Raw genomic sequence first — 57671 nt, 5'->3', positions numbered from 1 at the left:
GGCGCAAGGCAACACCATCGACGGCTTCATGACGTTTCGCTTCGATGTGACCAGAGGTGTCGTTCCGGCTCGGACGTGCAGAGCCTCATTGAGCGTCAACTATGATCCTGCTACCGGCCAAGCGCTTTCACTTGCCGGAACGCCGGCTTGGGTCGCCATTTCAGGTGGAACTCAGGCCCCTACCTGCACGCAGACCTCCGCTCCGACAACCTTCCATGGCAAAGTCCTGTGGAACCTCTCTTTCGTCGCCAACTGAGGATACCTTCCTCTGGCAGATCCGTTTTAAACGGACCTGCTCTTCCTTCCGTTGTAATTACCATGATAACACAACCGTGCGTGGAGCTTGCTTCAAATGTCTGTTCTCAGAAATGGTTTGGCGCAAATGCGAGGCGCAGGGCAAGCAGCACTCGCCTGGTTCGGGATTCGGACGCCATTGATCGCCACAGCGTTGTTTGCTCGTAACCATGGTCTAGAGCTATCCGCCGATGTTGTCGGTGCGACAAGGGAGGGGCTGTACTACGTGCCTTATGCCAGCCTTGGTACCAGCTTCGTCCAATCGCAAGCTGAAGCTCGCCCGGCATAAGCAACGGCAATCTATTGGAACACAATAGTGATCAGCGGCGGGTTGGCCGGCCCCGCCGTAGGGGTAATAGCACGGGCCTACGGATTTCGAACCGTAATTGAGATTGCTTCTTTGGTCGCAATCATCGCCGCCGCTGTCCTGTTGTTTAGTCTGCGCCGATTCAAAGTGTCGACGTGGTCGCCACCTTGAGAGGCGCATCTTTGCGCGTCATTCGACGGCCCGGTATTCAGGCCTTGAAGCGATCGAATGCGGTGAGCCACTTTGATCGGTGGATCCGCTTCAGCCAGCGATAGATTTCCGAGCGCAGATAGCGGAGTTCCACTGCCATCCGACCAACCGGTTCGAGTGCATTCTTGAACGGATTCGAACCGTCGACAGGGCGGGAGAATTACCCGTTCAACAATGATTTCCTATATTTAACAAGCGGCTGAAAATGCAAACTGGACCGAAATGTGGTTATCAGTCACCGTTCCGTTTGATCGGCACTACTTCTCCGCGAACCCCACCGAGGTTGTCACGCGGCGTCACGACGGGCTTAAGCTCCACGATTCTCGCAGCCTGCAAGCTCAGCCATCCGGATGGTAGACCTGTCAGGCTTTCAACGTCGTGCGGAAACAGCGGTAGATCTTCGCGCAAATCCTCTTTGGTGACTTGCCCCGCATCGACCAATGCCTTGAACACATCCGCGAGCAATGTCGGTTCCTGCATCGGCCAAACATCGTCAAACGGCTCCCGCCTGGAGTAGCCTTTCGCACTGTAGATTTTGTAGAGACGAGTTGCAGAGCTTTTGTCCAGAATCTGAAGCCGCTGCAGACGCATAATTTGTGCCTTGATCGAAACTTTCCAACGCGCCTTCAGGCGCTCCAGTTCCCAGATAGCAGCGGTGTCGATTTCAACACTGAATTGGCTTGCCGGGAGCAAGAACGCGGACGCAAAACGATGAGCCTGGTCTTCAATGGCTTTGAAGTTCTCGACGAATTCCTCTTCGGTCACTGCTCGGTGCAGCACCAGGTGGGCTAGTTCATGAGCGGCATCGAATTGGCGTCGGGAAAAAGACTGCTTGTCGCTGGCAAGCAGTACGTATGGGCGACCATCCGATCCCCAACGGCTCAGCCCATCCAATTGATCGGTTTCCATCGGTTCGCTGGCGACTACGACGCCAATTCGCTCCAGCAGCTCGACCATGTTGAGAATAGGGCGAAGGCCCAGGCCCCAATGCTCTCTTGCTGCTTGAGCGTACGCCTCGATGTCCTCATCGCGGAGATTGCGAAAGTTACGCCCCTGCAGGAGATCGGGAACATTTATCTCGGGAAGGTGGGCGTAATGTTCAGCCACCGCCGTAACATCCTCGAGCCATGCCAACCTGACTTGCTGTGACAAGCGATCGCCGCGCAAAGCACCGGCAAACGAGCGAAAAAACGACAGGCCACTACCTTCGCGGCGGGCAGTCAAAAAGAAGTCCTCTGGCAATCGAAGGACCGAAGCCAATTCGGTCAAGGCAGCGGGTTCCGGCGCGGTTTCACCCTCTTCCCAACGGATGACTGTGCTCGCAGCGCGCTGCATCAGATCGGCCAGCGCCTTGCGGGAAGTTATTCCTCTCGCTTGCCTCGCTTCAGCCAATCTCGCGCCAACAAAACTTTGCACTCCACTACGCACGGTCGTTCCTAATTTTCATTGCCTTTCTTCTCATCCGCGGGGCCGTCCTTTTTGGAGGCCTTGAATGACTTCTTCACCTGTTTAAGGGAGAAGGCCTTGGCCGCCGGTTGCGCTTGCGATCCGTAACCAGCCAGGAAGTCCTTGATATCAGCCTGAAACAAGAACGATTGCGATCGTGCGTCTGCAACGCAGACCGTAATTGACGCTATCTTTCCAAGAGCGTGGGCATCACGACGGACCATAATGACGACAAAACGTTCTCGGTCGGTAAACATCTCTGGCGGATGAAACAGGTCGTATGACAGTCCGCGGTTTTGATTGCACAAAGCAGATCGGGTCGCATTCTTGATCGGCAGATCATCCACTTCACGATGGGATGCAAAACCGATCATTGTATGACCAAAACGGCCGGTGGTCAGATAAACTGGCGCGTCTTTGATTTCATCAGGGCCTTGTTCGATCGGAACCGATTTGACGAATTCTGCGCCATGGCGGTTGAGCATCTGCTCGAACATCTCATCGATAATTTGAAACCGGACGAGACCGGTTGCTCGGCTTGCGCGCCGCCTTGAGAGCGCCACCCCATGGGTGACTGCGGCCTGTGACCCGCTTACCGCGGCCTCTGCCTGTTGGGCGGCCATCCCAAATTGATGTTCAATTTCGACGAGTAGGTCGCGGGGTACGTCCCGACGGATCGCGGATTCAAACTCGAAACGTCGCTCATCACTGATCATTGGGCCCTCATGGGAATCATAGAGTTTTGCATTAAGAGGATTTTTAATATATTTTTTTGCACTTAGCAATTCAAACTGAAGGTGACAACGGGGATGCCACCTGCATCCTGGCCGTGCAGCGTAAAGCGAGCTGAGGAGACCAGCCATGCCGCGCGCCTACTGGAAGGGCTATCTCAAGCTGTCGCTGGTTACATGTCCCGTGGCAATGAGTCCGGCGACAAGCGAGAGCGAAAAGGTTCGATTTCACACGCTCAACAAGGAAACAGGAAATCGTGTCGTCTCACATGTCTGCGGTCGCTTCAAGGCGAACTGAGGCCCACTAGGGCGAGACAAGCTTTCGTGTCTGCAGCTCGAGCCGCCCATTTGAAGGTTCTGCCCGACGACGAACGGCGGCTTCGGAGCCGTGCCGCGTCTCCCGCGCCGGAAGGTCGTCGTGCGAAGACGCGCATTGGAAGCAGGTAGGTCGACGAGCGATCATTTTCCACTACCTGGACAAGCTGAGGCATTCTCATTTCCAGGGTTTCTGCTATCTTCCACAGGTCACGGGAGTAGGCGTCATGGTTGCAGCGAGTTTGGTTCCGAATGCATTTTACTGGGCGAAGTCCTCGAAGTATTTCGACGGACGACCTACGATCGTTCGGGTCTCCACGGTCTTCGGGGAGGATTCTGACTATTGGACGCTAGCGCTCCTGGGAACCGATCAGCACGCCATGCCTGCGGACTTCGAGATCATCGCTCCAGCGGAGCTCCCAGAAGAATACCCTGTCCGGCAAGCCGCCGAGTGAACCGTTCATCGGGCAAGCGAACGAAGGCTCTCGACGGGGCACCCATTTTGTCGGGCGTTCACACCGACAGACTGCCCGATGGAGAATTTTGGTACCATAACCCATCGGAACTTGCGGGGCATTCGACGACGGGGCCGCCCTGCTCCCTCCAGGCGATTTCGACCTCACCTATGGCGCTCCTCCACGGTCCGCATCGCAGAAGGGTGCGATCAACTAAATGACCTGAGACCCTGATCTGCGCGGGAACAACACGCGCTCACGACCGCATTCACGTAGCGCCTTGGCGCCCGTTTCTCGCAGAAGGGTCGCGGAGGCCGGTTATCACATGGCTAGTAGCGCTCATCCAACTTGCTCGACCGTCTTCGAACCCCACGCCTTGACAGGAATCGAACCTGCGAAGCACGGTCCCCGACCGGCGAGTCACTTCAAGGCTATGAACGTCGCAGGGTCGAGCTGGGAAATCCGAACGGCAACTTGTGTGATCGCAGCGTCCCCGACCAATTGCTGGATTTCCCTGGCAAGATCCATGAGTTTCTGACGCGTCCGTTCTGCTTTCGGCAGGAGGAAAAGCTCGAGGTTCACAGCCGGAAGGTTTGTCATCGCGTAGACTGGAATGACAGCAAACTGGCAGGCGTTGATGTTGACGTCCAGCCTTTCGCATAACAATTTGCTCAGCGGCACCAGAGCGGCCTCAATCTTCAGATGAGACTGCTCTGGCAGTGATCGATCCACGTAAATCTTCATATTTGGCATCTCGGCCGCCTCACTGTGGGTTAAGGACAAAATCGAATGGCGAACGCCAGACGGTTTCACCGCTGAGCACACGCTCATACGGCGCGATCAAACTGGCTTTGACACCGAAGACGGCGTCGGATGAAAGATAGTTATCGTCGCCGACGAACGTATGGGTTACCAGTTTCTGGAAGCCGGCGGCCGTGACGATGTAGTGCATATGCGCAGGCCGATAGGGATGCCGGCCAAGATGCTTCAGCATCTGGCCCACAGGCCCATCTGCGGGAATGGGGTATGAGACGGGCTTGATTCCGACGAAGCTGTAGCGTCCGTCGGAGCCGGTCACGAAGGTTCCGCGGTTGTTCCATTTAGGCTGGATGTCAGGTTGCTGCACATCGTAAAAGCCTTCGGCATTGTCTGACCAAACATCGATGATTGCACCCTCGATCGGATGTCCGTCCAGATCGACCACAGTGCCTTCGAAGACACAGCTCTCGCCCTTCCCGTCAAGCGTGATGCGATCGCCCATCGCAACACGGGGAGCCCCGGCGACATGGAACGGTCCAAGCACGGTGTTTTCCGTTGCGCCCGGTTGCCTGCGGTTATTGATCGCATCCACCAACATGGATACGCCTAGCGTGTCGGATAGCAGGATAAATTCCTGCCGTTCTTGCGAACAAATCTTGCCGGTCTCCGTGAGAAACCGAATTGCGGTTTCCCATTCCTGTTGCGGAACCTTCGCTTCCTTGATGAAGGCATGCAGATGCTTCACAAGCAAGGTCATGACCTCCCTCACGCGAGGATCGATGTCGGAGGCCATGCGCCCGTTTACCGCCTCGACGGAAGCTTCTTCGGTGAAATAGTTTGTCATACCTGTTCCTTCGCGAGTGAGAATTGGCTTGCCTTCATCCCGAAGCCTACCTGTTAAAAAGGCGCGGACCTTGGTTCCTGATGTGGATCACTCTGGCCTCCGGGTTCACGACGAAGCCGGCCTCGCCCCTTCCCATGCCATCTGAAGCATCTCTCGGATTGCCGTAGCTTCCAGAGGCCTGGGGTTCCAGTAAGGGTTTCGCATGGCAATGTCTGTGGCTTTGTCCAGGTCCTCGGCGGCCAGTCCAAAATCTTGGATCCTGGTCGGGGCGCCTATGCCGAGCGCGAAATCGTAAAGCCCAGGCGCCGCGCGATCCGTCCCCAATAAAGCGGCAACAGGTTCCAGCAGGTGCGGTACCGCCGCCTCCGTATACGCCACTGTATGAGGAAGAAGGATAGCGTGCGTTTCCGAATGCGGCAGGTCGAAGCTGCCGCCCAGCGTGTGGCAGATCTTGTGATGCAGTGCCATTCCGACCGCACCCAAAACAACGCCACAGAGCCAGGAGCCGTAGAGGGCATCGGTGCGGGCCGCGGGATTTCGGGGATCACCCACGATGGCAGGCAGTGCCTCGTGCAAGGCGGCTATGCCCTCCATCGCCATCATTGAGGAAACCGGGTTGCGATCCTGCGCATAAAGTCCTTCCACGGCATGGGCCATGGCGTTGAGGCCGCTCGTCACCGTCATGTTGACAGGAAGGTCGTACGTTAGCTCAGGGTCGTAAATCACCGTTTCCGGTAGAATTGATGCATCACGCACGGTGGTCTTGATGCCGTTTTCTGTCTGCCCGAGGATCGGGGTCACTTCCGATCCGGCATAGGTTGTGGCGATGACCAACTGGGGCGCATCGGTTCGGTAGGCGATCGCCTTTCCCAACCCGATCGTCGAACCACCGCCCAAGGAAATGACACAGTCCGCGCCCTTGTCAGAGAAGACGCGAAGCGCTTCGATCGTCACGTCGACGGGCGTGTGCATCATGGCACCGCTGAAGAGCCCCGCACAGGCGGATCCCAACTGTTCGGCAAGGCGCTGCGCGTCCTTTTCCTGGAATGGAGTCGACAGGACAAGGGCCTTATGCCGACCGAGGTAATGCAGTTCTTCGGCCACCATGGAGATCGTCCCCACACCGAACACGATGCGAGGAATAGTGCCTTTGTAGATAAACGGCTCGCGCATGGTCTTCTCCTCTTGGATGCAAACGGTGCAACTGTCTTCGCTGCCGGGTCAGCCCATGCGCTCGGAGGCATAGCTTCCCGGGCTCGGCGGGAAGACGACGGTGCGATTTCCATTGATAAAGGTCCGATGGTGGATGTGTGCGTGGATGGCGCGGGCGAGCACCTGTGCCTCCACGTCACGACCTAGGGAGACATAGTCTTCGGCCGACTGCGCATGGGTGATGCGCGCCGTGTCCTGCTCGATGATCGGACCTTCGTCGAGATCGGCCGTGACGTAGTGGGCCGTCGCACCGATGAGCTTAACGCCGCGCTCGTAGGCCTGCTTGTAGGGGTTGGCGCCCTTGAAGCTCGGCAGGAAGGAATGGTGGATGTTGATGATCTTACCCGACATCTTCTTGCACATCTCGTCCGACAGGATCTGCATGTAACGCGCCAGCACGATCAGTTCGGTGCCGGTCTGCTCGACCACGTCCATGATGCGGGCTTCCGCCTGGGGCTTGTTGGCCTTGGTCACCGCAATGTGGTGGAAGGGAATGTCGTGATTGACGACGACCTTCTGGTAGTCGAAATGGTTCGATACGACGCCGACGATCTCAATCGGCAGTGCGCCGATCTTCCAGCGATACAGCAGGTCGTTGAGGCAATGGCCGAAACGCGACACCATGAGAAGCACTTTCATGCGCTGCTGCGCATCGAAAATATCCCATTCCATGCCGAATTTGTCCGCTACCGTCATGAAGCCTTCCGACAGCTCGGGCCGCAACACGCCTTCTTCTGAGATGAAGCTGACGCGCATGAAGAACTTGCCGGTGTCCCGGTCATCGAACTGCGAGCTGTCGACGATGTTGCAACCCCTGTCCGCAAGGAAGCCGGAAATCGCCGCGACAACGCCACGTGTGGTTTGGCAGGCAACCGTCAAGACATAGTTCTTCATTCTATCCCCGTATCTGTTAGGGCTCTTCAATAGATGCTCATCGGGCTTTCCCGACAAATGCTTCAGCCCGCTGAGCTCATGGAAGGCCATCGTGCCTGGTCTGCCGTCCGCGCCGGTTTATTGGGCGGAAAGACCGATAAAACGGTCGAGTTCGGTGCGATTGGCGGCCAGTTTTGCCGCCTCTTCCTCAAAGACGATCTTGCCTTGGTCGAGCGCAATGACGCGCTCTGCAAACTTGAGTGCCAGGCCGACATGCTGTTCCACCAGAACGATCGTGTGGCCCTGATCGGCCAGCTTGTGGAAAACGTCCATCAGCATTTCGCAGATAACCGGTGCCAGCCCCTCCAGCGGCTCATCCAGCAAAATGATTTCCGGCTTTCCCAGAAGAGCACGGGCAATCGACAGCATTTGCTGTTCGCCTCCGGAAAGCTGGCGCCCGCCGTTGGAACTACGCTCCTTCAGCCGAGGAAACAGATCGTAAGCCTCTTCCAGAGTCGATCCATTCCGAAGTCCCGCAACCAGGTTCTCCTCGACCGTCAACGATCCGAAAATGTCGCGGGTCTGCGGCACGATGCCAATCCCCAGTCTCGCCCTCTGATGCGAGGCGAGCGTATCGATCGCCGCCCCCCTGAGTTTGATGCTTCCGGCGTGTTGCCGTGTCTGGCCCATGATCGTGGAGAGCAAGGTGGTTTTACCGACGCCGTTTCTCCCAACGATCGCCAGCCGCTCGCCTTTTGGAACGCGGATCGAAACATTGCGGATGATATGGGTATCGCCATAGCCGGCCACGACACCGTCCAGTTCGAGGAGAATGTCAGACATGGCCCGCTCCCAGGTAAAGTTCGCGAACCTGCTTGTTGGCGACAACCTCGTCGGGCGTGCCCTCCATCAGGATTGCGCCATTCACCAGCACGATGATACGGTCTGCGACCTCGAACACTAACTGCATGTCATGCTCGATGATGAGGACCGACAGATCCTGCGGAAGCCGCTTGATGGCCTCCACGATGAAATGGCTTTCGGTGGAGGGTACGCCTGCCGCCGGCTCGTCCAGGATAAGAACCTTCGGCTTCACCGCCAGTGTCAGTGCCAATTCCACCAGCCGCTGCTGCCCGTAAGCCAGTCCACGCACCGGCTTGTCTGCCAGCGACTGGATATTGAGATCCTGCATCAATCGGGCGATCTCAGCCTCGATATCGCTCCACCCGTCCGCCCGACGAAAGAACTGATGCGTGCGGCCTTCCCGCTCCAGTATAGGCAGTCGCAAGTTTTCGCGAACGGTCAGGTCGCGAAACAGGTTGGTTATCTGGAAGGTTTTCGCGACGCCTGCCCTCACCCGAGCCGATTCGCTCAGGGATCCTATATCCTGACCGTTCAGCACGATCTTGCCCGATGTCGGCTTCAGGACACCGGTCAGGAGATTTGCGAAAGTCGTCTTGCCGGCACCATTTGGCCCGATCAGTGCGGTGCGCGAGCCCCGCGGCAACGTGAGAGTCAGGTCCCGGGCGACCTGCAGGCCTCCGAAATTTTTCGAAAGTCCAACAATGGAAAGCCCGTCGTTCATGACGTCCTCCTGAGCAATCGCGCCAAGCGACCTGGGAGAGCAACAAGACCCTTTGGGAGCACGAAGACCACGATGAGAAGCATGAAGCCGATCACGAAGAGCCAGTTCAAGGGATCGATGCTTGCCGCGACATGATGGACCACCATGAAGATCAATGTCCCGACCAGCGCGCCATACAGCCGCCCGGCTCCTCCCAGGATCAGCATCACCATAACGTCGGCAGACAAGGAGAAATTGAACACTTCGATGCCAACCAGGCCTGTCACCTGGGCCGCAAGGGCGCCGGCAATTCCGGCAATAGCGCCAGCGATAACGTAGACCGTCACCTTTCGGCGATAGACCGGCGTACCGATTGCGCGCATCCGGCTGGCGCTGCCTTCAATTCCTCTAAGAGCGAGCCCAAACGGGGAGCCGATCAGAACCTGACAGAGCAGTAAAACGGCTGCAAGAATGGACACGCTGTAGATGAAGGCGACCTGTCCAACAAAATCGAATTCGTACAGCCCCAGCAGCGGTCCAACCGTGATGCCGGCCAGGCCGTCGGCGCCGCCCGTTAGCCAACGTGCCTGGGATGCGGTCTCCTGAAGAACCATGGTCACGGCTATCGAAATCATCAACAGAGTTATGCCGTGGGTGCGAAGCAGGACAAGCCCGGAAATCCACGCCATCACTGCGCCCGCCACGGCACCGACCAGGAGCCCGAGCAGCGGGTCGGGCGACAGGTGAAGCGAAATTAGTCCCGCGGCATAGGCGCCGCATCCATACATGGCCGCGTGACCAAGTGTTGCTATTCCCGCCTGCCCGAGAATGAGGTCGAATGACACGACGAAGATCATCATGATGACGATCCGGGTTAGAAACGACAGGTCGTACGGGAATATCAGAAAGGCAAGGCTCGCACCGACCACGACGGAAATGGACGGGATGAGGAAGCTCAGGGCGGTCGGCGCGCGCCTCGGCGACGTCGAAAGGGCGGGGTCCATCATTGCGCTTTCCCCATCAGACCGTTGGGCCGAAGCGCGAGCAACACCACAATCGCCACGAAAAAGAAGATGGTACCAATGCCCGGCAATAGATAGCGACCAGCCGTATCGAGAATCCCAAGGCTAATCGAAGCAAGGAAGGAGCCGGAAATGCTGCCAAGTCCACCCACAGACACAACAATCAGGAACAGCACCATATAACGAAGCGGATAGTAGGCCTCGATCGGAAGCAGTTCCGCACCGAGTATACCTCCTACCGCCGCGAGACCGGCGCCGGTGGCGAATGCAACGAGATAGACGAGCGGCGTGTTGATGCCGAGCGAGGCGGCCGCAATCCTGTTGTCGACAGCTGCGCGCAAGTAGATGCCGAACCTTGTTTTTTCCATCAGCAACCAGAGACCGGCCAGCACAAGCAAACCGGAAATGATAACGACCAGCCGGTGGAACGGTAGCGTCCGGAACCCGAGATCGATCGGTGTCGTGAAAATCGCCGGGGCGCCAAGCGGCAGGATCGTGGAGCCCAGGAACAGATTGACGGTTGCGATCATGATGAAGACGATTCCAATGGTCGCCAACACCTGGCCCAACTCGTTGAAGCCATAGATGTGGCGATAGAGCAGCCGCTCGAGAAGCACGGAAACGAGGACAACCGCGAGAACGGCGACGAGGAACGCCGGAATGAACGCTACGTCCAGACGTGTGGTGAGCAGATGAACGGCTGCGCCGCCAAGCAGGGCAAACCCGCCGTGCGCAAGGTTGATAATGCGCATGAGCCCCATCGTGATCGAAAGTCCGACGGAAATCATGAACAATATCATCCCGTAGGCGACGCCATCGACGACGATACTTAGAATGAGGGACATTCTCTAACCTGAGATTTGCGAGGTCGGGCGTTGCGTGGCGGAAAACTCCCGCCACGCTCACCGTGGATCAGGGATTGAAGCCGAGGTCCGGTACGTTCGGGACAGTCGCGAACTCCCGATTGACCAGTTTGCCGTCCGCGCCTTTTTCAACACGCCGAAGATAGACATTCTGCACCACCGTCCGTGAGACCGGATCCATCTTCACCGGCCCGCGTGGGCTTTCCCATTCCATGCCCTTGGCCGCCTCGATGGCTTTTGTGCCGTCAGACCCTGCAGCCTTGATCATCCGGTAGATCAACTCCGCGCCGTCATAGGCGCCGATTGATGCCATGTTGGCGCGCGAGCCCGGATGAAGTTCCTGCAGTTTTGCGACAAAGCTTTTGTTCAGCGCAGAATCGTGGACATCGGAGTAGTGGTATGCGGTCACCAGGCCGATAGCTTGGTCTCCAAGCGCATCAAGTGTGGTCTCGTCGGTCTCGCCACCGCCAAGGAAAGAAACGCCAGCAGCTTTCAGGCCATTTTCATTATAGGCCTTGGTGAAAGCGAACGTCGCTGGGCCCACCGGCAGGAAAGTGAAGACGGTATCGGCACCGGAACTCTTGATACGCTGCATGAATGGCGCGAAATCATTGGTCTGAAGCGGCATTCGGATCTTTTCGAGAACCGCCCCGCCGTCTTTCTCAAAAGAGGCGGAGAAGGCCGTTTCTGCATCAATGCCGGGATTGTAATCCGAAACGGCAGTCACGACTTTCTTGGAGCCATTTTGGGCCGCCCACTCGGCTGCCGGTTGAGCGAGCTGCGTCAACGTAAAACTTGTGCGGAGAAAGAAATCCGACTGCTTGTTGATCGATGATGTCGCGGCATTGAAAATCACCGCCGGCACCTTTGCCTGCTTTGTCAGGGGAGCGACCGCAACGGCATTGGGGGTGAAGTCAAATCCAGCAAGATACTTCACGCCGTCGCGGACAAGAAGTTCCTGGGCCGCTGCCTTGCTGGCGTCGGCGTTGGGTCCGCCAACGTCCTTGTAGATGAACTGAATTTTGTGACCGCCAACCTCGTCTCCGTGCTGCGCGACATAGACATCGATCGCTTCGCGGAATTGCTTGCCCCAGATTGCGTTTGGCCCGGAGAATGTAGCGATAACGCCGACCTTGATCGTCTCGGCCTGAGCGAGCGTGCCGGTTACGAAAAACGCAGCCGATGCGACGAGATACAACGTCGATTTCGAAAATGTCATATTTTTTCCCTCCCAACCGGAAAAGCGTCCGGGCGCCTTGACGCTGAAGCGCCACTTCCTCCGCTAGTATTGGTACGGAAACCGTACTAATACGTCAAGTTTTCTCCGCATTCATGGACCGCCTATCCGTGTTGTCCGAGTCGGAAATGCTCCAGTCTAGTCAGGCGTCCTGACAATCACACCGGCGCCTTAGGAAGGTCGCGTCCGGTACTCTTGCAACCAGTCCACTGTTTTGTGTAGCCCTCCAAACGGATAGAAATGCAGACGAACATCGCCATATTCGGCGTTGCTCAAGCCGGTAGCATACTCATTGACCAGAGCGTCTGGCCCCGCGCTCGACAACAACTGAGTGATCGATAGACCGTACTTCTTGAGGACGGATGTGGATGCGGAAACGCCGCAAACCGCTGCAAATTTCAATAGCGTTCTGACGCTTGCCGGGCCAGGAATACCGATGTGGATCGGGACTTCGATACCCAATCGACGCAGTTCACCTATCCAGGCAAGTACGGGTTCCGATGCGAACGCAAACTGAGTGAAAATCGACCACTCGATATTTGCTGCTTCCATGATTAGTCGCTTTTCCAGCAGCGCACTGGTGAGCATGGCAGCGTTCTGGACCGGGTGTCCTTCCGGATGCCCGGCTATCGAGACATTGCTGATCCCATGCTGTTCGAGGATACCGCTACGCAAGATCGTAGCGGTATCCAAGAACGGGCCCTTGGGAGGGTCGGCATCGCCCGCGACTAGGAGCAATCGGCTCACCTGGGCGTCATTGACAAGCGCCGACAGCATTGCCGATAGCATGGATTCCGACCCCAGACGTCTGGCGGCAATGTGAGGCAAGGGTACGTATCCCGCCTGTCGGACCATTTTGGCCGCCCTAATCCGGTCGGCATCGCTTTCCGTTGACAGAAACGGAATCGAGATGATCGTGCCTTTGGGGATCGCGTCAGACATGGCCGCCAGCTGTGTGGTATCTTTTGTCGTCACTTCCACCGAAAAGTCATCCAGTACATCGCTCTGGTCTCGGAGATGTATTGCTTGCGACATAGCCATAAAAACCCATCCCGCCTGCGAGACAGGCGAATTCTCATTGAGCAAGAAGAATGTGAACGTTGCCGAGTAGCAGACCGCAGGGTATCCGTAGCCAGGACAACACCGGTGTTCGCTCTGACGAAGATGCGCTGAGCGAATACCGGCAATAGTCAGCTGATCGCAGCGCGCTTCATCTTTTGAACGGAACTTGCATAGGGAACGGGCGCCACGACCGCTCTGACCTTGAACTGCTCGTGCCGTTCGACATGCGGCTTCCGGGACCCGCCACGAGGCTCTCCCCAGGTGAGCGTCACTTCCGTCCCGGGAGTCGCGTTTTGGACGTCGAGCATGGCGAGAGACAGCATTTCGCCTTCGTTGTTGCTGTAACCGCAATGGCAGGAGTGACCGACGAGCATGCCATCCCGACCCCGCACCTCATCGAACTGGGGCCAGCCATAATAGGCGACCGGCAAGTCTATAGCCTTGTATCGTGGCCCGTCTCCGAGGCAAGACGCAAAGATTGCCGCAACGTCGTCGCGGTTCCATACCAGCGTGACCTTTTGGCGCCGCTTCTCCACGGGCAGGGCTTCCAGGGCTTCGCGCCCGATGAAGTCATGATCGAACTTGAGAATATGGCCGTAGCCGAGATCCCACGGGGTGACGTAGTAATCTTCGATATTATCCGAGACGAAGCTGCCGCCAAGTTGGGCGTTCGCTTCCCAACCGTTTCCAGATAGCCATTGGCGAAAATCGCGCAGCTCTTCCCCGGTGTAGATACCCGGCAGTGGGTAAGGCATCCAGCCAAATTCGAAGATCGTACTAAAATAGGTCTTCGTCCCGCCCTGCTTCAGCCCATGCGCCTCACCGGCTCTAAGCAGCGCGGCGCGCACCTTTTCCATGTCCTCGTACGGTCCGGAAAGCTCTGCTCCCAGATGGCCCGCCATTCCATGCCGCAGAACGAGCACTTCGCATCCGCCGATTTTAACCTTCGCGGTTCTGAAGAATGCAATCTCTGGGGCGCCCCCCTCGACCGCAGCGTTGAAGATCAGGCCAGCATTGGGACCTTCCAACTGGAAACGGTAGAACCAGCGCCTGCCGGTCGGGTTGTAAGGCGTCGGGTCGTCGCGCTCGATCGTCACGTCGTAGCCGCCTTGTTCCGCGTTAAACTGTACCCAGTTCAGGACAGGCATGCCGCTGATTAGCTCGAACTTTTCCTCGGCAAGTCTGTAGACGACGCAGTCGCCGATGACATGGCCGCGTGGCGTGCAAGCGACGAATTGCTTGGCGCGATCGATCGTAAAATTCGCCAGGCTGTTGATGCCGAGCTTTTCAAGCAGACGAAATGCATCGGGACCTTTGAGCATCAGTTCCGGCATGTGGTGTGACTGGTCGAACAGGATCGCGGTCTCGCGCCAGGCACGCTGCTCGTCGCGCCAGTTTGTGAATTCCGGCGGAATGAACGCAGCGGTGAGCCCGGTACGCGCCCGGTAATGGGGCGCAAGCGTGTCGTTGTAAAAATACTCGACGAGGTTGGCTTTCTCGTCGACCAAATCCTGTAGTGATCGCGCGCCGTTTGCCTTTACCATTGCTCAGACATCCTCCTCTTATGTTCCGCTCTGCTGAGCGATTTGACTGTACGTCGACGGGTGGCCTATTGAGTCGACTGTTCTTTTGGTGGCGAGAACCATGTGCAGCACAGTGGGTCCCCATTTCGGCCGCAAGAGCCTCGCCTTCATAAAGCCTCCTCCAAGACGCCTTATTTAGTACGGTATCCTGACCATATTTTGTGAGAGCGGTACATGTCAACCAATTTAAATCGAGGGGCTGGAAAAATACTTGCCGCAGGCTTACTCGTATAAATTGATAGCTTCCGAGGTGGTATAAAATGATTTTACGAAACGCATGGCGCAGGAGCAACATTGGCCGCCGGATGAATGAGGCCGTCAGGATATTCGAGAACAGGATCATCGAAAATCTGAAAGCCAAAGGGCATTCCGAACTTACCGCGGCACACATTAATCTAACCCGAAACCTCGACGAGGACGGGACCAGGCTCACTGAACTCGCGCGACGCGCCTCTCTCACAAAGCAATCGATGAGTGAACTGGTCGATCAGGTGGAACGAACCGGCCTCATTGAAAAACGCCAAGATCCCGCCGACGGCAGGGCAAAGCTCGTATGCTTCACAGACAGCGGCTTCGTTTGGCTGGAGGCCTTTCATCAAAGCCTGGAGGTGGCAGAAGGTGAGATGCGTGATCAGCTCGGGCCGGCAATGGTCGATCTCATGGTGGAAGCACTCGGGAAATATGTAGAGTGTCAAATCAACAAAGAGAGTGATCAAGTCGATTGACATTGGTCCGGTTTCCTTACTATTTTCGCGCCAGCGGATTTGGGAGGTTTTACCGTGACTCACGAAGTTTACGATGTCGCTATCGCGGGTGGCGGTCCATTCGGACTGATGCTGGCCAATGAGCTTGGCCGCCGAAGCGTTTCAACCATTCTCTTTGACGAGAAACCTTCGACGGCTTTCAATCCCCAGGCCAATGCCACTCAGGCAAGGACGATGGAGCATTTTCGACGCCTGGGATTTGCGGATGAGATCCGTGCACTCGGCATGCCTGAAGATTTTCCAACCGATATCGCATATTTCACGCGATATGCTCACCATGAATTGGCGCGCTTTCGCCTTCCCTCAGCCAAAGAGGCGCGCGAGAAGATCCTGACAATGACAGGATCCTGGAGCGCGGCCGAATTGCCCCACCGTGTCTCTCAGAAGTTTGTCGAGCGAGTTCTGCGTAAGCACGCCGAAGCTCTGTCTACGGTTTCGGTGAACTACGGGTGGCGGATATCCCGGTTCGAAGACGTTGGTGACGCCGTGACCATGGCCGCAAGTCAGGTCGGCTCCGAGAGCACGCGCTCCGTAAGAGCCAAGTATCTTATTGGAGGAGACGGCGCGAAAAGCTTCATACGTCGGACACTTGGCATTCGATATCAGGGCGATGGCGGGGCAGTCAGAGATTTCTTCGGCGGGAAAATGTTTGCCCTCTATCTTCGCTGCCCGCAGTTCTATGAGGTTGTTCCCTTTGCACCCGCCTGGATGAACGTGGCGTTCAATCCTGAGCGCCGGGCGTTTATGGCCGCCGTCGACGGCAAAGGCGAGTTTGCTTTTCACACCCAACTAAAGGAAGGCGAGAGCGAAGACGATATATCCGATGCGCAAGCGCTGAAGATGTTCCAGACGGTGGTCGGGTATCCCGTTGAGGGGGAAATTCTTTCTCGCGGCACCTGGACGGCCGGGTTTGCCCTTGTCGCCGAGAAGTTTCAGGCTGGGCGGATATTCCTCGGCGGTGACGCGGTTCATCTTTTTACGCCAGCCGGTGGCTTGGGGTACAATACGGCGGTGGATGACGCGGTCAATCTAGGTTGGAAACTCGCCTCTGTTGTGAAAGGAAATGCACCGTCATTCCTTCTCGATACCTATGAACTGGAGCGACGCCCGGTGGCCGTGCGAAACACCGGTTTCGCTCGGGCGTTCGCCGAATCCATCGGAAACTACGTCCCGAAACCCGACATCGAGGCGGACTCGGATCTCGGATCGGATTTGCGACGGGAAGCCGGCGCCTATCTGGAGGCACATGGGCGGTCCGAGTTCAACATACCCGGCGTGACGTTCGGCGCTCGCTACGACCATTCACCGATAATCCTCGCCGAAGGGGAAGGACAAGCTCCGGACCTGCCGGAAGTCTACGTTCCAAATGCCGCGCCCGGGGGCAGAGCGCCCCATGTTTGGTTGAACTGTCAAACGTCATTGTTCGACCGATTTGGGTTTGAATGGACCCTCCTGCGGCTTCGCCCCTCCTCCTCGCCAGGAACCGAGTTCGTTACAGCCGCTAGAATGGCCGGAATGGATCTTACCGTCGTCGATATAAAAGAGGATCAACTCCGGGCAATTTATCGCGAGCCGCTTGTGCTCATTCGGCCAGACCAGGTCATCGCTTGGCGCGGAGATGGCGATGGCGACGCCGTTCAAATCATCGAGACTGTCCTGGGCCATATCCCAGCAAAGCGATGAAGAGGCGTAACCGCGGTGGTGATTGCAGTCCACCGACCTTAGTTCTCTTTGGGTACTGGTTGAGGTGATCAGTCGATGCGCCATGCCTGCTCTTGAAAGGATCTGAACCGGCGACGCCTTATTAGATCAGTTAGGTCGACCTTCACGCCCTTTGTTTCCCATTGCTTCATTCCGAGCATCTCGATCCCGCTCTCGACGTGTCGCTGATCGTCGACGCCGGCATCGGCCGGCCGTCGCACGCAACTGCGGTCATGGAGCTCGGTTTCGATGCGGTTCTGCTCGACACCGCCGTTGCCGGCGCCGGAGATCCCGCGGCGATGGCAGCCGCCTTTGCCGCGGCAATCGCCGCCGGCAAGCAGGCCTTTGACGCTGGCGTGCTGGAGCCACGCGACATGGCCGTCCCCTCCACGCCGGTGATCGGAAAGGCGGTGTTCACATGAAGCTTGATCCGTTCTACCTGATCGTCGACGGCGCCGAGTGGATTGCCCGGCTGGTACCGCTTGGCGTCAAGCTGGTGCAGCTGCGCATCAAGGATCGTCGGGAGACTGAACTATCGCAGACCTACAAATAACCTCGCCATGGAGTGCCTCCATCGTGTGAACGGTGAGACCGTATGTTTGATGCACAGAGCGTGGGGCCGGTGATGTCAGAAAAAGTCGCCTGACATCCGCTGTCTGCGCGGAACCGGACCATAGATGCTGCATCCACAATAGCTGCCGACGACGCTAGAAGGGCAACCTCGCGTTCTCCTTGACTTCCTTCATCACGAAGAAGGTGCGCGTCTGGCGCACGCCTGGGAGGGCGATAAGCTTCTGGCCGTGGAGCTTGTTGAAATCGGCCATGTCGCGGACGCGGATTTTCAGGAGATAATCGAAATCTCCGGCGACCAAATTGCAGTCCAGTACTTCCTTCAGCTCCATGACCGCGCCCTCAAAGGCACCAAAGCTCTCAGGCGTGGAGCGATCCAGTACCACGCCAACCATGACCATCGCGCCGAGGCCTACGGCGCCCGGCGCGACTTCCGCCCGCACGCCGGTAATGTAGCCCTCCTCGAAGAGGCGTTGAGTTCGCCTGTGGCAAGTTGCAGCACTGACATTCACGCGCTCGGCGAGATCGGCATTGCTGAGCCGGCCCTCCGATTGCAGGGCGCGCAAAATCTTGAGGTCTATCCTATCGAAATCCTCTGTGGAAGACTCTTTCATTTTACCTCGTATTATTGAAGAAGTGGATTCTACCACCGAAAAATTACGCCGATAAAGAAAGCTTTTAAAGCAAAATTAGAGAGCACCTTTCAAACGATATCTACTAGCCTTCGACCACAAATTCGGCACGGAGGCCCTGATCGATGTCACTGTTGGAAAAGTTCGAACGCTACCCGCTCACCTTCGGCCCAACGCCGATCGAGCACCTGCCGCGGCTGACTGCGGCGCTGGGCGGCAAGGTCGACATCTATGCCAAGCGCGACGACTGCAATTCCGGCCTCGCCATGGGCGGCAATAAGCTCAGGAAGCTCGAATATATCGTGCCCGACGCGATCGCCTCCGGCGCGGATACGCTGGTGTCGATCGGTGGGGTCCAGTCGAATCATACCCGCATGGTGGCTGCGACTGCGGCGAAGATCGGCATGAAATGTGTCGTCATCCAGGAGAAATGGGTACCGCACTACGATGCGGTCTATGACCGTGTCGGCAATATCCTGATGACGAAACTGATGGGCGCCGACAGCCGGCTGGTCGAGGATGGGTTCGACATCGGCATCCGCAAGAGCTGGGAGGATGCGATTCAGTCGGTAGAGGATGCGGGCGGCAAGCCCTACGCGATCCCGGCTGGCGCTTCGGTACACAAGTTCGGAGGCCTCGGCTATGTCGGCTTCGCCGAGGAAGTCGCGGCACAGGAAAAGGACCTCGGCTTCATCTTCGACTATATCATCGTCTGCGTTGTCACCGGTTCAACCCAGGGCGGAATGATCGTCGGCTTTGCCGCACTAGACAGGGCCGACCGGGTGATTGGCATCGATGCCTCGGGCACCCTCCAGCAGACGCGGGATCAGGTGCGGAAGATCGTCGATGCGACCTCGGAACTCGTGAACCTTGGTCGGTCGGTGCGTGAAGACGAGATCGTCATCAACCCTGACTACGCCTATCCCGCCTATGGAGTGCCCTCGGAGGAGACCAACGAGGCGATCCGGCTCGCGGCGCGCACCGAGGCGATGATTACCGACCCAGTCTATGAGGGAAAGTCGATGCAGGGGATGATCGATCTCGCACGCAAGGGCTTCTTCCCCGAGGGCTCGAAGGTGCTGTACGCCCATCTCGGCGGCGCCCCGGCGCTCAACGGCTATAGCTATTACTACAAGGACGGGTGATTGGCACCGTCAGGTTAACCGGCCCGGGTATCGCGTTAAACATAGCTGAATGGCAAGCCGAGCCGATTATGATCACGCCTCCGCAGTTCGATCTCCAGTCGATCCGACAGTGAAAACGAATAGTGTCGGATGAGGCTGTCTTCTCGACTGTTATAACGAAAAACTTCCGTGGATCCGCGCACGTTTCCCCAGGGATGAGATAACCCCAGCGCGGACCAAAAAGCTACCCGCATAAGCGGAAAGCGAACAGCAAACGATCAGGACAACCATGACATCTCACCTCGCAAGACAGAAGCATGCTGAGGAAAGACTAGGCGCAGCCCTTCAACAAATGAACGACGCCATCCGCGACGTACACAAATCCGGTATTGATGTCGATATCAGCACCCTCACCATGCACACGCCGCGTGGCCCGATGGTTCAAGTCGACCTAAAGGCGTTCCGCGCATGTGGAGCCCCGCCAGTGTTGCGGTTGGTGGAAGAATAAATGCGGTGACATCGGGCATTTGTCACCGTGCCGCAATATCACGTGCCTGGGCTCCCACCAACAGCACTGTTGCATGGATCAGACTTTGGACAAGGCAACCCTATCCACTGCATTTTTCATGCAACGCGCTCGAACTTGGGCCGGCCAAGTTCTGTCATCCTGTTAAGAACACGGACGCCAATCTTCGCTTCAGTCTTCTGATTGTCAAAATTTCGGGCTTTGAGTTTGGGCCCGATCACAGCCTTCCGTCGACCCATCTGGGTCTCAGCGCGACCGCGCTTGTTGTAGCCGGTGGATTTCTGCCATGCCATCCGCCCTTTGGTCTGGATTTCTGCTATATGGCGATCGCGGACAGATGGAACCAGCACCGATTGAGGGCTGGCAACGGCAGTCTTGGGAGGTGGGATAATGACCTCCACGATCTCACCAAAGCGTGTCGCCAGAAGATCTCGGGTTGGCGTTCCATCATAGGCGCCGTCGGCAATGAACTTCTCGACGGGGCCACCGATCTGGTCCAGAAGTCCTAGTAACGCTGTCGGATCGCCGACATCATCCGCGGTCAGATCGGAACAAACAATCTCACCACTGACAAGATTGAGACCAAGGTGCAGTTTGCGCCATCTTTTGCGTTTGGCCTTGGTTTTGTGCTTGTTTTCCAGCCACTCGCCCTCGCCGAAGACCTTCAAGCCGCTGCTGTCGACAACCAGATGGACCGGACCTGATGTTGCGGGTCGGGACTTTGTCGACGGCAACGCCAGCCCTTTGCTCCGGCGAGACAGGGTGGAGAAGTCAGGCACGGCAATATCGAACCCCATCAGCGCCGCGACACTGCGCATCAAGCCTTGGGTCTGGCGTAGCGCCAGCCCGTAGACGACGCGCAGGGTCAAGCACAACGTAATCGCCAGATCCGAGTATTTCGGCTGACCACCCCGCGATGTCCGCCTCCGCGCCGTCCATAAAGACAGGGCCTCATCCTTCACCCAGATGGTCAAATCACCACGTTGACGCAGGCTTTCAATATATGCCGGCCAATTCGTCACTTGATATTTCTGCTTGGCAATCTTGTCCCGCCGATCGGCATCGAACGTGTGCGGCATCGTCGAAATCCGGATCAGGAGACTGCAAACAACCGCTCAATATCAGTCGCCGGGTGATCCACGCAACAACGCCACGAGGAAGGGGGCTGGCCGAAGACGAACAGGCCGGCATCTGCGATCCACGCTGATGCCGGCCGAGATGGGCGGAACTTGGCAGGGGAAAAAGCTATCCGTGGATATAGGCAACGGACAACGGTCCGAGCTCCGCCGAGATCTGTCGCCACCTCGCCGGCTGCGCGCCGGTGCGGGAAATCATCGCTTCGATCAAGCCGGTCGATACCGCATGCTTCAGTTTGGGGTCACCGCTTCGCATGCCGAGCTCGATCAGCTCGAATACCCTCTGGCGGTCTTCAAGCGATGAAAAACGCTCGGCGATCAGCCATCCCATATCCGAATAGAGGGCGTGCATGGCGGAGAGATCGATCGGCTGGCCGGTTGTCGATCCTGCTTCCAGGGTCGGCGCCCCAGGTATGTTCTGCGTCAGTTGGGATGTGATTGTGCTGGTATCCATCGATGTCGTTCCTTGTCCTGCTGAAATCGTTTGGCGCGGCCGTTGGCCGTCAGTCCGGACGAAAGGCAGAAGCGTTGTCACTGGTGATCCAGGTTGGCCCTTCGCCACGTCCGCTGACGAGCCACGCCAGGCTGACCCCGAGCGCTTCGGCAATCATCACGAGGCGGTCGGGGAAGGGAGCGTCACGATCGTTTTCCCAGTCGATCCAGGTGCCTGCCGCGATGCCGATTGCGAGGGCGGCGGCTTCGACCGACAGGCCGTTCGCGTCGCGCGCCAGCGATATCCGGCCGCCGATGGTGTCGTCAGTCGTGTAGAACGTGTCCGGGCTGTCGATATACAACTGTCGCTCCTGCTCGATCTTGCGAAGATGCTCACCAGCACGATGGTGCTGGAGCATGATGTCGGAGATCAGCCTTCCTCGCCGATCCAGCTCTTCACCTGGTCGGGGTGGTCGGCAATGTACTTGTCGACTGCTTGATCATAGGAGCTCTGCTGCGCGGTAAACATCGCCGCTTCCAGATCGGGAATCGGCAGCTTCATGCGCGACAGGAAGTCGGCAACCTTGGGAAATTCCGACTTGAAGTCCTTGCGCGCCAGAATGTCGACGTGCTCGGCTTCACCCAACGATTTTTTCGGGTCGTCGAGGTAGCGCAGCTGGTGCTTGCCGAACATCCAGTGCGGGCTCCAGGCGGTGGCCACGAACCACTTTTCGCCGCGCACGGCGCGATCGACGGTGGTCAGCATGCCGGCTTCGCTGGAGATCTGCAGCTTGTAGCTGCCCAGCCCGTAATCCTTCTCGGCCTTCTCCGACAGGCGCGTTAGGCCGGCGCCGGGGTCGATGCCCTGGATGGTACCGGAGAGCTTCTTCTGGACGTCTTCCTTCTTGAGATCCTCGATCGAGCCGATCTGGTCTGCGGGAATGTAGTCCGGGACGACCCAGCCGAGCTTGGCGCCGTCATAGACGGTGCCGAGCGTCTCGACCTTCTCCTTGACCTTGGCATAATAGTCCGCATGGGTCTGCGGCAGCCAGGCCATCATCATCGCATCGAGATCGCCGCGGCCGACACCCTGGTAGAGCGGCGCCACGTCTGCCTGCACAAGCTCGACCTTCTGGTTGAGCTTGGTCTCGATCAGCCTGGCAGCGAGCTTAGTGACGAATTCGGCGTCGGACCATGCGGCCCAGCCGATCTTCACCGGCTTGGCATCCGCAGCCATGGTCGCTGTGACGGTGCCAACGAGAAGGGCGGCGGCGAGGCCGAGGGTTGCGAGTGTTTTGAACATATGTGCTCCTTTTGTGAAGGTTCGCATTAGACGGGTCGTTGCCCGCATTGGTCTGACGCGGGGGTCAGGCGGTAGCGGTCGCCAGTTCCTCGCGCTCGGTCTTGCGGAACAGTCCCAGCCAGAAGGCGGCGCGGGGTTTTCCGAGGCTCTGGGTGATCCGGTCGAGAATGACGGCCAGGATGACAACGGCGATACCGCCTTCGAAGCCGGTGCCGACATCGAGACGCTGGATGCCCGTCAGTACCGTGTTGCCGATGCCACCGGCACCGATCATCGAGGCGATCACCACCATCGACAGCGACAACATGATCGTCTGGTTGATGCCGGCCATGATCGAGGGCAGGGCATTCGGCAACTGCACCTTGAAGAGCAACTGCGTAGCGGTGCAGCCGAAGGCATTGCCGGCCTCGATGAATTCGCCATCCACCTGGCGGATGCCGAGATTGGTGAGGCGGGCCACCGGTGGCATCGAGAAGATCACCGTGGCGATCGCGCCGGGTACGGCACCGAGGCCGAAGAACATCGCGGCCGGGATCAGGTAGACGAAGGCCGGCATGGTCTGCATCAGGTCCAGAACAGGGCGCACGAAGGCGGCGACGGAATCCTTGCGCGCCATGGAGATGCCGAGCGGCAGGCCGACCAGCATGGCGATCAGCGTCGAGGCGATCACCAGCGATAGTGTCTCCATCATCGGGCCCCAGAGGGCGATGTGATTGACGAGCAGCAGGCCGAGCGCGGTGAACACCGCAAAGCCGATGCCGACACGCCAGAGCGACAGGATCACGAAGATCGCGATGCCGACAGGCATGGGGATAGCCAGCAGGGCATTCTGGATGCCATCCGTGACGAAGCCGATGGTCGCGGCGATGGCGTCCAGCAGCGGTGAGAAATTGTCGAGGACGTAATTGACGGCAGCGTCGATGCCGTTTCCGATATCGAAGTTCATAGTATATCCGATGTGTTTGGGGTCAGCTGGCGCGATCGAGCGTTTCGAGCAGCGCCGACTTGCTGATGGAGCCGATATAGCGGTTGCGATCGCAGACGACGGGTACCGGCCATGGGCTAGCGGCGACCTTGCCGAGCACGTTCGACAAAGGCTCGGAAGCCGGAATGGCCTGGATCTCGGTCAGGAAAGCGCCGCGATAGGGGTCGGCTGCCTTGGCCCGCATCTTCTCGATCAGCGAAGTTTGGCTGATCATGCCGTGATAGGTCTTGTCGCGGCCGAGGATGATCGCGTATTCACGATCGTAGTTCTTCATTCGCTCGAGCGCTGCGGCAGCGGACACGCCTTCGCGCTCGATGATCGTCACCTGCGACTTGCGGGCAACATCGCCGGCCTTGAAGACATGGGCGACATCGACATTGCGGAAGAACGAGCGAACATAGTCGTTGGCCGGCTGGGTGACGATTTCGTCGGGCGTGCCGACCTGCACGACATTGCCGTTCTGCATGATGCAGATCCGGTCGCCGATGCGCATCGCCTCGTCGAGATCGTGGCTGACGAAAACGATGGTGCGGCTGTGTTCCGACTGCAGGCGAACCAGTTCGTCCTGCATTTCCGTGCGGATCAGCGGGTCGAGGGCCGAGAAGGCTTCGTCCATCAGCAGGATCGTCGGCTCGCTGGCCAGTGCGCGGGCAAGGCCGACGCGCTGCTTCATGCCACCGGAGAGCTGGTCCGGGCGGCTGTTGGCATAGCCATCGAGGCCGACGGCCTTCAGCGCCGCCAGTGCCTTCTGCTTGCGGCCGGCCTCGCCGACACCGGCGACTTCGAGACCGAAGGCGGCGTTGTTGAGGACCGTGCGGTTCGGCAGCAGTGCAACGGATTGGAAGACCATGCTGATGTCGCGGCGGCGAAGCGCGATCAGCTCGCTGCGCGACATGCCGGTGATGTCGCGGCCATCGATCTCGATCGATCCGGAACTCGGTTCGATCAGTCGGTTGAGAAGGCGCAGCAGCGTTGATTTGCCGGAGCCCGACAGGCCCATGATCACGAATATCTCGCCGGCACGAATATCGAAACTGGCGTCGTTGACGCCGATCGAGCAGCCCGTTGCTGCATGAATTTCAGACTTGGTCTTTCCGGCCCGCAGTAGTGCGAAGGCTTTTTTCGGATGCTCGCCGAAGACTTTGTAGATGTTCTTGAGGCTGATCTTGGTCGTTGCCGATTGTGTCGGCGCGTCTTTTTCAGTTGCAGAATTCATATAATTTGGGCGCCGAGCTCAAGAGGCTAGGCATTCTCCTTTTTTAGCCGACGCTTGTCGAGACGACAGTATTTGCTGTGCATTTCCAAGTGTCGGTTGTGTTTTCAATGTAGAAAAGCGTTATTGATTTAATCACGTATCTGGCCATCCAAGTATGGCTCTGCCATAATGGCAATCCTCGACAGTAACGTCTGCGTTCGGCGCTTCATGTTCCATTCGAAACCAGCGCTTCGGCGGAGGCGTTGAACGCTATGTAGGTGGATATACGCTCGATGTCCATAAAAAAATGAAATTTATTGCCAGCGGGTCATCGTAATGGCGCAAAAATAGGCTGTTTTGGGCTTCTGCGACCCTGGCGTTGTGCGCGGCTTCGGGTGAATCCGACGCTTGCGGAACTTCGGGGCTCCGAAGTCGTCGAGCTCCTGCGCACAGTGCGATAGCTCATGCTCCATGAGGGCGCGGGCCTGAGCGTCGCTTGCAGACATCCAGAAGTTGGCATCGATCGTGATTATGAAATCAGGGACCGACCCGAACACAGCGACGACGCCTTCAAGCGCAACCTAGTCCGTCAGGGCCCTGGCCAGATCTGCAGCGCGAACTGGTCGGGCACGGGCGCGACGCCGAAGGACCTCGTAGTAAGGTTTCACAACGATATAGAAGGTGAAGCTTCCTTCACCTTCTCCATTTCCCTGCGCTCGCCTTTTGCTGTCTTTCGTTATCTTGGAGCATTGATGCGATCCAACCCCAATGCCTTCAGGCTCCAGACGGAGGAGGCCCTTCGGCGGGCGACCGACACATCGATTATCAAAGTCACTCGGGGACGATCGCACAACTGCTTTGCCGCCACAGTCTACCGTGGCTCGGCTTATTGCGTCCCAGAGAGGGGCGCCGAAAACACCAAACAAGTCTTTTCGATCCTCGCCCAGCTTGTTGCGCTCAGCGTTACCCCGGGGACGCTGCCGGTTACAAGTGACGTGCGCCTGATCCAGTAAGTGGTATGTTTAGGTGCGCCTTTCGCGATGCTTTGTGACAAGTCGCAACAGTCGGAATACTCGCATAGGCCAGCGGAGCAGCGACCATATTGACTACCGACTACGGTGCCTCCGTTCAAAGACGCGCCTACCCTGGCGCGGTCGATCCAAGATTGCGTTAAACCATTGCGCCAGTGGAAGCAGCTCGGGCAACTGATGCTTTCTTGCTTGATGGAGTCGCGCGGTAGCCGCACATATAATGGCACTTGCCTCGTCGTCTTGGCCGTGTTCGGCCATTTGTGGTGCGGAAAAATCCTGCGCTTTCTGGCCGCGTTGGCCGGAGGGCGATGATGCTCGACGTCGAGTTCACCGCCTGCGGCCCGCGCTCCGAGCATCACTTGAACGCAATACCAAGCGCGCTTAAAAACTCGAGCATGATGTCATTGACGGCACGCTGGCGCAAAATCCGGGCTTCTCTGATTTCCGTGTCGTCTGCAGCACCTTCAATTTCGAACTGCGCCACGGCAACGTTGCCTTCGCGCAGGTAGCCTTCGTCTGGCGCCGGATCACAAAAGCGGGTGAGCAAAAGCGTCAGGGCACGTTCGATGACCTCCCGATCGTTGCCTTTCAGAACCTCTTGGAATTTGGCGATTGCGCCGGCGAGCCCGCCTTCTCCGTGTTCGAGGCAGTAGACGAGATCGTGCGCATCTTTGCGCTCACGCCGGTGATCAAAGGCAAACGCCTTGAGGCATGTGAATGCCACGATATCGGCGTAGAGGATGGATTCTGTCGAGCGGCCTTTTTCACCCAACAGATCAGCGGTGACTTCCATCCGATCGTGGTGCCCGAACACGAGCGACGCGTGAGGGATATTCACCGCAGAAACATTTCCTTCCGTCGGCAGTTCCTGCAACGCGCCACCCCGGAGCTTCGGATCGTCTGCCAAGAACTCCAGAATGACGAGAATGCCGTGCTCGGTCATGGTCTGCCAACGCCAGTTGACCTTATTGCCCTTGTCATTTTGCGCACGCTCGAAACCCATTTTTTTGAGGTTCTGCTCGAGCGTCCGGTATGCCTCTGTGTCGGCGAGGATCGACAGATCGACGACGACATCGATATCACCGGTTCCTGCATGAGGCGGGACGTCAGGCGGACTCTTGGTGACGATGTAGCGCGGTGCAAGCCCACCGACCAGAAAGACGGAATCACGCCAGGGGCCGAGGCCGCTGAAGAGCATAACCAGGACGCGCTCGCAGTCGCGGGTAACATCGGCACTGTATTCAGTCAGTATCTGGGGCTTTGTCATTCGGGTACCGCGAGTTTTGTCAGCCGAAGATGGTCGGCCAGTTCCTTTGAGCGACCGCTGTCAAGCTGCAGGAGATCGAGGTAGGTTTGAAGTGGATCTGTGACCCAGACATGACCGACCCGTTGGCGAAACAGAAAGTCGTGGCGTGGATTAGAGTCTATAACTCCCAGATTCCAGCCCTCTTTGACAGCCTTTGCTCCCAGTTTTCGAAGAAGGCTTTCGCCGCCATGATCGATGCGGCAATGGATTTGGGATATCTTCGAGAGGTGCGGTGCATGGATCTGCCCGGCCATGAGCCCGGAAATTTCGTAGCGAACTCCCGTCTCATCGCAGATGCGGTCAATCTCACGGATCGCCTCATCGATATTGGTCATCCGCATATAGTACGAGCGGAGCGGCTTCGGCTTGATCGAAGCGACATAGGAAGACCACTCGTCAAGCAGCGCGCGGGGATTGGAGAGTATCCTTTCCTTCGATGGACCGGCACCCTTGGAGCTCACCCATTCGCGGCGCTCTAGTTCGATAAGAACCTGGGATGCAGTTGTGGGAGATACGGATGCCCGCTCGGCCAGTTCATGCACACCGAACCATTGGTCCTTAAATGTCCAGACGGCATGGAGGGCCTTTGCGCGACTTCCAACGAACAGATTGTTGAGCGATCGAGCCTGCTGCTTCGAGGCTGGCTTTTCGACGAGAACAAAGAGATTGTCGGCCGAAAGATAGAGACTGCCGCTACGATCGAAATAACCGATCTTCTCCTCGCGCAGGAGTGCACGTGCGCCTGGGGAAATGGTATCGGCCATCAATAGGGGGAGAACTCTGGAATTGCCTGGCGGCATGGCGGCAATGTATTTCTTCAGCTGCCAGATTGCTTCCCTGACGTCTCTTGGAAAAGCTGATCTTTTGACCTCGACAACAAGTTTGAGAGGCGCATCAAAAAATCGCGCATCTATAAGGAAATCTGCGTGAGAGTTTCCCATCTGCGACTCAGACATGGGCTCGGACGTGATTTCCCCGCCTGCCTCCGTGAGGCTGGCCGTCAACTCACTCAACATATCGAAGGCTACGGACTCTTCCATAGATATTCCCTGCGCAGCAAATATAGCTCTTATGCCGCATATCCGCGGAAATGTCTATATGTACTGCGCAGCAAACAAACGCAAACTGCTGTGCAAAGCTCCGTCCCGCGCGGCAAAAGGGCGATACCGACTTGTCCCCGCAATTCACACAAAGGGATTAGCGCTCCCAAACGCTCGGAAAAAAATCCGCTGGCCGCTAGAGGGCTGATTCCCATGGGTATTCTGCGGATTTCTCATGTTCAGGATAATATTCCCATTCCTCTCATGTGCCGCAATGGCAGAGTGTCCGAAAGGTCAGGGACGGCCTGACGACCGACGATCTTTATGGGTTTTTGACCACGGATCCCAACGACCTGGTGAAGCCGATTCATGACAAGGCCATGCCGGTCCTGTTGCTCACCAAGGAAGAGACCGACACCTGGATGCGGGCACCCTGGGAAGAGGCCAGGGAACTGGCCCGTCCACTACCCAACGACGCGCTGATCATCTCGTCCCGCGAACCATACGGATCCACGATCGTGTCGAAATCCGGAGAGCCGGTGGAACAGGCCAGTCTGCTTTGACAGCTGAACTCAAAGCTTGAATGGATCGGAAAACGAAAAAGCCTGCCGCGGGAGGAGGTGCGGCAGGCTTCTCGAAATATTGAACACCGGCTGGGAGGAGGAGTGCCGTTGTTCCGTCAGGCTCCCCTTGGGAGGAGGAGTGGGTCGCCTGAAACACGAAGCTCTGCGGGAGGAGGTGCATTGCTTCGTTGGTGCGAACATACCAGAGGCTGCCTCGAGCGCCAGCGCTCAGATCGCAGTGCAGCCATGCACTTGCTGCAATGCAATATGGATCCTGTGCTCATCTTTCGGCCACTATGGTGGAGACGGAGGCTTCTTTATGCTTGGCTCGAAACCGAGAACGAACTCGATCACCTTGGCGGAGGACATTTCGCACGGCTTCAATATCGACCCCGGCCCAGCCAATCGATAGACGTTGAAGCTGACGATATCTGTTCCGCCAAGCTCCTCGCCGTAGAGCCAGATCCGTTTGCCATCCTCCGAGCGCTTGACGGTCACGGCCCATGGCCGACCGCCAAATAGCCATCGGACAATTGCGCAAGCGCCTCTTCGAACGTCGCCAGAATAGGTGGAGGTGTTTTTGCCGCCGCGGAAGCCGCGGCCTTGTTCATGGCCAAGCCGGTGTACGACTTGCGTCGATTCCAGACTTGAGCCAGTCTTGAACCAAGGATCGAGCTGAATTGCGGGAGCTTCCATGCGCGAAATAGATGACGATGCCTTGTGGCTCAGCGACAAGCTGTTCAAGCTGAGTGGCGACCCCGAAAGCCGGGCGCTTGTCCGAGAGATGCGTAAGAGGGCCGAGGCCGGTGTCCCGCTCGACGATGCCGAGGCCAACACCAAGCAGCGACCGAACGACTTCGGCATGGAGATTGTCGGGTCGGTACTCACAATCGTGGTATTGGAAGCCCTGAAGGCATTCTGGTCGGCCTATCTGAAAAAACTTACGGATGGTTTGGCGACGAAAGCCGCAGAGTTGACGACCGACGTGGTCCGCACGCATTTCCTGGCGCAACTGGAAGGGCCCGCGAGCAAACCGTTGCTTGCTGAGATCGAAGCCCGTCTGGAATCGGAGGCTAACCGACTGGGAATTGAACTTGCCGAAGTTGATAGAGTGAAGGCGGCTTTGCGTGACACCACCCGACTTGCCGCCGAGCTGCGCCATTAGCGCGCCGGACAGCAACAGCAGCGTCCCCTCACTCATTCGCGGGCTCCGGGGCGAAATTGCCATTCATGAGGCAATTTTCTGCTGGGTTCTTGTACCTGTATTTGGGATCGTTCTCGTCGCATTTTCGCTGCCGTTTTCGGTGTCTATGGCCATCTCCTCGTTCCTTGGCATTTCGTCGCATTGGGTTCTGCCCACCGCTTGCGGCGTCACTTTGCTGATGGGCTGCAGTGTCCCCCTTCATCTACGTTTGGCAAAAACCGGTGTTGCTCGATCAGGCTGGCGCTTGTTCCTCTACGGACCAGCATCCAAGCGCAGCGATACCGAGTTCGAGGATGACGAAGCGGAAATTCTTGCGGAACGTGTTGGCTCACTCTGGCTCCAATTTGCGAAACCAGGGGCGGGCGTCCCTGAAATTTCATGGTATTACGCCGGCAAATTCGTCGGTGCGCGAGCGCTCGCCGACATTCCCAATCCGGCCATCGCGGTGAGCCACGCCCTTTGGACCCATGTTCGCTCAAAGCAACAGATCGTGGATTTCATTCTGTTGCATGAGATGGCGCACGTGTGGTGCGGCGACGTCCGCCGCATAGCCAGCATCGATCGAGCCTTCCTCGTCGCTCGGTCATCAATCATCTGCACGCTGGCAATAATCGGCCCTTTCGCTGCGGCCTATTGGGGCTGGTGGGTCTATGACGAACTTGCAGGCCTTTTGAGTGGGGACGCGACTCCGAACGGCATCGCTGGCCCCTTCAGTTCCTTGCTGGCCTGCGTCCTCATGCTCATTCCCGCTCCGATCAGCCTATTCATATTGCGGCGCTATGCCGGGTTCATCTCGTCGTTGATCGAAACCCGTGCTGACCTGATGGCTGCGCACTTCGGTGGCGGCCTGGAGAGTTTTGTTGCGACGTTTCGAGACGACGGCGCCGTCGCGTCATCGACATGGCCGGACATTCTCAAGTCGCTATTTGATCCGGCGGTAACGCATCCTCCTACGGTGGACCGCCTGAAAATCCTAACGCGCCCTGACCGGCTTGCGGCACCTAAATTTCGATATTTCGCAATGTCTATGATGTTACCTGCGCTAATGTATCTCAACCCGGCACTACTGCTCATGCCGCAGTTGTTCTGGATCGGATGCATCGGCCAGTTGATATGCGGCTCCGCCTTGCTGATGAACATCGCCCTGTCCCTTGTTTTGGCTGGCAGCGGTGCATTGCCGGGATTCTCGATAAGTACGCGAGTGCTGTTCGTCGCGGCCATGCAGGCGGTCTATCTCCTCCCCCTGTTTGGCGGCACCCGCCTTGTCGAATTGACACTCTCGTTCTTGACCTGGCTTACGGTACCCGGCGCAAACGAGGCACTGGAGTCAGCCTATCGACACGGTCAGGCCATGCACTCCAATATGGTCGACTGGTTTATTGCAACCACATCCTGGGCGGATTCATTGAGCGGATTGCCAATTGCTTTTGTTTCCGTCAGCGTCGTCCCCATTCTTCTGCAGCAGCTGCGCCGCGTCCGCCGGCACGATTTATGGGACGGGGTTTTTCTGGGCTGCATACTCGTAGGAGCGCAGTGGATCGCGTTCTTTCTACGCTTCGACTTTCCTGCCTTTACGATCAATTTCGTTGATCTGCTGTTTGGGTCGACCCCAGCACCACCAAAACCTTGGGCATTCCTCGTGCCGGTATCGCTTCTGGTTGGTGGGGGCGTGCTTTCGATCATTCGTCTTGCGGAGCGCCGCTGATGTCGGGTCTTTATCGAAGCGGGTGCGGCAAATTCGGAGGGAAACGAGGATCGGGCGACGAATTCGGAAGCGTCCGCCGGAGGGGCGTTATCCTGATTCCTTTCATTGCGACCCAAGGGCTCCAGCGACTGTCCGGTTTCCTGAATCACCTACCGTTTAAATTGCGCTGAACCTGCTTCTGGGAAACAACATATTTCTCCAACGCCCTGTACCTCGGGCCTGTTGCTCGAAGTGCCTCTGCCATTGACGCTTTCATAGTCGCGACATGATTTCTCGTGTAGGATGTAGATCGGTCCGGGTTTTGGAGGAGCAGCCTTGGCGACGCCAAAGACTTTAATCGAGATTCTAGATCGTGTTACCGAGCCGCAGATCGCGGCGCCAGAGGCGCTCGGCGCGACCACGCGACAGCACTACGAGCGCGTGCGAACAATCTTTGAAGACGAAAATATTGTCGGGGAAGGCATCGCACGGAAGGTCACGGGCAGCGAGCGGACAAATGAGCTTGGAATCGTCTTTTATGTGCGCGAAAAGCTGCCGATGGCCGATTTGCGGCCCGATCAGATTCTCCCACCCGTCATGGCAGCCGCGAATGGTCGCGCTGTCTATACGGATGTAGTCGAAATCGGAGAGGTCGTTCCGCAGGAGAACGTTCAAAACTCTCCGCTGCAAAGTGGTTTCAGCGTCGGACATAAGGACATCGAAGCCGGGACCCTTGGTGCAATCGTGCGGAAGGGCCGGAAACGGTTCATGTTGAGCAATTCCCACGTCTTGGCCAATGCGGGCCTAGCAAGCCTTGGTGACGCGATCCTATATCCTGGTTTTGCGGACGGCGGGGCCGACCCTACGAATGTGGTTGCCAAGCTCAGTGCCTTTTCTCCGTTCACAGTTGGAAATAACAGCTTTACCAATACTGTCGATGCAGCGCTTGCCGAGATCGACGCGGGTCAACAAGGCGACGTCGACAGTGAGATCTGGGCGGCAGCGACGCCGCTTAAGGTCGCCACACCGGCGAGAGATATGGTCGTGAAAAAGCGCGGGCGGACCACAGGGGATACCCAGTCCGTCGTTCGCGACGTCGATTTTCGGGTTCTGGTGAAGTATCCTGGTGTGGGTGTCGTCGGATTTTCTGGCCAGGTCCTCTGTGATACCTACACCGCCAGCGGGGATTCCGGGGCATTGGTCGTTTCGGACGAAGGCGCTGTGGTCGGCCTGCATTTCTCCGGCTCGCCGAAGGGAAGCATTTTCACCCCAATTCGCACTGTAATGGACGCACTGAAGTTCAAGTTTTGAGAGGCATCGTGGCCACCCTCGATGAAGCCAATCTGGCAAGACAACAGCACGCCGACGAGCTCGCCAAGGTCGGCGCGCACGCGATCGGCGTTGAGAAGGGTGATGCCTTCGGCCAAGTGGGCTGGGTGGTGGTGATTTATGCCCAAGCAGAGGACGAAGTAAAGCTTCCAGGAGCACTTACCGTCCAGCACCACGGAAATGACGTGGAAGTACCGGTCGTAATCCAGAAAGCGGAGCCGTTCGAACCGCAATAGCCGAAGAGGCGGAATGCATGCCGTCATATGTTCTGAAAACTCGGGGACCCGCTATAGCATCGCCTCAAGCGCTCGCTTGGGAGGCAACTGTGGCCATAGCGACGCCAGAAATGGTTCCGCGGAACTGCCGTCTGGAGGGCTACGAAAAGCGCGAGGTGCCAAGCTTCGAGGTAGACGGCCAGATCGTCGCCTACGCCTCACCGGATTCTACATTCGCCGTCACAAAGCGAATGATTGATGCCGCCGAGCATTCGGTCTTGATCGGAATTTATGACTTCACGGCACCCTATATGGAAGATCTGCTTCTTGGGGCAATGGCGCGAGGAGTGAAGGTGTCGCTGATGCTTGATATCGATGGCAAAGGCGAAAGCGAGTTGTTCGACCGGCTCGTCCAGATGGGGGTTCGAGGGGTATCAGCGCCCTCGTGCGCGAACTCCAGTGTCCGCGTTTTTACGTCATCCCACGAGAAGGTCATAGTCATCGATGGCGAGTGGGTTTTGGTTCAAAGTGGAAACTACAGTACAAACAGCATCCCGATGAACGTTGAGGATGGCGCCCGCGCTGGGCGTTTCCGACCCGGCAATCGTGACACCGGTCTCGCGATCCAGTCTGAAAAGTTGGCGAGTTTCTTTGCCGATGTGCTCGAGAGCGACATGGCCCTCGTGGATGCGGTTCCGGAGATGCTCCGGCGACCTGTCGAAGACGAGTTTTTCCTTGTCGAACGCGCTCCCACGCGCAGGCCTGCCAATCTCTTCCCGAGCGAAACCTTCAACCTCGAGGGTCCGCTGAGCGTGCAGCCAGTTCTCAGCCCCGACAACTACATGGATGTCATACCGGACCTTCTGGCGAAGGCGGAAAAGTCCATTCTCATTGAGCAGCAATACATCCGCTCGACCCAAACAAACGTCACGCGCCTGATGCAGGCGATCGCGAAGGCCAAAGAGGTCTCGCCTGAACTCGAAATCCGGATCGTCCTCGGCAAGATCTTCGATAAAGAGGATCTCCCGAAGGAGCAGCGAAATCTGGACAATCTCTCGAAGACCTACGGGCTCGAACTCGGCGAGCATATCCGCTTCATCAACACGGATGAGTTTGTTCATTGCCACAACAAGATGATCATCGTGGACGGAAAGAGCGTGCTGATCAGTTCCCAGAACTGGTCAGATGCTGCCGTCTCAAAAAACCGCGAGGCCGGCGTGTGGCTTACACATGAGGGTATCGCGACGTATTTCATGAGGATCTTCGAAAACGATTGGGAGAGTGGCTTTCGCACCCTCCCCGACTTTGCGGAGCCGCAGGTCATGACGCCGGAAGCACTAGGCGCAGGAGGATTCATCCGGGTCGATCGCGGAGACTACGAGGAAGTCTAATGTCGCCTCATCCAATACTTATTTTCGGCCGGCGCTATCGGCGTCGGCCTTGCTAGACAGAAGCCAATGTGACCTCCGCAGGTGACTGGCCGGAAATGGGCGATCGCCATCAGCACCGAGTCAACGTCCAGGACAGCTGCCGCCCGCTAACTAGCCGCCTTGAAGGAATCAGAACCCACGCCCCGTTTTTGCAAGAGCCCTCCGTCTCAAATTCCCTAGTCGTAACACGGCGGGGCATTCCGTGACCGTCAGCGCCGGATCAACAGTTCAATTGAAGACCTGCAACGACTATCACCAATAGGCTCTTCGGGGTGGCCAGCAGCGACATCGATCACCGGCTCCGTGCTCTGCCCAGAATTGATAGCGATAAGGCCGCCGCGACCAGTAGCAGTTCGGCGTGTCGCGCTTGCGGCGGCTAAGATAAAGCAGGTGAGACCCAAATTCGGCATACCTATCCTCACCACGTGTGTCCGGCCACCAAGAGGTGGCCATATCCTCTGGACTCAAGTCTTGGTCTTGAATGCGCTATCGCGATCGGCAACCACGCGGACGTAGAAAAGAGTTTGCGGGTTGAAACCCCCGTACTGCATTCCCCAGTCGATGACTCGGGATAGGGTAAAGTCATTCCCTGTAATCACGGGTATTTGCATATGGGCTGCCGCAAGCGCCTGTTCGAGCGTTTCCGCGACACCTTCAAAAGTTTCCTGATCCATATCTGTCCCCTCCCCCATTTGTAGCCAGCGCAGGCTCGAGCTATCCCTACATCAACCTTTTCACCGTCCAGCCCGGCGCGAAGTCGACAAGCCGCACGACACCGTTCATCTCCGCATATTTCACGAATTCGAACTGAGCTTCGAGTTCCCGGCAGACCGAAGGCTCCTGAAACGGTGAGCAGGTCGCCGTGACGAACGTTCCTGGCATCGAGATATTTCGCAGCCCAAAATCGCTAAAAGCGGTCTTGGCTTCAGTGAGGTCAGTGCCCTCCTTCAGTCCGATCATCAGTTCGCCCGCAATCTTTGGAAAAATCAGTGCTGACGGCGTACGCGCCCGAATGCTTCTGAGAGCAATATCGCGCTTTTCGGGAAACCCGGGATCGCCGAGATAGGCGTTCTTCCACAAGACGCTGCCACCGACGAGACAATCGAGACCAACATCAAGGACAAACAAGAACTCCGGAGGATAGATGACCGCGAAAGGTGGGAAGGACTTATCCGGACTGTTCTTGATCTCAGAAACGCCTTGAACAAGATAGAGTTCGGTCACAGTGGCCGCCGGCAGTCTTTTCCCAAATTCCTGACTGAGCCGATCGGCTTCGGCATGCACATTCCCCCAGTATGGAAGTTGTGAAAGAGAGCCTAGGTCGAGAAGAGACGTCTGCGAGAACGCGCCCGCGTCCCTGACATCCTTGACGGTCGCTGCGCCGGGGTCGACGAACCACGGTATCGGCCACGGTAGCGGTATGCCCTCACTCATTGCTTGTCCCTCCTTCCAACCAGTGCAAAGACCCGGCTGGGCCTGCAATTACCCAGCTTCACGGACCCTTGACTGCCTCCCGCCGATGCCTTCAAATCTTGGGATTTGGCGAAGACAATCGGCTGCATCACGCTCCTGCCACACGGGTCGGAACAATGCTCAAAAAACGGATGATTTGTCAGTCTGGCATGAGCGCCGCTGTCCCTCCCCCAAGCTTAACGAGCGCGCTTGCATTCATCTTCGCTCAAAATCTGAAGTTGTCAACGGGTGTTTGACGGCACGATCTACTGCATGGCTGTTCTTGAGCCTGATAGCAGCCAGCTCGGCAAACATCTCAAGACGTTGCCAACCGATACCGGCTTGGGCGTGGTTCGCGCCCGATTGGAAAAGTCGGCGATGCCGATCGAAAGGATGCGGCCCCGGCAGTATCAGGATTGGTGCGCGCGCCAGAATGGGTGGTCCGTCCATCGCATCTCAGCGCGGTAGAGTGCATGGCGCCGTTCCCGATAGATCATCGAAACCCTTTCCAGTTCATTCTCGTAGCCGGTCGCCTCGTCTATATTCGATGAAATCTCATCGGCAGCCGCCATGCCGGTTCGGATGGCGTTAAAGAGACCCTGTCCAGCAAGAGGGTCGAAGGCTAGCGCGGCGTCACCGCAAGAAATCCACGAGGCTCCCCTGAGGGGCTCCATCCAGGCGCTGCGGGCGTCGCGCGCGATAAGTTTGCCGTCAAATTCAAACGAACTGAACATGGCTGCAAGCATCGGAGCAGCGTGGATGATTTCATCGTAGCGCTGAGGCATTCTGCGGATCACCGCTGCCTCACGTGGCGACGTATGAAACCCGACGGCAAAGCTGCGGCCGCCCAGCCTGCCGGCATACGCCCACCCGCTCGGAAGCGCCTCAACGACGGTGCGATCAACATCTGCATTCGATAAGGGGACGGCGGTGGCATAAAGCGCAACCAGGGCCGGGCCTCGGTGACGCCTAGCCCCAAGCAGCTGGCCGATACGAGCACTTCGTCCAGTTGCGTCTATCAACCAGTGGGCGGCGATCTGCACGCCGTCGGAGAGCGTGCAGCACCAGCCCCCGTTGGCGCGTTCGATCGAAACGACATTCGCACGCCGAAATTCTGCTCCGGCTTCGATCGCCTTTCGTCGCAAGGCCTGATCGAAGCGCCAGCGGTCGAGCCTCAATCCAGGACCATACGGATCATTGAGAGCATCCTCACGGATCGGAAGCTCCGAACCCCAGGCAAAAATCCGCCCACCGGCGCGGTCGAGAACGGCATTTCCCCCTGGCTGAAGCACGCTCTCCAAGCCGAGAACGGCAAGGAGGCGGCATGCTGCGCCCGGGAGAACCTCGCCTATGCGCGCAGGACCGGGGTTCAACCCATCGAGCATTGACACCCGAGCGCCGGCGCGTGCCAGCCGGTAAGCTGCGACCGATCCGGCGGGCCCGGCGCCGGCAATGAGGACGTCACCGGTTTCGGACACGGACGGCCCTGAATGCGTCGAGCTGTTCTTGGCTTTCCCAGCCGGCTTTTTCGAGATGGGTGAGAGGCCGAGGCGTTTGTGCAAGCACCTTTGCTGCCTCGACGGCAAGGAGTTTGACCTGCCCTGCTGCCAGGCTTTCTACATAGATCTGTTCCGGGAAATCGGGATCGCCTTTGATGCCCGGCCGGATCTCGACAATCCCAAGCTGTCCGAACAGCTCCGTCATGCGCATCATGACGGTGGCAACGCCGCCTTTCATGATGGCCCGCAGCCAGTGATGACGCTGATTGAAAGCCGCGATTCTTTCTTCGCGCGGAAGGGACCCGTCCATCACCTTGGCATAGTCTTCTTCGGTAAGGACCTGGTTTGGCACCCGTGTAGCCCAGAACGTCGGCAGGTATGGATCGTATTCAGGATCATAACCCGATCGGCAGAAAGCCGTATCTCCCTGCCACGGAATGGCCATCCACCGGGTCAGGCCGCCGGGCGGTTGTGAATAAAGTGGACCGCCGACCTCGGCGACCGAAACAGGCGTCAATTCGCTGCCGTAGTCGGGCTCTGGTTCGCTCGCCGGCCGGGCGCGTACCCGGAAGGGCGCCGAATACAGACTGGCGTGCCGCATCGGCCAGGTCAGTTCGCAGCCGGGATGAAAAGTATCAGCGAGGCAGTAGTGCAGCGCGGCCTTGTCGAGCATTGCTGGCTGCTCGGCCAAGGGCACATCTTCGAACCTCGCCGGCCCCGGTTTGGCGGGAGGCCAATCGCCGTGAAAATCTCCCTCTACCCATTGTCTCAAGATTGCGTCCTGCAGTCCGGTCATCGCCAATAGGTTTCCGGTGCCATTTGCAGGAAAGCTGCCGAATGCATCGCCATAGATCCAGGGCCAGACATGAGGTCCAGAAACGGGCTCGGGGACCCGCGGTTTGGCCGGACGGAAACTGTGGTAGATCGCCCGTCTCAGGCCGGCATATGGGTCCGGCGACTTCGCCGTGTCCGGCTTGTGACAGAGTCTCGACAAGAGGTCCGAACTGGTGAAATCGACTGCACCGCCCTTCGCGAAATAGGCCGCGAACCCTGCATTGACCCATTGAAGACCGGAAAGTCTCGACAGGATCGGCAGAATGTCACCGACGAAAGACGGTGTTTCAGGAACCTTTCGCCAGCCGCTCTGGACGTATACGTCGCACATTTCATCATACATCGTTCGCCAGCTGACAATGCCGGGAGCGTAGTTCGGAGGCGCCGTGACGACCCAGGCGCCGGTGACCGGCACCGGCCGTCCATTGATAGAAACCTCAGCCGTGACCGGCCCGTCCGAAGTATCGTCGTACCAATCATTGGCGTTGTTGAAACTGCGGCCGTTCTTGTCGTCGAAAACCGGTGCATTCGTCGGCGATTCCGAATTGCCCCAGCCGCCGAGGAAGATCAGCCGGCCGACGTCGTCCGTGCGAATCTCACCGAGCGGAACCGTCACCGGACTGTTCAGTCGTGCCTGGAAGGTGCCGGTATCGAAGGCATACTCCTTGCCACCCGAACGGTTGGCACCTGAGATGCTTCTCGGGCCTGGATCGATCGCAAGCGCTTTGCGGTCGGTGATGTCGGCATTGCGAAGCGGGAACTTGTTGTCGGCGGCGTTTACGGCTTCCGGGATATCGAGCGCGTACTGAAATTGGTACCATTGAGCTTTCCGGTTGGCCACATGCACCGTCCAGGCGATGTGCGCGTTTTCAGAGGTCAGCTCGCGCACAACCTTGCCGGCGGCGTTGTAGCCGTAGATCCTGAAACGGGCAGCCTGCCGCTTGATGGCGCCGATATCGTCCCGGTAGGTCTCGGCGGACGCCGGATCGATCGGCGCGTCGGCCAGTTCGGGCCCGATGAAATAGTCAGTCTTACTGTCGCCGATGCGGGCAATGCCGATTGCAGGGTGGATGGCCGCCAGAACGATCACGCTGTCGACGGCAGACGGAGGCGTCATCACCGGCCGAGGTTCGTCAGGTTCTCCAATCGGAATCCCGTTGACGTCCCGGCGCTGTTTTGCGGAGGCGGCATAGACGGCGCGACGGGCGTCGGCAAGCGATCCGACAGGCTCATGATCCTTGTTGACGCGCCAGATGTTCATGGCAAGATTTTCGCCATATTCGGCCTGGCCGCGCGCGCTGATATCTTGCTTGAAGAGGGCGAGATCGGCGACATGAATCGGAGGGCTCAATTCTTCCGGCCAGGCGACAGTTGCCTGGTCAATCGGCATCTCATCGGGATGGCTCCGCAACTGGACCATGAAGCGGAAGCCGGCGGCAGCCTGGCTGAGGCGGCTGCGCAAGTCACCAGCAAGGTAGGTCGGGTCATCAGGACGCTCTTTCAGCGGCGCGAGAGAAAGAACGGGGTCCAGCTTGTATTTGACATAAGCGCCGGATCCGAGGCGAAACGGCAGGCCACTCCAATAGGGTGTCGCCAGGACACTTGCGACAGGCTTTGCCATGGCATCGAGCAAGGCTCTCGTTGCCGGATGCGCGTCAAGATACTTGTCATAGTTCCTGTCAACGATGCCCGCCTTCGTAAAGGCACACATGTCGGCAGCGGTATCCAGGAAAAACACCTCGAAATTCTGAAGAATGAGATCGAAGGTCGTGTCGTCGGGATCGTCGAGCAGTTTTGCACCCTCGACGCCGAAGAGCTTGATGCCGATGCCGAGGGTCGTCTGAAAATCACCGACGGTTGGCACCGTATCGGAGGAAAACCGCATCCACGCCGGAAACCGGGCTCCCGGCTTTCCGAACAGGCCTATCCGGAGCGCTTCCGGCACCTCCTCGCGAACGATAAATTCGCCCGCTGCCACGCCGTGGGGCTTGAGAAAAACCGGCCTGAGCGCTGGAGATTGACCGCGTTTGATCCGTTCCCCTTGGGTCAACTCCACGAACATCTTGACCAATGAGCCAATGGGGTCCTTCGAACAGTCGATCTCGTCCCCGCCGGCATGTTCTGTCGGCTCAATATCCCGCATGTCTCCCTCCCCCTAGCAAGCGCTCGCCCGCATAACTCCTCTATACCAGAAGGGAGACTACCAGCTATAATTGCAAAAGCAATTCTGCTTTCGCGCCAATTGGCGGTGAAATTTCTGGCCTTGGCAGTCCTGGGCCGAGGTATAGTCATGCTGGTCGGTCGATCACGCATGGATCTACCATAGTCTTGGCAAAGGGGAAAAGACCCTGCCTGTTTAGTCGCCAATCCATGTTCTCCGAAGCCAGGCAGAGAGGCTGGCTCATGGGGGCGCGGGACGTCGCAGGCTTTAATCGCATCCCTCGCCTTGGGAAAAGCAGTGCAGTGTCGGGGCCGACTGGCTCGATCCGAAGGTCTATGCAAAGTCGCGGATCAAGCCGCTTCCGGCGACCACATTGGCGGTGGACCAAGTCGGCTGACCGCATAAAGCCAGCGTTCCTTTCGACTAATAGATATTTCAAGCCGACGCTACGATCTTGCCGGGAGGTGGGAAGCACGCGCCAATCATCCAACCTCTTTATGCTCTTTGACGTCATCAATAGAATTTGCAATCATGGGTTATTTCCTGGAGGGAAATGCTCGCACCTTACGGAGCTGAGACTGGAGAGGATTTCAAACATGCAACCTGACCTTTTGGCGAAAAACAGTGGTTCAGACAGTTCCTTCAAGCGCGTGGCATTGGCCGCAGTTCTGCTGTCGTGCAGCGCGATCGAAATCAACGCGGCTGAGTTCTTCGGCAGCTTCTCGATCGGGCCGTCAGGCCAGTTCATCAATGCTGATCCGAGACCTTTATTTGAATTGTCAAACAACTTCAGCTTCGATGACCCGAATGGCCTCAAGTGGGACGTTCCCGCCGGTGAAAAAGTGGATGGAGCTTCTATTCCGCAGGCCTTCTGGTCGATTATTGGAGGGCCATTCGAAGGGCCTTATCTGAAGGCATCCATCATTCATGATTATTTTTGCACGAAGCAAAATCGCACAGCTCACGACACGCACCGGAACTTCTACTATGGCATGCGGGCCAACGGAGTGGCGGAATGGAAAGCAAAGGCAATGTACTGGGCGGTCGCGACGTACGGACCAGACTGGACTCTGGAAACAAAGGTCGTGAACGAACTGCAGTGCCACGCTGGACCCACCGGCAGTCTATGCACTTCAGTTCCCATAGTTGTCACGGCGACGGTTGCCACACCCGGCGTTAATCTCGAAAATCCAGAAACTTTGGCTGTCGCAGTTGGAAAATTCAATGCAATCGCTCGTAATCTCAAGACGTCGGACGGGGCAACACTCGACGTTCTGCCGACCGGAACGGTCTCCGCCTCGATTGAAAGCATTGAAAGTAACGCTGCGAATACCCGCGAGATTTTCGCGACGTCAGCATATCGGCTAGATCCGAATTCACTTGGTGTTGTCCTTGAACCGAAGCGCATCCAGCTCGACGCTATAGACGATTGGCCGGAGAATAAGATTCCCAGCTTTTCAGACATCCAAGGTAGCGCCCTTCCGCAGGGAGGCGATGTTTCAGGTGGCATGGTGCTGGAGCCTACCGATCTCAAGGTTTTTGAACAGAAACTGGACCTCAGTCCGACGCAGTTCAATCTGCCTACCCGGTTGAACTAGCTCGCTTAGCTCGTGTGGAGTGATTTGCCAACGGATTGAAGCGTCACGCGCCACAAACGCTCACGTGCGACTTCAGTATCTCATGGCGCCGATGGGCCGATTTCTAGAACTGTGTGCCCACTTCAGAAAGTACTTGTCGCAGTAAAATCCTCGGATTGAAAAAGGACCTTGAGCTGAGATGGCCAATCCACTTGATCGGATGCGCAAACTAAACAGTCGTCTGCGTTGCGTGGCAAACGGCGATTCTAACGTGAACGCGGTGCGCGCGCAGCAGAACGGTGCCGTGCGGCTCAAACCGGCGGCGCAGAAACTGAAAGTGCCTGATATCGTCAGCTTGACGACCGACGACAGCATCAAGCAACTGAAGCATGAGATCGCAGCAATCGCCCGCGGCCCGAAACAGAAGGACCTACCAAAGGATGTCGAGGTCAGCGTCTTTGTCCTTCTGAATCGTGAGAGCGCTAAATCTCCTGATCTTGTCACACGCCGCAACGGCCGTGTCGGCACAGCCACCGTAAGCATCGCGGACCTCCAAAAGCTCGACTCGGATCCCGTGGTGCAATCCATCGAGCTCGCCGAGACGCTGCGGGCGCCGGACCCTCAGATTGGCGCCAACACCCCCAGCCAACCATCCGCCGACCGCTACGTTCTCTACAATAGCGGCACAGTCGGCGTCGCCGGCAAGAACCGAACGATCGATGACATTGGCAAGAACGTGTTAATCGGGATAATCGACGTAGGTGGCATTGATTTCGCCCACGAAGACTTCATGGACGATGCCGGCAATTCACGTATCATCCGCATCTGGGATCAAGGCGGTGATGCTTTCGACCCACCGCAACTCGCCGTCAGCGAGGGGAAGGCAAGCAAAGCCCAAAGCCGCGGGTCTGAAATCACGGCCGAGCACATCGCCTTTGCGCTGAAAGAAGCCAAGGCGGCGCGGGTATCACCCTACGATCTTGCGCCGCAGTCACAGCAAATCCGCGGTTCTCATGCAACCCATGTTGCAAGCATCGCTGCGGGCCGCTCCGGTCTCTGCAAAAGGGCAAAGATCGCCGCTGTTCTCCTGTCGCTCCCCGACGCTGACAACGATCGTCGCAAATCGTTCTACGACACGACCTGCCTTGTCGACGGTCTGGCGTATCTCTTCGCGTTGGCGGAGGCTGACAAGGATATCGAGGCGATTTCGATCAATATCAGCCTCGGCACCAATGGCGGCGCACACGATGGCTCGGAGCTTCTTTCACGCTGGATCGACGCATCGATGACCGAGCCGGGCCGGTCGATTTGCGTCGCGGCCGGGAACTCCGGACAGGATGCGCTGGAATTCGAAGGCGATACCGGCATCTGGTCTGGGCGGGTGCATTCCAGCGGTCGAATCCCAGCGGCGGCGCTGCGGCGCGATCTGGAATGGCTCGTGGTTGGCAACGGTGTCGAAGACGTTTCCGAGAATGAGCTCGAAATCTGGTACAGCGCACAGGATGAATTCGACGTTGAGCTCGTTACCCCTAACGGCATTCGCATCGGGCCGGTCTCTCCCGGCCAGAGGGTGGAGAACCTGCTGCTGGCCGATCGCACAGTCGTTTCGATCTACAACGTCCTGAGTGACCCCAAAAATGGGGATAACCGTATTTCGATCTATCTCAGTCCCTATATGGGCGAGCCAATCGTGGGGATTACAGCCGGCGGCTGGAAGGTGCGGCTTACCGGCAAGGTGGTGCGTAACGGAGCCTACGATGCGTGGATCGAGCGGGACGACCCGTCACGCGGTCGGGTACGCACGCAGTGGCGGTTACCCTCGTTCTTTGGACCGGATACCTTCGTCGACCATTCGACGCTGAGTTCGTTGGCATGCGGTCCGCGGGTCATCGGCGTAGCCAATCTCGATGAGGCGCGGGAACTGCTCAACGCGTCCTCGAGCCAAGGGCCGACCCGCGATGGGAGGATGAAGCCAGAGATTGCGGCGCCGGGCACTGGGATCGTCGCGGCCTGCGGTTTCGATTCGCAAAACAAGTGGATTGAAATGACAGGTACCAGTATGGCAAGCCCCTATGTCTCGGGCGTTGCCGGGCTGATGCTCTCGCTAAACCCGCAACTCACTGCCGCCCAGATCGGTGGGGTCATCCAACGCACTTCACAACCGCTTCCGGGTTCCGGCTACGAATGGCAAAACGGCTCTGGTTTCGGTGTCATTGATCCGGGCGCGTGCCTGCGGGAGGTGGTGAGAATGGTCCAGCCCGTGGATGACCTGACCGACAGTCTTCAGAAGCGAATGAAGGGCAAAAGTTGATGCAGATCGAAGTTTTCCCTGCCGCCAGCGGCGACTGCCTGTTACTGACCTCGAGCGATGACCGGCGTCTGTTGGCCGATGCCGGCCTACCGGACGCCTATGACGAATTCATCGCGACCCCACTCTCCGAACTCAGGGCGGCGCAAAAGGAAATCGACGTCGTTTATGTCTCACACATCGACCGCGACCATATCGGTGGCGTGCTCCGGATGCTTGATGACGAGATGAAGTGGCGAGCCTTCGACCACATGCAGCTCAAGGGCAAGAAGTTCAAACAGCCCGCGATGCCCAGGCCACCGGCGATTCGAGCGCTCTGGCACAATGCCCTCCTCGACGACATCAGCAAGTCCGAAAGCGTGCAACTGGGTAGCGCACTTGCGGCCAGTGCCAACGCGATGGCTGGCCTCAATGCCGCCGGGTTGGGTACGCCGGAAATGGTGAGGAATGCGGAGCGTGTCGAGATGCTCGCGCTCAGCGTCGGCGACGCCATCGAAGTCAACTGGCGGATCGGAGACGATCAGTTGAGCATACCGCTCAATCCAGACTTTGCCGGAAACTTCATGGTCGCGCGTCCCAAAAAGCCGATTGAGTTGGGCTCTATGACCATTACCGTGGTGGGTCCAACGAAAGTGCAGCTCGAAGTGTTGCGCAACGATTGGGTCGACTGGCTGAAGAGAAAGAAAGACTACGTCGAAACCCTGCGCAATCGGCACCGCCGCGATGTCGAAGACCTTCGCTCCGGAGTGTCACCGATGGACGTCGCCCGCCGAGCGCAGGAATTGGCACTCGCGATCGAAAAGGATGTCACTCCCCCCAACCTCGCCTCCCTCGTGCTTCTCGTCGAGGAGAATGGCCGCCGAATTCTTCTGACAGGAGACGCGGGCGATGAGAGCCTGCTCGAATACCTGACCGCGGCGAAATTCATCGGAGACGACAAGCGGCTCGAAGTCGACGTGCTGAAAGTGCCCCATCATGGCGCCGACAACAGCTACTCAAAGAAATTCGTCGAGAGTATCCGTGCCAGCCACTATATTTTCTGCGGTGACGGCGAGCATCACAACCCAGAGCCAGACGTCGTCGAAGGATATCTGAAGGCTGTGAAAACCATACCGTTGAGTGACGGCGGCGACACGACATTCTGGTTCAATTGCTCGTCAGCACGCTGCGCTACCAAACACTTGAAACTCTGGCAGACGATCGAAGGGTTCTTTGGAGCCGATGGCATAGCTCCGGAAGCTAAGGCGCACTTCCTCTCGAAAAACGCAAGTCGACACAGGCTGGATCTGACCTGATCGCACTCACAGGTCAAAATCTGCCTATGCTCGCCTTGATGAGATTCAATCCACCGACTACACCATGCCAAGTACTTGAAATGGAACGATCTGGCCCACGCAAAAGGCACGAAATCAAGGGTTTTCAATGGCCGATTTAGTTGCTAGGTTCCCTTTTTGTTTCGAAAAGAATAGGGCAATTCAGATGGCGAGCATTACCACTTTGACGCTCGGCAGGAACGCGACAGCGACATAGGCGTATGTGCAGATAATCCCAAGAGGGCCATGATGCGGTTGCACACTGAACCCGACACCGAATGGAAGAACATCTTTCAGCTCTGGCGTGAGAGCGGTGAGGTTCTGCCGCTGAAGGTCGCCAAGAGTTCCTGGAGCACCTAAGCTGGTCACTTCCTGATTGTCGAAGATATCGAGATCACGAAGTGGCCCTACGGAATGGCCTGGGGTCAGTATCATTGGAAGGGGGTGCCCGGCGCGAAGGGAGAGAAAGTCAATCAGCCGGGAACGTATACGTGGAGAAAACTCTAACTGGCCGGCAACCCGGCAGAGACACAAGGAATTGTTAAACGCCTCGTGCGATATATCGATAGGCTTTGCAACCTGAGTGAGAATCTGTGGACAGGTTCATTTCCGAAACGGCGTAATGGAAATATCTGACACATTGAAATGGATAGACGCTAAGGTGCCCATGGCACCGACAAGCTGACCAACGATTAGTTCGAGAAAATGACCACGGCACAACACATCGTAGCTTTGCTGAAAAGCCATATAGACGGAGATGAAGGTCGCTTCCTCTCCGTGGCGACACAGCTTGCCGCGCATGAAGCCCGGCAAGGTCATGGCAAGCTCGCTCAAGAGCTCAGAGAGCTAATCGACGCAGCTCGCGGCAAGACGTCGACCGTCGCACGCATTGGCGCAGGTCCGGTGCCTATCACACAACCGAAAGGCGAATTAACGAAATTGCTCGCCGCACGTTTTTCGGACACGCGACTAGCAGACATGATTTTGTCCGACGAGCTTCACGAACGGCTTGGAAGAGTGATCGCTGAACAGCGGCATCAGGAGCGGCTGAAAGCCCATGGGCTGACACCTCGCCGCAAGTTGCTCCTTGTCGGCCCGCCGGGGTCTGGCAAGACGATGACTGCAGCGGCATTGGCACATGAACTAAAGCTGCCACTTTTTACAGTTCTCTACGACGGCCTTATCGGCAAACTCATGGGAGAGACAGCCTCGCGCTTAAGACTGGTATTCGATGCCGTCGCCGCGCAACGGGGCGTTTATTTCTTCGACGAATTCGATGCGATCGGATCGCAGCGGTCCGGGCCGAACGATGTCGGCGAGATTCGTCGCGTGCTCAACTCCTTTCTCCAGTTCATCGAGAATGACCATGGCCCAAGCCTGATCATCGCTGCCACAAACCATCCAGAACTTCTCGATAAGGCGATCTTCCGCCGCTTCGATGACGTGATTACATACGAACTACCGGACGAGCGCATCACGCGCGGAATCCTGGAGACGCATTTATCCCGCTTCAAGCCAAAGAAGATCAATTGGTCGGAAATCCTCGATGCAGCCAAGGGACTCAGTCAGGCGGAGATAGCACGAGCTGCGGACGAAGCTGCAAAGATCGCTATCTTGAGTGACAAGCCGACGGTGGAAACCTCAATTCTGCTTGGCGCCTTGTCGGAACGTCACGCCACGATGCGATAAGGCGACCACCATTACATGGCCAGACCGCCTCGCAATCGATCTCACTTTTTCTTGGATGGTGGGGGCCAAGGTGAGGCCTATACCTCCCCACGTACGGTTATTTCCGGTCTTCCCCCTGCTCGAGCAAGAGCACAGCACGCAGCTAAGCTCTCTCAATCGCTTGCGACTGCGATTGCTGGCGCGCAGCAATTTATAGCGAATAGGGAGGCGGGAATTGCCGAAGGCGAACACGGCTTTTATTTGCAGTTTGATATCCCCGCGGCAGAACGCGGCGCAGTGGAGGCTTTGGAAAACAAGCCGGCTGGCATTGAACTCGTCGCCGTTCCTCAGGTCGCGGCTGGCGAGGAGAGTATCACCGCCACGGTCTTCGTCCCTGAGCGCTCCGTCGAATTCTACAGCAAAAAAGTCGACGCCTATCGCAATGAGGAAACGAAGGCAGGGCGTCCCAAAAACCAAAACTTGATTGCGCGTATTGAAGACGTTCGTCTCGCGGCCGTCCGATCACTCTTTACCGACACACCAGACCTCTATCCGCAGCCAGATCTCGCCGTATGGTGGGAAGTCTGGATCAGGGACGGAAAACTCGCATCGTTTCGAACAGTAGCCGAACGTTTAAATATTCCGCTCAAGGATCACGCTATTCGGTTCCCCGAACGGGATGTTGTGCTCGCCCATGGCACAGAGGCTATTATCGCACGCCTCTTGATCAATTCTGACGCCGTCGCTGAACTCCGGCTCGCCAAGGACACGCCATCGACCTTCTTGGAGATGGGGGCCGCCGAGCAGGTGGAGTGGGCGGAGGACCTTGTGGATCGTCTTGTCGCCCCGAACGCACTGGCGCCGGCGATATGCCTGCTCGATAGCGGAGCGACACGGGAACACCCTTTGATCGCTCCAGCATTGCCGGCTGCCCACCAGCATGCATATGACAATAATTGGGGAGTTGGCGACAGCCAGTTTTGGAACGGGCATGGCACTTCGATGGCTGGCGTGGCGCTCTATGGTGATCTTCAGCAGGCGCTCACGCAGCAAGGTGCCGTCGAATTACCCTACTGGCTTGAAACTATAAAAATCCTCCCGCCAAATGGCGGCAATGATCCGCTGCTATATGGTGCGATTACTGAAACCGGGATGACCAAGGCGGAGGCAAGCGCGCCACTTCGCAAGCGGGTCTTTTGTATGGCGGTCACAAGTGAGATAGGCCTCGCTCGTGGACGTCCCTCATCTTGGTCGGCCGCCGTTGACCAACTGACCTATGGCGGAGGAGCTCTCCGTCGTCTGATTGTCATCGCCGCTGGCAATCTCCGCGGGGACATCCATGCGGCGGAGTATCCGGATCGCAATGATTTGGAAGAGGCAGAAAGCCCGGCACAGGCCTGGAACGCTCTCGTCGTCGGAGCCTACACTGACAAGGTCAACATCATTGATCCGGCCTTCGGTGATTGGGCTCCGGTCGCGCCAGCCGGCGACCTATCACCGGCAAGCAGAACCTCGGGAACTTGGGATCGTCAATGGCCCGTTAGACCGGATGTCGTTTTCGAAGGTGGAAACTTCGCCCACGACGGGGTGAATCCGAGCTCACATGTGGACGACTTGCAACTGCTGACCACATACTACCGGCCAAACATTCGACTTTTTGATACATTTGGCGATACAAGCGCCGCCGCCGCACTCGGCGCAAACCTTTGTGCAAACATCATTTCCGCTCGTCCAACGCTTTGGCCGGAGACGGTACGGGGTCTCGCCATCCATTCTGCCGAGTGGACGCCTGCAATGCGAGACCATTTCGACGGCGCGGGGACGCAAGCCATGAAAATGGCAATGCTGCGGCGCTACGGCTGGGGCGTGCCGGACCTCTCTCGTGCCCTGAAAAGTGCCGCCGATGATGCCACGTTGGTGGTAGAGGACGTGCTACTGCCGTTCAAAAAGGAAAAATCGGTAATCAAGACTAGAAGCATGAACCTGCACGCGCTGCCGTGGCCGCGTGACGAGTTGCTGGAGCTTGGTGCTGCCGACGTCGAACTTCGCGTCACGCTGTCATATTTCATCGAACCGAATCCTGGTGAACGCGGATGGACGCGCCGCCATCGCTATTCGTCACACTCCTTGCGGTTTGCAGTCAAACGCTCCCTCGAGAGCCTGCAGCAGTTCCGAACGAGGATCAACAAGGCGGCCGAGGCAGAAGAAGGGGGCGCGGTGGGCGCAGCTGCAGGTGGCGACAACTGGTTTCTCGGAATGATACGAGATCGCGGGTCGGTTCATTCCGACATCTGGCGCGGAAGTGCTGCTGCGCTTGCTGAACGCGATGCGATCGGCGTCTTTCCGGTTAGCGGCTGGTGGAAGGAGAAGCCCGGTTTGCAGCGTTGGGACCGAGCGGCACGCTATGCGCTCGTCGTATCCGTCAGGGCGCCTGGTGCGGACATCGACATTTACACCGCGATTGAGAACAAGCTGGAGGTCGAGATTCCTGCAGCATGAGCCGCGTTTTCCTCTGCGCCCTGGGCGATTGGTCAAGCGGCTATTCGAAACAATGCTGATGGGGAACGCTGACCTTCAATCTATTGGACTCCGGTTGGGCGAATGAAATAGAAATAGATGCGGGAGTCAGGGCTAGGTGCGGGTTCTTAAGTGTCCGTCATCGATCACGGCGGCCGCGACGGCCGGCAAGGATTGCCAACATATTTACAACGGACCAAGTTCCCTCTGCACAAAGTGCGGCTGTGCGAAAGTCCGCCAGCCGTTTGTGTTGCAAGGCCAGCGCGAGATTGACGGCGGCTCGGGCATGCGCCCGGGCTTCATCATTGCTTGAGCCCTGCAATTCCGATTGGAAAACAGCTTCGAGCATGCGCTTGGCATCTGTCGGGCTAGGCACGCGATCGTCAATCTGGGGATGCCTGGCGGGATTATAGACTTCCTGCGCAACCGTGATCAGGACTTCGCGGCAAAGCAAGCCAACGCCTTGAAACTGCTCTTCGGTCTCCGCGGAATCGAGCCTCGATCGCATCTCCTGCAATTGCCGATCAACCTTTTGCCATCCGGTCGGCTCTTCGAAGACGACCGCGCGATGCACCGCCTGAGCGACGAAAAGCGACCTTCCTGAGATTGTTTTTCCGGGTACGAGGACGAAGCCATCGGCGGCCAGCGCCTCGTTATAGATGTTCAGCAACTCCGAAACCTGCTCTTCGTCTAGACGAACGACCGGATGGAGGGTCTCGCATAAAAATCGGAGAAACTCGCCATCCGAGGCATGAAGGAGATTGAAGCGGCCGTCGAAGAACACCCAGTTATCGTCCCAATCTCGATTGCGAACCATATGCTGACGGATATCGCCGGCGGCATTGCTGTAGCGATAGTCGTACGACGGCATGGTCGAGAGATCGTAGAGTCGCGCAAGGAATTCATCATCCGAGAGGCGGCCGGACCAAAATATGTGGGCAACGCTCAAATGGTCGATGATCGCGCGCCGCGTTACGTCTGAGATTTCGTGAGCCGTCCCGCTCATATTCAATTCCTCTTTCAGCTTAGGAGCTGGATTTCGTGTTCAGCATTCATAGTTGTGACTCGGCGTGTTGAAAACTATTTGCCACGGGTGGCTGAATTTGGCCCCTTCGGAGCGATTTTGATTGGCCGCGACGGCGGCTTGCGACCTGGGTTATATGCACAAGGCATGGCTGCAGGTTGGGTGACCGATGCCCATCCTGCCGGAGCCGTATTGCCGTCTTCAATCAGACCGAACTCGTGCCGCAACATTACTGTGTCTGCTTCGGCTACGACCTGCGGCGCGCATCAATTGTCGGTGTCAGTCCGGTGGCAAAACTGCTCGACTGGCGGGTCGACGATATCTTGCGACCGGAAGCGATAACCGGCTCCCCGTCCAGTAGTATCCTCGTTCGGCGTCTTCTGAGCATGCCCAGCCTTGCAGACGCCTACCCATCCACCGGCTCTATCTAACGCCTTGAAAGGATTAGAACCGCCGCATTCTCCATCAAGGATGAGCCATCACGCTGAATTCATTAGTGAAAATTCCTGGCCTTCACCTTCAGCGTCTCGATATGCAGGGCGGGAACGAAAATATCCCTCGGCTTGACCGCCGGCGCCCGATCCCGCGAGTCCGGACTTCCCGGTGATCCGTGGGCGAACTCGTCACCGCGCCCCGTCGGCAGTTTGAACTCTCCATCACGATCAGCCAGGGCTGATAGGTCGCCCGACAGATCGAAGAGCTGCTGGGCGATGAGGTGCACGACCTCCCCTTCCCGCTGGATGCGGCCATTGATCGCCATCATGCTCGATCCAAGCACAACGCGCCGGCGCCGCTCGAAGAGCTTTGGCCAGACGACAATGTTCGCCGGACCGGTCTCGTCCTCGATCGTCAGGAACATCACACCTTTTGCCGATCCGGGCATTTGACGAACCAGAACGAGGCCTGCGGTCATCAACCAACGGCCATCGCGGGCCGACATGGCTTCACCGCAGGTGACGATGCTTCGAGCGGCAAGGTCCTTGCGCAGGAACGCGATCGGATGCTCGCGGAGCGTCAGGCCGGTATGGCTGTAGTCCTGGATGACATTGTGCCCATCTGTCATCTGCCGGAGTTTGACGTCGGGCTCCTGCTGCTCGGCGATCGTCTTCATCTCGCGCTCGGCCGCAGCAACAAAGAGTGGCAGTGGCTCATCGCGCAAGGCTTTGATCGCCCACAGTGCGTCTCGTCGCTGAAGTTCGAGCGATGGCAGGAAAGCATCGGCCTCCGCCAGTTCGACCAGCGATGCTGCCGGAACGCTCGCGCGCCGCCACACGTCATCGATGCTGTCGAAGGGTTGATCGGCACGGGCGGCCACGATGCGTGCCGCATCGACTGCGGCCAGTCCACGCACCAGACGCATACCCAGGCGGACAGCATGGCGGCGCTCGTCACCCACGACCGGCTCGAGCGTACAGTCCCAGCGAGAGCGGTTGATACAGACCGGCCGGATCTCCACACCGTGGTTGCGGGCGTCGCCGACGATCTGGGCGACCGCATAGAACCCCATAGGTTGGCTGTTGATCAAGGCCGCGCAGAAGGCGTCGGCGTAATGGCATTTCACATAGCTGGAGGCATAGGCGATAAGCGCGAAGCTCGCAGCGTGGCTTTCCGGGAAGCCGTAGGAGCCAAAACCTTCGAGCTGCGAAAAGGTCTTCTCTGCAAACTCCGGCGAATAGCCATTCTTCACCATGCCGGAAACTAGCTTCTCCTTGAATTTCGAGACGCCGCCTGTGAACTTGAACGTGGCCATCGATTTGCGAAGCTGATCGGCCTCGCCGCCGGTAAAGCCGGCGCAGACCATCGCCACCTTCATGGCCGACTCCTGGAAGAGAGGCACGCCGAGTGTCTTGCCAAGCACCGCTTCCAGTTCGGGCGTCGGATAGACGACCGGTTCCTTGCCTTCGCGGCGGCGCAGATAGGGATGCACCATGTCGCCCTGGATTGGTCCGGGCCGGACAATGGCGACCTGGATGACGAGATCGTAGAAGGTCCGCGGCTTCAGCCGTGGCAACATCGCCATCTGAGCCCGGCTTTCGATCTGGAAGGTGCCGAGCGTGTCGGCCTTGCGGATCATCGCATAGGTCGCAGAATCTTCCTGTTCGATATTCGCCAGATCGATCGTTTCGCCCTTATGCTCCTCAATCAGTTTGAATGCTTTTGCCATGCAGGTCAGCATCCCCAACGCCAGAACATCGACCTTCATGAACTTCAGGGCTTCGACATCGTCCTTGTCCCATTCGATCACCTGCCGGTCGACCATCGATGCCGGCTCGATGGGGACAAGATCGTCGAGCCGATCATGTGTCAGCACGAAACCGCCGGGATGTTGGCCGAGATGCCGGGGGGCGCCCATGAGTTGCTGCGCAAGTTTCAGCGTCAGGGCGAGACGGCGGTCGTCGGGATTGAGGTTGAGTTCCCGAAGGTTCCGGTCGTCGACCAGTTCGGCGGACCAGGACCACATGCCCGATGACAGCGCCTTGATCATATCCTCCGGCAAACCGAGTGCCTTGCCGACATCACGGATCGCCCCTTTCGCACGATAGCGTGTCACAGTCGCGCAAAGTGCCGCCTTCTGATGTGTGTAGGTCTTGTAGATCCACTGAATGACTTCCTCACGGCGCTCGTGCTCGAAGTCGACGTCGATATCCGGCGGCTCGTCGCGCTCCTGGGAAACGAAGCGCTCGAAGAGGAGATCGTTCGTCTCCGGGTCGATCGACGTGATCCCGAGGATGTAACAGACCGCTGAGTTGGCGGCCGATCCCCGCCCCTGGCAGAGAATGCCCTGGCTGCGGGCATATCGGACGATCGAAAACACGGTCAGGAAGTAGGGTGCGTATTTCATTGTCCGGATGAGGTCGAGCTCATGTCGGATGATTTTCAGAACGCTGTCCGGCAGACCTTCCGGATAGCGCGCAGGCGCGCATTCCCAGACATAGTGCTCGAGAGACGCTTGCGCGTCCTTGCCTGGGACGATTGCCTCCTCAGGATATTGATAGGTCAGCTCCTCGAGTGAGAACTGACAGCGATCGGCGATTTCCATCGTCCGGGCCAATGCTTCCGGGTAACGGGGAAACAGCCGCTGCATCTCTTCGGACGGTTTGAGGAATCTATCCGCATGACGCTCCCTCTCGAAACCGACATCATCGATCGTGGTTCTGGTGCGAATACAGGTGACGACGTCCTGCAGCTGACGGCGCGACGGTTCGTGGAAAAGAACGTCATTCGTCACAACGGTCTTCACCTTGAAGCGTGTGGCCATGTTCGACAGCTCGTGCAGCCGCATCTGGTCGTTTGGCCGCCGGCGAAGGGAGAGAGCCAGATAGGCCCGATCACCGAACATTTCCGCCATCTTTCTGAGCTGCACCGCGCAGGCCTCATCGGGCAGATCGGGCACCAGAATGCCGATCAGGCCTTCGGCATAAAGGGCAAGATCGTCGAGATGCAGGATGCAGTTGGCTTTGCCGCCCCTGCCCTTGCCGAGCGTCAGCAACCGGGTCAGGCGCGAATAGGCGGCACGATCGGTCGGATAGACCAGGATCGACATGCCGTCCTGCAGATCGAGACGGCAACCGACCACGAGGCGAACGCCTGTGGCACGGGACGCCTCGAGAGCCCGGACGATGCCGGCGAGCGAGTTTCTGTCGACGACGCCGAGCGCCTCGATGCCGAGCGCCTTGGCGGTCGCAAACAGCTCATCCGCCGACGATGCCCCGCGCAGGAATGAGAAATGCGTCGTGACCTGGAGTTCGGCATATCTCATGCGAATATCCCGTGCAGGAACCACTTGTGGGAGCCGGTCGCCGCGTCAATGCCATCGCCCGACCTGAAAATCCAGAACCGTTCACCGCCCTCGTCTTCGATCACAAAATAGTCGCGCACCGCGTCGAACTCGGAGCCCCTCGTCCACCACTCGCCAAAAATCCGCTCCGGGCCGTCGGCGCGTTTCACCCGCCGGCGCTTACCTCGCCAGGTCATCGAGACGGGTGGATGATCCGGCAGAAGCGCGATCACCTCGATCAGATCCGGACGGGAGAGGAGGCGAACGGGTCGAGGCCAGTGCAAGCTCCATGACGCACCGGTCTCCTCAGCAACCGCACTGACGCGCTTGACGCTGCGCTCGGGCAGGTCGCTCGGCACAGGCACTATCCGATAGACACGCTGCCCGCGATTGCCGATCACGTCGATCAGCGGCGCGATATCCACGATCTCTTCCTCGATCAGGGAGGACGCTTTCTGCACCTCAGTGAGCGGTTCGGCGATGACAGCCACCAGCGAGAGTTTCTCGATCCCGAAGCCCGGCTCGATCTTTTCGATCCGGTCCTTGAAGAGCTTTGTCAGCCAGGCCACATTGCGAGCGGGTTTAGCGGTTCCAGCACGGATCGCCTGCATGGTGTTGTCGACGTTGTGGACGAGAAGATCCGCGCGGCGGACGCCGAGGCCCTTCTGCTGGAGCGCCTGGCAGAGTTCAACGACAAGCCGCGAGACGTATTTGGCGATGGTCTCAGGCGCGCCGATCGGCTCGGCGAAGGCGCGGCTGACCTCGATGACATCCATCGGACGGATTGGATCGATCGGCTCCGGCAACCGCCCATACATCTGGTCGAGACGGCAGCCGATTTCGGGACCGAAGCGAAGGGCAAGCGGCGCGCGTGGTATGACCGACAGCTCGCCGATCGTCTGAAACCCGAGGGTCCGCAGGCCGACGACGGTTTCCGCGGGCAGCCGTAATGAGGATACCGGTAGCCGCTCGACGAAACGCGCCGTCTCGCCCCGCGCAGCGATCACAGTATCGCGCGGGCTCATCCGTGCCAGCGCATGCGCCGCACCCCAGCTGTCGGCAATCGCCACCCGCGCGGTCAGCCCCTTGGCACGGAAGCGATTGACGATGCCGGATAGCATCAGATCCTCGCCGCCCTGGAGATGATCGGCGCCTTCGGTGTCCATGACGATACCGTCGGGCGCATCCATTGCGACAATCGGCGTGTACTGCGTCAACGCCCAGAGCGTGAGGCGTTCGAGGGCCGCACCGTCCGCGATCGGATCGGCGTCGACCATCTGCAGACCCTGGACGATGGCCTGCGCCTTCGCGGCCGGCATGCCAATATGAAGACCCGCGGATCGGGCCGTTTCATCTGCGGCCGCGATCCAGCGTTTAGAACCGCTCTTCGCGACGACGACAAGCGGCCGCTCAACGGTGAGCATTCCCGCGCTGTCGGCCCGTCTGATCCTGTCGATCGCCAGATCCGGAAGATAAATGGATACGACCCGTGGCATCGCACGCTCCTACAATAAACTCTGCGCACTCACCCGCCTTCACTCTCATCAATTCCAGCAGCCATCGCGGCCGCCCGACGCCTGGAACCGGCAGTTCTTCCGATGGCAGCACGCTGACGCGCCACCTTGATGTCGACGCCGTCGGCTGGCCAAAATCCGATGCCTCGGTCTGCCGTCGCCATCGTCGCACGACCAACCCGATCGTTCCGGTCTTCTCAGCCGCAAGCTGAAGCCGGCGCGATGCGGTCATCGGAAGACGGACGAGCTCACCGACCACGGCGCCCAGGCCACCGTAACCAAGACCTTCCTCCATTGTGGCCAGGACATCCTCTTCCCTATCGGCTTCGGCAAAGACCACCCGATCGGGATGGAGACCCGCCTGCGCCAGTGCCGGGAAAAACAGGTCTGGACGCGTCATGCACCAAAGGATCTGCCCCTTCGTGCGCGCCGCGATCCCCGCCACACAGAGGGCAGCGGCCGCACCGTCGACCGTTCCGGACCCGCCACCCGCGAACTCGTGCAAGGCGCCATAGGCCAGACCGCCGCCTGGAAGCACTGCGTCTATTTCGGAAACCCCAAAAGCAAGGCAGCCAACCTTCCTCGTCGAACCGCCCTCAAGGGAGGCAATACGGTCTCTTAGATCGGTAATTACCCTGTTGCGGGCAGCAGTCATCATTCACGCGTCCCTTGAAGGCCGTGTTGGAGTTTCGACTTCATGTCGTTCAAATGCAGATGTTCTCTATCTGTTCCGGCGCGGTCGAAGAGTCAAGCAACCGAGAATAGGAATATTATCTCTCAACTTTAGGAAACCAAGAGATTCGCTTTGCGAATCATTGCCATGCGCCGATTGCAGCGATTTGGTAGAACTGAGAATAAATTTTCGACGGATCGTAACTTCACCTTCGCCGCTTGGCATTTGACCGGTCCATCGGCTACGATCCTTGCAGTGTTCACGGGAATGGTCACTGCCCATGTGTTGGTGTGGACGGCTCTGAGACCTCGGCGATCCATGGCATTATGATCATGGAACCACGAGCGAGAGGAGCGCATACCATGAAGCCTGTTGTAAGAATTGGTATGGACACGTCGAAAAGCGT

50 protein-coding genes and 5 pseudogenes (1 of these 55 running past the window's edge) are annotated in these 57671 nt (G+C 58.0%); 21 read left to right on the top strand and 34 right to left on the bottom strand.

Features of this window, described 5'->3' with window-relative positions:
• A protein-coding gene (locus HJB89_RS30495) for a hypothetical protein (protein WP_311044384.1) crosses the window boundary here: on the top strand, positions 1–256 show its 3' portion. It extends 215 nt beyond the left edge of the window; the window shows 256 of its 471 coding nt (coding positions 216–471); its start codon lies off the left edge, out of view; the stop codon is at positions 254–256.
• A 786-nt stretch (positions 257–1042) separates the two neighbouring features.
• Here HJB89_RS30495 and HJB89_RS30490 read toward each other — a convergent pair.
• Both HJB89_RS30490 and HJB89_RS30485 read right to left on the bottom strand, forming a co-directional pair.
• Positions 1043–2203, bottom strand: a complete 1161-nt coding sequence (locus tag HJB89_RS30490; RefSeq protein ID WP_186806604.1) for an XRE family transcriptional regulator — start codon at positions 2201–2203, stop codon at positions 1043–1045.
• A gap of 44 nt (positions 2204–2247) precedes the next feature.
• Positions 2248–2973 (bottom strand): hypothetical protein, encoded by a 726-nt coding sequence (locus HJB89_RS30485; protein ID WP_020572893.1) that lies wholly within the window; start codon positions 2971–2973, stop codon positions 2248–2250.
• A gap of 145 nt (positions 2974–3118) precedes the next feature.
• Between HJB89_RS30485 and HJB89_RS30480 the strand changes: the two are divergent.
• From HJB89_RS30480 to HJB89_RS33510, 3 genes and pseudogenes are all read left to right on the top strand, one after another.
• A pseudogene (locus HJB89_RS30480) lies at positions 3119–3256 on the top strand (Ku protein); the annotation flags it as partial.
• Positions 3214–3435, top strand: coding sequence for a DUF982 domain-containing protein (locus tag HJB89_RS33875; RefSeq protein WP_409201837.1), 222 nt, complete (start codon positions 3214–3216; stop codon positions 3433–3435). The pseudogene HJB89_RS30480 and the gene HJB89_RS33875, both read left to right, overlap by 43 nt.
• A 95-nt stretch (positions 3436–3530) precedes the next feature.
• Positions 3531–3758 (top strand): hypothetical protein, encoded by a 228-nt coding sequence (locus HJB89_RS33510; protein WP_131704923.1) that lies wholly within the window; start codon positions 3531–3533, stop codon positions 3756–3758.
• Between the two features lie 420 nt (positions 3759–4178).
• Here the strand turns inward: HJB89_RS33510 and HJB89_RS30470 are convergent, their stop codons facing one another.
• From HJB89_RS30470 to HJB89_RS30420, 11 genes are all read right to left on the bottom strand, one after another.
• Positions 4179–4511: a hypothetical protein gene (locus tag HJB89_RS30470; RefSeq protein WP_245275421.1), complete on the bottom strand. Its 333-nt coding sequence runs from the start codon at positions 4509–4511 to the stop codon at positions 4179–4181.
• A 10-nt stretch (positions 4512–4521) separates the two neighbouring features.
• Positions 4522–5361 (bottom strand): dioxygenase, encoded by an 840-nt coding sequence (locus tag HJB89_RS30465; protein ID WP_018516640.1) that lies wholly within the window; start codon positions 5359–5361, stop codon positions 4522–4524.
• A 105-nt stretch (positions 5362–5466) separates the two neighbouring features.
• The gene (locus tag HJB89_RS30460; protein WP_131704924.1) at positions 5467–6534 is read right to left on the bottom strand and encodes a maleylacetate reductase; all 1068 of its coding nucleotides are present in this window, start codon (positions 6532–6534) and stop codon (positions 5467–5469) included.
• 48 nt (positions 6535–6582) lie between these two features.
• Complete coding sequence (gene purU, locus HJB89_RS30455; RefSeq protein ID WP_018516642.1) at positions 6583–7467, bottom strand: formyltetrahydrofolate deformylase; 885 nt, start codon at positions 7465–7467, stop codon at positions 6583–6585.
• Positions 7468–7584: 117 nt separating this feature from the next.
• Entirely contained in the window at positions 7585–8289 is a 705-nt protein-coding gene (locus HJB89_RS30450; RefSeq protein ID WP_018516643.1) for an ABC transporter ATP-binding protein, read from the bottom strand.
• Positions 8282–9031: an ABC transporter ATP-binding protein gene (locus HJB89_RS30445; RefSeq protein ID WP_018516644.1), complete on the bottom strand. Its 750-nt coding sequence runs from the start codon at positions 9029–9031 to the stop codon at positions 8282–8284. Before HJB89_RS30445 ends, HJB89_RS30450 begins: the two co-directional genes overlap by 8 nt.
• Positions 9028–10017 (bottom strand): branched-chain amino acid ABC transporter permease, encoded by a 990-nt coding sequence (locus HJB89_RS30440; protein WP_018516645.1) that lies wholly within the window; start codon positions 10015–10017, stop codon positions 9028–9030. The genes HJB89_RS30445 and HJB89_RS30440 overlap by 4 nt, the downstream gene beginning before the upstream one ends.
• Positions 10014–10877, bottom strand: coding sequence for a branched-chain amino acid ABC transporter permease (locus HJB89_RS30435; RefSeq protein ID WP_018484502.1), 864 nt, complete (start codon positions 10875–10877; stop codon positions 10014–10016). The genes HJB89_RS30440 and HJB89_RS30435 overlap by 4 nt, the downstream gene beginning before the upstream one ends.
• A 67-nt stretch (positions 10878–10944) precedes the next feature.
• Positions 10945–12114: an ABC transporter substrate-binding protein gene (locus HJB89_RS30430; protein WP_018516646.1), complete on the bottom strand. Its 1170-nt coding sequence runs from the start codon at positions 12112–12114 to the stop codon at positions 10945–10947.
• Between the two features lie 189 nt (positions 12115–12303).
• Positions 12304–13173 (bottom strand): methylenetetrahydrofolate reductase, encoded by an 870-nt coding sequence (locus tag HJB89_RS30425; protein WP_018516647.1) that lies wholly within the window; start codon positions 13171–13173, stop codon positions 12304–12306.
• Between the two features lie 149 nt (positions 13174–13322).
• Positions 13323–14738, bottom strand: a complete 1416-nt coding sequence (locus HJB89_RS30420) for an aminomethyltransferase family protein (RefSeq protein ID WP_018516648.1) — start codon at positions 14736–14738, stop codon at positions 13323–13325.
• Positions 14739–15082: 344 nt separating this feature from the next.
• Between HJB89_RS30420 and HJB89_RS30415 the strand changes: the two genes are divergently transcribed.
• From HJB89_RS30415 to HJB89_RS33505, 4 genes and pseudogenes are all read left to right on the top strand, one after another.
• A complete protein-coding gene (locus tag HJB89_RS30415; protein ID WP_018516649.1) occupies positions 15083–15502 on the top strand; it encodes a MarR family winged helix-turn-helix transcriptional regulator in 420 nt (139 codons plus the stop codon).
• A gap of 54 nt (positions 15503–15556) precedes the next feature.
• Positions 15557–17224, top strand: coding sequence for an FAD-dependent oxidoreductase (locus tag HJB89_RS30410; protein WP_018516650.1), 1668 nt, complete (start codon positions 15557–15559; stop codon positions 17222–17224).
• Positions 17225–17418: 194 nt separating this feature from the next.
• Positions 17419–17664, top strand: a pseudogene (locus HJB89_RS30405) (hypothetical protein); the annotation flags it as partial.
• Positions 17661–17795 carry a hypothetical protein gene (locus HJB89_RS33505; protein WP_018516652.1) on the top strand — a complete coding sequence of 45 codons (135 nt, stop codon included), beginning with the start codon at positions 17661–17663 and terminating at the stop codon, positions 17793–17795. The pseudogene HJB89_RS30405 and the gene HJB89_RS33505, both read left to right, overlap by 4 nt.
• Positions 17796–17949: 154 nt before the next feature.
• Here the strand turns inward: HJB89_RS33505 and HJB89_RS30400 are convergent, their stop codons facing one another.
• Positions 17950–18426: an Lrp/AsnC family transcriptional regulator gene (locus HJB89_RS30400; protein ID WP_018481129.1), complete on the bottom strand. Its 477-nt coding sequence runs from the start codon at positions 18424–18426 to the stop codon at positions 17950–17952.
• A gap of 143 nt (positions 18427–18569) precedes the next feature.
• On the opposite strand from HJB89_RS30400, the gene HJB89_RS30395 reads away from it, so the two are divergent.
• Positions 18570–19589 carry a 1-aminocyclopropane-1-carboxylate deaminase gene (locus HJB89_RS30395; RefSeq protein WP_018481130.1) on the top strand — a complete coding sequence of 340 codons (1020 nt, stop codon included), beginning with the start codon at positions 18570–18572 and terminating at the stop codon, positions 19587–19589.
• Between the two features lie 15 nt (positions 19590–19604).
• Here the strand turns inward: HJB89_RS30395 and HJB89_RS33500 are convergent.
• The 8 genes and pseudogenes from HJB89_RS33500 to HJB89_RS33495 all read right to left on the bottom strand — a co-directional run.
• Positions 19605–19732: pseudogene (locus HJB89_RS33500) on the bottom strand (DUF4158 domain-containing protein); the annotation flags it as partial.
• A 460-nt stretch (positions 19733–20192) separates the two neighbouring features.
• Entirely contained in the window at positions 20193–21173 is a 981-nt protein-coding gene (locus HJB89_RS30390) for an IS5 family transposase (RefSeq protein ID WP_018516653.1), read from the bottom strand.
• 166 nt (positions 21174–21339) lie between these two features.
• Complete coding sequence (locus tag HJB89_RS30385) at positions 21340–21684, bottom strand: hypothetical protein (RefSeq protein ID WP_018516654.1); 345 nt, start codon at positions 21682–21684, stop codon at positions 21340–21342.
• 49 nt (positions 21685–21733) lie between these two features.
• Positions 21734–22024 (bottom strand): helix-turn-helix domain-containing protein, encoded by a 291-nt coding sequence (locus tag HJB89_RS30380; protein ID WP_011654142.1) that lies wholly within the window; start codon positions 22022–22024, stop codon positions 21734–21736.
• 68 nt (positions 22025–22092) lie between these two features.
• Positions 22093–22965, bottom strand: a complete 873-nt coding sequence (locus tag HJB89_RS30375; RefSeq protein WP_018481131.1) for a glycine betaine ABC transporter substrate-binding protein — start codon at positions 22963–22965, stop codon at positions 22093–22095.
• A 64-nt stretch (positions 22966–23029) separates the two neighbouring features.
• The gene (locus HJB89_RS30370) at positions 23030–23911 is read right to left on the bottom strand and encodes a proline/glycine betaine ABC transporter permease (protein ID WP_011654140.1); all 882 of its coding nucleotides are present in this window, start codon (positions 23909–23911) and stop codon (positions 23030–23032) included.
• 22 nt (positions 23912–23933) lie between these two features.
• Positions 23934–25166, bottom strand: a complete 1233-nt coding sequence (gene proV / locus HJB89_RS30365) for a glycine betaine/L-proline ABC transporter ATP-binding protein ProV (RefSeq protein WP_018516656.1) — start codon at positions 25164–25166, stop codon at positions 23934–23936.
• 293 nt (positions 25167–25459) lie between these two features.
• Positions 25460–25651: a putative metallopeptidase gene (locus HJB89_RS33495; RefSeq protein ID WP_245275163.1), complete on the bottom strand. Its 192-nt coding sequence runs from the start codon at positions 25649–25651 to the stop codon at positions 25460–25462.
• Between HJB89_RS33495 and HJB89_RS33490 the strand changes: the two genes are divergently transcribed.
• Positions 25610–26158, top strand: a complete 549-nt coding sequence (locus tag HJB89_RS33490; protein WP_018516657.1) for a hypothetical protein — start codon at positions 25610–25612, stop codon at positions 26156–26158. The two genes, HJB89_RS33495 and HJB89_RS33490, sit on opposite strands and share 42 nt — an antisense overlap.
• A 93-nt stretch (positions 26159–26251) precedes the next feature.
• On the opposite strand, the gene HJB89_RS33870 is transcribed toward HJB89_RS33490, so the two are convergent.
• From HJB89_RS33870 to HJB89_RS30345, 3 genes are all read right to left on the bottom strand, one after another.
• Entirely contained in the window at positions 26252–26434 is a 183-nt protein-coding gene (locus HJB89_RS33870) for an aminoglycoside phosphotransferase family protein (RefSeq protein WP_077979373.1), read from the bottom strand.
• Positions 26435–26531: 97 nt separating this feature from the next.
• Complete coding sequence (locus HJB89_RS30350; RefSeq protein WP_018516658.1) at positions 26532–27443, bottom strand: GSU2403 family nucleotidyltransferase fold protein; 912 nt, start codon at positions 27441–27443, stop codon at positions 26532–26534.
• Positions 27440–28522: a hypothetical protein gene (locus HJB89_RS30345; protein WP_018516659.1), complete on the bottom strand. Its 1083-nt coding sequence runs from the start codon at positions 28520–28522 to the stop codon at positions 27440–27442. Before HJB89_RS30345 ends, HJB89_RS30350 begins: the two co-directional genes overlap by 4 nt.
• Before the next feature lie 263 nt (positions 28523–28785).
• Here HJB89_RS30345 and HJB89_RS30340 point away from each other — a divergent pair.
• Positions 28786–29085, top strand: a pseudogene (locus HJB89_RS30340) (SOS response-associated peptidase); the annotation flags it as partial.
• Positions 29086–29379: 294 nt separating this feature from the next.
• Here the strand turns inward: HJB89_RS30340 and HJB89_RS30335 are convergent.
• Positions 29380–29696, bottom strand: a pseudogene (locus tag HJB89_RS30335) (hypothetical protein).
• An 83-nt stretch (positions 29697–29779) separates the two neighbouring features.
• On the opposite strand from HJB89_RS30335, the gene HJB89_RS30330 reads away from it, so the two are divergent.
• From HJB89_RS30330 to HJB89_RS30310, 5 genes are all read left to right on the top strand, one after another.
• A complete protein-coding gene (locus HJB89_RS30330) occupies positions 29780–30250 on the top strand; it encodes a hypothetical protein (RefSeq protein ID WP_018516661.1) in 471 nt (156 codons plus the stop codon).
• Positions 30213–31994: a M48 family metalloprotease gene (locus tag HJB89_RS30325; RefSeq protein WP_131704928.1), complete on the top strand. Its 1782-nt coding sequence runs from the start codon at positions 30213–30215 to the stop codon at positions 31992–31994. Before HJB89_RS30330 ends, HJB89_RS30325 begins: the two co-directional genes overlap by 38 nt.
• A 315-nt stretch (positions 31995–32309) precedes the next feature.
• Positions 32310–33284: a hypothetical protein gene (locus HJB89_RS30320; protein WP_018516663.1), complete on the top strand. Its 975-nt coding sequence runs from the start codon at positions 32310–32312 to the stop codon at positions 33282–33284.
• A gap of 8 nt (positions 33285–33292) precedes the next feature.
• Entirely contained in the window at positions 33293–33538 is a 246-nt protein-coding gene (locus HJB89_RS30315; RefSeq protein WP_131704930.1) for a hypothetical protein, read from the top strand.
• An 89-nt stretch (positions 33539–33627) separates the two neighbouring features.
• The gene (locus HJB89_RS30310) at positions 33628–34908 is read left to right on the top strand and encodes a phospholipase D-like domain-containing protein (protein ID WP_205928823.1); all 1281 of its coding nucleotides are present in this window, start codon (positions 33628–33630) and stop codon (positions 34906–34908) included.
• A gap of 503 nt (positions 34909–35411) precedes the next feature.
• Here HJB89_RS30310 and HJB89_RS30305 read toward each other — a convergent pair.
• The 4 genes from HJB89_RS30305 to HJB89_RS30290 all read right to left on the bottom strand — a co-directional run bounded on the left by HJB89_RS30305 (position 35412) and on the right by HJB89_RS30290 (position 40875).
• Complete coding sequence (locus HJB89_RS30305) at positions 35412–35621, bottom strand: hypothetical protein (protein ID WP_018516666.1); 210 nt, start codon at positions 35619–35621, stop codon at positions 35412–35414.
• Positions 35622–35667: 46 nt separating this feature from the next.
• Positions 35668–36381: a hypothetical protein gene (locus HJB89_RS30300; protein ID WP_245275422.1), complete on the bottom strand. Its 714-nt coding sequence runs from the start codon at positions 36379–36381 to the stop codon at positions 35668–35670.
• A 428-nt stretch (positions 36382–36809) separates the two neighbouring features.
• Positions 36810–37877, bottom strand: a complete 1068-nt coding sequence (locus HJB89_RS30295) for an NAD(P)/FAD-dependent oxidoreductase (protein WP_018516668.1) — start codon at positions 37875–37877, stop codon at positions 36810–36812.
• Positions 37861–40875: a LodA/GoxA family CTQ-dependent oxidase gene (locus HJB89_RS30290; RefSeq protein WP_018516669.1), complete on the bottom strand. Its 3015-nt coding sequence runs from the start codon at positions 40873–40875 to the stop codon at positions 37861–37863. The genes HJB89_RS30295 and HJB89_RS30290 overlap by 17 nt, the downstream gene beginning before the upstream one ends.
• Before the next feature lie 614 nt (positions 40876–41489).
• Between HJB89_RS30290 and HJB89_RS30285 the strand changes: the two genes are divergently transcribed.
• The 5 genes from HJB89_RS30285 (at position 41490) to HJB89_RS30260 (ending at position 50258) form a co-directional block, all read left to right on the top strand.
• Positions 41490–42491, top strand: a complete 1002-nt coding sequence (locus tag HJB89_RS30285) for a DUF1353 domain-containing protein (RefSeq protein ID WP_018516670.1) — start codon at positions 41490–41492, stop codon at positions 42489–42491.
• A 178-nt stretch (positions 42492–42669) separates the two neighbouring features.
• On the top strand, positions 42670–44781 hold the full coding sequence (locus HJB89_RS30280) for a S8 family serine peptidase (protein WP_018516671.1): 2112 nt from the start codon (positions 42670–42672) through the stop codon (positions 44779–44781).
• Positions 44781–46073 carry an MBL fold metallo-hydrolase gene (locus HJB89_RS30275; RefSeq protein ID WP_221150912.1) on the top strand — a complete coding sequence of 431 codons (1293 nt, stop codon included), beginning with the start codon at positions 44781–44783 and terminating at the stop codon, positions 46071–46073. Before HJB89_RS30280 ends, HJB89_RS30275 begins: the two co-directional genes overlap by 1 nt.
• 723 nt (positions 46074–46796) lie before the next feature.
• Positions 46797–47780, top strand: coding sequence for an AAA family ATPase (locus HJB89_RS30265; RefSeq protein WP_018516674.1), 984 nt, complete (start codon positions 46797–46799; stop codon positions 47778–47780).
• Positions 47781–47795: 15 nt separating this feature from the next.
• Positions 47796–50258, top strand: a complete 2463-nt coding sequence (locus HJB89_RS30260) for a S8 family peptidase (RefSeq protein ID WP_018516675.1) — start codon at positions 47796–47798, stop codon at positions 50256–50258.
• 157 nt (positions 50259–50415) lie between these two features.
• Here the strand turns inward: HJB89_RS30260 and HJB89_RS30255 are convergent, their stop codons facing one another.
• From HJB89_RS30255 to HJB89_RS30240, 4 genes are all read right to left on the bottom strand, one after another.
• On the bottom strand, positions 50416–51282 hold the full coding sequence (locus tag HJB89_RS30255; protein WP_018516676.1) for a hypothetical protein: 867 nt from the start codon (positions 51280–51282) through the stop codon (positions 50416–50418).
• A gap of 511 nt (positions 51283–51793) precedes the next feature.
• Positions 51794–55060, bottom strand: coding sequence for an error-prone DNA polymerase (locus HJB89_RS30250; protein WP_018516677.1), 3267 nt, complete (start codon positions 55058–55060; stop codon positions 51794–51796).
• A complete protein-coding gene (locus HJB89_RS30245) occupies positions 55057–56574 on the bottom strand; it encodes a DNA polymerase Y family protein (protein ID WP_165505510.1) in 1518 nt (505 codons plus the stop codon). Before HJB89_RS30245 ends, HJB89_RS30250 begins: the two co-directional genes overlap by 4 nt.
• Positions 56489–57247, bottom strand: a complete 759-nt coding sequence (locus tag HJB89_RS30240; RefSeq protein ID WP_026242314.1) for an ImuA family protein — start codon at positions 57245–57247, stop codon at positions 56489–56491. Before HJB89_RS30240 ends, HJB89_RS30245 begins: the two co-directional genes overlap by 86 nt.
• Positions 57248–57671 lie beyond the last annotated feature (424 nt).

The organism is Rhizobium sp. NZLR8 (assembly GCF_019685025.1).
In the GTDB taxonomy this organism is placed as follows: Bacteria; Pseudomonadota; Alphaproteobacteria; order Rhizobiales; family Rhizobiaceae; genus Rhizobium.
Note: the sequence above shows the minus strand (reverse complement) of the source record. Positions and strands in the feature narration are given on the sequence as shown.

What these genes read in the sequence shown, in the direction of transcription:
- HJB89_RS30485 (WP_020572893.1), bottom strand. Translation starts at nt 2,973, where the DNA reads ATGATCAGTGATGAGCGACGTTTCGAGTTTGAATCCGCGATCCGTCGG.
- HJB89_RS33510 (WP_131704923.1), top strand. Translation starts at nt 3,531, where the DNA reads ATGGTTGCAGCGAGTTTGGTTCCGAATGCATTTTACTGGGCGAAGTCC.
- HJB89_RS30470 (WP_245275421.1), bottom strand. Translation starts at nt 4,511, where the DNA reads ATGCCAAATATGAAGATTTACGTGGATCGATCACTGCCAGAGCAGTCT.
- HJB89_RS30465 (WP_018516640.1), bottom strand. Translation starts at nt 5,361, where the DNA reads ATGACAAACTATTTCACCGAAGAAGCTTCCGTCGAGGCGGTAAACGGG.
- HJB89_RS30460 (WP_131704924.1), bottom strand. Translation starts at nt 6,534, where the DNA reads ATGCGCGAGCCGTTTATCTACAAAGGCACTATTCCTCGCATCGTGTTC.
- purU (WP_018516642.1), bottom strand. Translation starts at nt 7,467, where the DNA reads ATGAAGAACTATGTCTTGACGGTTGCCTGCCAAACCACACGTGGCGTT.
- HJB89_RS30450 (WP_018516643.1), bottom strand. Translation starts at nt 8,289, where the DNA reads ATGTCTGACATTCTCCTCGAACTGGACGGTGTCGTGGCCGGCTATGGC.
- HJB89_RS30445 (WP_018516644.1), bottom strand. Translation starts at nt 9,031, where the DNA reads ATGAACGACGGGCTTTCCATTGTTGGACTTTCGAAAAATTTCGGAGGC.
- HJB89_RS30440 (WP_018516645.1), bottom strand. Translation starts at nt 10,017, where the DNA reads ATGATGGACCCCGCCCTTTCGACGTCGCCGAGGCGCGCGCCGACCGCC.
- HJB89_RS30435 (WP_018484502.1), bottom strand. Translation starts at nt 10,877, where the DNA reads ATGTCCCTCATTCTAAGTATCGTCGTCGATGGCGTCGCCTACGGGATG.
- HJB89_RS30430 (WP_018516646.1), bottom strand. Translation starts at nt 12,114, where the DNA reads ATGACATTTTCGAAATCGACGTTGTATCTCGTCGCATCGGCTGCGTTT.
- HJB89_RS30425 (WP_018516647.1), bottom strand. Translation starts at nt 13,173, where the DNA reads ATGGCTATGTCGCAAGCAATACATCTCCGAGACCAGAGCGATGTACTG.
- HJB89_RS30420 (WP_018516648.1), bottom strand. Translation starts at nt 14,738, where the DNA reads ATGGTAAAGGCAAACGGCGCGCGATCACTACAGGATTTGGTCGACGAG.
- HJB89_RS30415 (WP_018516649.1), top strand. Translation starts at nt 15,083, where the DNA reads ATGAATGAGGCCGTCAGGATATTCGAGAACAGGATCATCGAAAATCTG.
- HJB89_RS33505 (WP_018516652.1), top strand. Translation starts at nt 17,661, where the DNA reads ATGAAGCTTGATCCGTTCTACCTGATCGTCGACGGCGCCGAGTGGATT.
- HJB89_RS30400 (WP_018481129.1), bottom strand. Translation starts at nt 18,426, where the DNA reads ATGAAAGAGTCTTCCACAGAGGATTTCGATAGGATAGACCTCAAGATT.
- HJB89_RS30395 (WP_018481130.1), top strand. Translation starts at nt 18,570, where the DNA reads ATGTCACTGTTGGAAAAGTTCGAACGCTACCCGCTCACCTTCGGCCCA.
- HJB89_RS30390 (WP_018516653.1), bottom strand. Translation starts at nt 21,173, where the DNA reads ATGCCGCACACGTTCGATGCCGATCGGCGGGACAAGATTGCCAAGCAG.
- HJB89_RS30385 (WP_018516654.1), bottom strand. Translation starts at nt 21,684, where the DNA reads ATGGATACCAGCACAATCACATCCCAACTGACGCAGAACATACCTGGG.
- HJB89_RS30375 (WP_018481131.1), bottom strand. Translation starts at nt 22,965, where the DNA reads ATGTTCAAAACACTCGCAACCCTCGGCCTCGCCGCCGCCCTTCTCGTT.
- HJB89_RS30370 (WP_011654140.1), bottom strand. Translation starts at nt 23,911, where the DNA reads ATGAACTTCGATATCGGAAACGGCATCGACGCTGCCGTCAATTACGTC.
- proV (WP_018516656.1), bottom strand. Translation starts at nt 25,166, where the DNA reads ATGAATTCTGCAACTGAAAAAGACGCGCCGACACAATCGGCAACGACC.
- HJB89_RS33490 (WP_018516657.1), top strand. Translation starts at nt 25,610, where the DNA reads ATGCTCCATGAGGGCGCGGGCCTGAGCGTCGCTTGCAGACATCCAGAA.
- HJB89_RS33495 (WP_245275163.1), bottom strand. Translation starts at nt 25,651, where the DNA reads ATGTCTGCAAGCGACGCTCAGGCCCGCGCCCTCATGGAGCATGAGCTA.
- HJB89_RS33870 (WP_077979373.1), bottom strand. Translation starts at nt 26,434, where the DNA reads ATGGCCGAACACGGCCAAGACGACGAGGCAAGTGCCATTATATGTGCG.
- HJB89_RS30350 (WP_018516658.1), bottom strand. Translation starts at nt 27,443, where the DNA reads ATGACAAAGCCCCAGATACTGACTGAATACAGTGCCGATGTTACCCGC.
- HJB89_RS30345 (WP_018516659.1), bottom strand. Translation starts at nt 28,522, where the DNA reads ATGGAAGAGTCCGTAGCCTTCGATATGTTGAGTGAGTTGACGGCCAGC.
- HJB89_RS30330 (WP_018516661.1), top strand. Translation starts at nt 29,780, where the DNA reads ATGCGCGAAATAGATGACGATGCCTTGTGGCTCAGCGACAAGCTGTTC.
- HJB89_RS30305 (WP_018516666.1), bottom strand. Translation starts at nt 35,621, where the DNA reads ATGGATCAGGAAACTTTTGAAGGTGTCGCGGAAACGCTCGAACAGGCG.
- HJB89_RS30300 (WP_245275422.1), bottom strand. Translation starts at nt 36,381, where the DNA reads ATGAGTGAGGGCATACCGCTACCGTGGCCGATACCGTGGTTCGTCGAC.
- HJB89_RS30290 (WP_018516669.1), bottom strand. Translation starts at nt 40,875, where the DNA reads ATGCGGGATATTGAGCCGACAGAACATGCCGGCGGGGACGAGATCGAC.
- HJB89_RS30285 (WP_018516670.1), top strand. Translation starts at nt 41,490, where the DNA reads ATGCAACCTGACCTTTTGGCGAAAAACAGTGGTTCAGACAGTTCCTTC.
- HJB89_RS30280 (WP_018516671.1), top strand. Translation starts at nt 42,670, where the DNA reads ATGGCCAATCCACTTGATCGGATGCGCAAACTAAACAGTCGTCTGCGT.
- HJB89_RS30275 (WP_221150912.1), top strand. Translation starts at nt 44,781, where the DNA reads ATGCAGATCGAAGTTTTCCCTGCCGCCAGCGGCGACTGCCTGTTACTG.
- HJB89_RS30265 (WP_018516674.1), top strand. Translation starts at nt 46,797, where the DNA reads ATGACCACGGCACAACACATCGTAGCTTTGCTGAAAAGCCATATAGAC.
- HJB89_RS30260 (WP_018516675.1), top strand. Translation starts at nt 47,796, where the DNA reads ATGGCCAGACCGCCTCGCAATCGATCTCACTTTTTCTTGGATGGTGGG.
- HJB89_RS30255 (WP_018516676.1), bottom strand. Translation starts at nt 51,282, where the DNA reads ATGAGCGGGACGGCTCACGAAATCTCAGACGTAACGCGGCGCGCGATC.
- HJB89_RS30250 (WP_018516677.1), bottom strand. Translation starts at nt 55,060, where the DNA reads ATGAGATATGCCGAACTCCAGGTCACGACGCATTTCTCATTCCTGCGC.
- HJB89_RS30245 (WP_165505510.1), bottom strand. Translation starts at nt 56,574, where the DNA reads ATGCCACGGGTCGTATCCATTTATCTTCCGGATCTGGCGATCGACAGG.
- HJB89_RS30240 (WP_026242314.1), bottom strand. Translation starts at nt 57,247, where the DNA reads ATGACTGCTGCCCGCAACAGGGTAATTACCGATCTAAGAGACCGTATT.